The organism is Burkholderia sp. AU31652, assembly GCF_002223155.1.
Classification (GTDB): domain Bacteria; phylum Pseudomonadota; class Gammaproteobacteria; order Burkholderiales; family Burkholderiaceae; genus Burkholderia.
Genome location: NZ_NKFG01000005.1, coordinates 1,592,613 through 1,648,093 on the forward strand (window position 1 = coordinate 1,592,613; position 55,481 = coordinate 1,648,093).

Annotated in this window: 54 protein-coding genes and 2 pseudogenes (2 of these 56 cut by a window edge); 37 read left to right on the plus strand and 19 right to left on the minus strand. The window is 66.7% G+C overall.

From position 1 onward, the window contains the following. Position 1, plus strand: a 1-nt sliver of a protein-coding gene (locus CFB40_RS24700; protein WP_089432650.1) for an NAD(P)/FAD-dependent oxidoreductase. Its footprint begins 1,310 nt before the window's first position; a 1-nt sliver of its 1,311-nt coding sequence is all that appears in the window; the start codon falls outside the window, past its left edge; its stop codon straddles the left edge of the window (only 1 of its three bases is visible, at position 1). 79 nt (positions 2-80) lie between these two features. Continuing rightward, positions 81-812, plus strand: a complete 732-nt coding sequence (locus CFB40_RS24705; protein WP_089432651.1) for a class I SAM-dependent methyltransferase — start codon at positions 81-83, stop codon at positions 810-812. 29 nt (positions 813-841) lie between these two features. Here CFB40_RS24705 and CFB40_RS24710 read toward each other — a convergent pair whose 3' ends face one another. Both CFB40_RS24710 and CFB40_RS24715 read right to left on the minus strand, forming a co-directional pair. Continuing rightward, positions 842-2,263: a cytochrome-c peroxidase gene (locus CFB40_RS24710; protein WP_089427542.1), complete on the minus strand. Its 1,422-nt coding sequence runs from the start codon at positions 2,261-2,263 to the stop codon at positions 842-844. A 94-nt stretch (positions 2,264-2,357) separates the two neighbouring features. Next, the gene (locus tag CFB40_RS24715; protein WP_089432652.1) at positions 2,358-4,031 is read right to left on the minus strand and encodes a phospholipase C; all 1,674 of its coding nucleotides are present in this window, start codon (positions 4,029-4,031) and stop codon (positions 2,358-2,360) included. 349 nt (positions 4,032-4,380) lie between these two features. Here CFB40_RS24715 and CFB40_RS24720 point away from each other — a divergent pair, with 349 nt between their 5' ends. Beyond that, positions 4,381-5,292, plus strand: coding sequence for an EamA family transporter (locus CFB40_RS24720; protein ID WP_089432653.1), 912 nt, complete (start codon positions 4,381-4,383; stop codon positions 5,290-5,292). A 70-nt stretch (positions 5,293-5,362) separates the two neighbouring features. On the opposite strand, the gene CFB40_RS38165 is transcribed toward CFB40_RS24720, so the two are convergent. The 3 genes from CFB40_RS38165 to CFB40_RS24735 form a co-directional block, all read right to left on the minus strand. Then, the gene (locus CFB40_RS38165) at positions 5,363-5,854 is read right to left on the minus strand and encodes a hypothetical protein (RefSeq protein ID WP_143329879.1); all 492 of its coding nucleotides are present in this window, start codon (positions 5,852-5,854) and stop codon (positions 5,363-5,365) included. After that, a complete protein-coding gene (locus CFB40_RS24730; protein WP_256976893.1) occupies positions 5,851-6,564 on the minus strand; it encodes a M35 family metallo-endopeptidase in 714 nt (237 codons plus the stop codon). The genes CFB40_RS38165 and CFB40_RS24730 overlap by 4 nt, the downstream gene beginning before the upstream one ends. Before the next feature lie 309 nt (positions 6,565-6,873). Continuing rightward, positions 6,874-7,347: an Lrp/AsnC family transcriptional regulator gene (locus CFB40_RS24735; RefSeq protein WP_039367332.1), complete on the minus strand. Its 474-nt coding sequence runs from the start codon at positions 7,345-7,347 to the stop codon at positions 6,874-6,876. Positions 7,348-7,666: 319 nt separating this feature from the next. Between CFB40_RS24735 and CFB40_RS24740 the strand changes: the two genes are divergently transcribed. The 6 genes from CFB40_RS24740 (at position 7,667) to CFB40_RS24765 (ending at position 12,043) form a co-directional block, all read left to right on the plus strand. After that, positions 7,667-9,052 (plus strand): amino acid permease, encoded by a 1,386-nt coding sequence (locus CFB40_RS24740; RefSeq protein ID WP_069251526.1) that lies wholly within the window; start codon positions 7,667-7,669, stop codon positions 9,050-9,052. Between the two features lie 46 nt (positions 9,053-9,098). Continuing rightward, the gene (locus CFB40_RS24745; protein ID WP_089432655.1) at positions 9,099-10,301 is read left to right on the plus strand and encodes an amino acid aminotransferase; all 1,203 of its coding nucleotides are present in this window, start codon (positions 9,099-9,101) and stop codon (positions 10,299-10,301) included. A gap of 152 nt (positions 10,302-10,453) precedes the next feature. Beyond that, positions 10,454-10,852, plus strand: coding sequence for a DUF488 domain-containing protein (locus CFB40_RS24750; RefSeq protein WP_089427536.1), 399 nt, complete (start codon positions 10,454-10,456; stop codon positions 10,850-10,852). Positions 10,853-10,990: 138 nt separating this feature from the next. Beyond that, positions 10,991-11,281, plus strand: coding sequence for a DUF1488 domain-containing protein (locus CFB40_RS24755; protein ID WP_089427535.1), 291 nt, complete (start codon positions 10,991-10,993; stop codon positions 11,279-11,281). A 16-nt stretch (positions 11,282-11,297) separates the two neighbouring features. Beyond that, complete coding sequence (locus CFB40_RS24760) at positions 11,298-11,537, plus strand: hypothetical protein (protein WP_039367346.1); 240 nt, start codon at positions 11,298-11,300, stop codon at positions 11,535-11,537. Positions 11,538-11,692: 155 nt separating this feature from the next. Next, positions 11,693-12,043 carry a metal ABC transporter ATPase gene (locus CFB40_RS24765; RefSeq protein ID WP_089432656.1) on the plus strand — a complete coding sequence of 117 codons (351 nt, stop codon included), beginning with the start codon at positions 11,693-11,695 and terminating at the stop codon, positions 12,041-12,043. 45 nt (positions 12,044-12,088) lie between these two features. Here CFB40_RS24765 and CFB40_RS24770 read toward each other — a convergent pair whose 3' ends face one another. The 3 genes from CFB40_RS24770 to lhpI all read right to left on the minus strand — a co-directional run bounded on the left by CFB40_RS24770 (position 12,089) and on the right by lhpI (position 14,393). Beyond that, positions 12,089-12,868, minus strand: coding sequence for a helix-turn-helix domain-containing protein (locus CFB40_RS24770; protein WP_089427533.1), 780 nt, complete (start codon positions 12,866-12,868; stop codon positions 12,089-12,091). A gap of 16 nt (positions 12,869-12,884) precedes the next feature. Further along, positions 12,885-13,289 (minus strand): response regulator transcription factor, encoded by a 405-nt coding sequence (locus CFB40_RS24775; protein WP_089427532.1) that lies wholly within the window; start codon positions 13,287-13,289, stop codon positions 12,885-12,887. Positions 13,290-13,457: 168 nt separating this feature from the next. Continuing rightward, entirely contained in the window at positions 13,458-14,393 is a 936-nt protein-coding gene (lhpI, locus tag CFB40_RS24780) for a bifunctional Delta(1)-pyrroline-2-carboxylate/Delta(1)-piperideine-2-carboxylate reductase (protein ID WP_089432657.1), read from the minus strand. A gap of 262 nt (positions 14,394-14,655) precedes the next feature. Between lhpI and CFB40_RS24785 the strand changes: the two genes are divergently transcribed. The 6 genes from CFB40_RS24785 to CFB40_RS24810 all read left to right on the plus strand — a co-directional run bounded on the left by CFB40_RS24785 (position 14,656) and on the right by CFB40_RS24810 (position 21,999). After that, the gene (locus tag CFB40_RS24785; protein ID WP_089432658.1) at positions 14,656-15,393 is read left to right on the plus strand and encodes a FadR/GntR family transcriptional regulator; all 738 of its coding nucleotides are present in this window, start codon (positions 14,656-14,658) and stop codon (positions 15,391-15,393) included. Positions 15,394-15,514: 121 nt separating this feature from the next. After that, positions 15,515-16,636, plus strand: coding sequence for a branched-chain amino acid ABC transporter substrate-binding protein (locus tag CFB40_RS24790; RefSeq protein WP_089427529.1), 1,122 nt, complete (start codon positions 15,515-15,517; stop codon positions 16,634-16,636). A gap of 65 nt (positions 16,637-16,701) precedes the next feature. Beyond that, entirely contained in the window at positions 16,702-17,709 is a 1,008-nt protein-coding gene (gene lhpH / locus CFB40_RS24795) for a trans-3-hydroxy-L-proline dehydratase (protein WP_089432659.1), read from the plus strand. A 175-nt stretch (positions 17,710-17,884) separates the two neighbouring features. Beyond that, on the plus strand, positions 17,885-20,485 hold the full coding sequence (locus CFB40_RS24800) for a penicillin-binding protein 1A (protein WP_089432660.1): 2,601 nt from the start codon (positions 17,885-17,887) through the stop codon (positions 20,483-20,485). A 79-nt stretch (positions 20,486-20,564) separates the two neighbouring features. Continuing rightward, the gene (locus CFB40_RS24805; protein WP_089432661.1) at positions 20,565-21,446 is read left to right on the plus strand and encodes a PilZ domain-containing protein; all 882 of its coding nucleotides are present in this window, start codon (positions 20,565-20,567) and stop codon (positions 21,444-21,446) included. Between the two features lie 223 nt (positions 21,447-21,669). Then, a complete protein-coding gene (locus CFB40_RS24810) occupies positions 21,670-21,999 on the plus strand; it encodes a DUF4148 domain-containing protein (RefSeq protein ID WP_089427525.1) in 330 nt (109 codons plus the stop codon). Between the two features lie 121 nt (positions 22,000-22,120). On the opposite strand, the gene CFB40_RS24815 is transcribed toward CFB40_RS24810, so the two are convergent. Genes CFB40_RS24815 through CFB40_RS24825 form a run of 3 tightly spaced genes read right to left on the minus strand, consistent with a single transcriptional unit; the run spans position 22,121 to position 24,437 of the window. Beyond that, complete coding sequence (locus CFB40_RS24815; RefSeq protein ID WP_089432662.1) at positions 22,121-23,014, minus strand: DMT family transporter; 894 nt, start codon at positions 23,012-23,014, stop codon at positions 22,121-22,123. 8 nt (positions 23,015-23,022) lie between these two features. Next, positions 23,023-23,811, minus strand: coding sequence for a DUF2182 domain-containing protein (locus CFB40_RS24820; protein ID WP_089427523.1), 789 nt, complete (start codon positions 23,809-23,811; stop codon positions 23,023-23,025). A 23-nt stretch (positions 23,812-23,834) separates the two neighbouring features. Further along, a complete protein-coding gene (locus CFB40_RS24825) occupies positions 23,835-24,437 on the minus strand; it encodes a DUF1326 domain-containing protein (protein WP_089427522.1) in 603 nt (200 codons plus the stop codon). A gap of 348 nt (positions 24,438-24,785) precedes the next feature. Here CFB40_RS24825 and CFB40_RS24830 point away from each other — a divergent pair, with 348 nt between their 5' ends. Continuing rightward, the gene (locus CFB40_RS24830) at positions 24,786-25,190 is read left to right on the plus strand and encodes a lysozyme inhibitor LprI family protein (RefSeq protein ID WP_089432663.1); all 405 of its coding nucleotides are present in this window, start codon (positions 24,786-24,788) and stop codon (positions 25,188-25,190) included. Positions 25,191-25,271: 81 nt separating this feature from the next. On the opposite strand, the gene CFB40_RS24835 is transcribed toward CFB40_RS24830, so the two are convergent. Both CFB40_RS24835 and CFB40_RS24840 read right to left on the minus strand, forming a co-directional pair. Next, positions 25,272-25,919, minus strand: a complete 648-nt coding sequence (locus tag CFB40_RS24835; protein WP_006483707.1) for a response regulator — start codon at positions 25,917-25,919, stop codon at positions 25,272-25,274. Beyond that, positions 25,916-28,024, minus strand: a complete 2,109-nt coding sequence (locus CFB40_RS24840) for a PAS domain-containing sensor histidine kinase (protein WP_089432664.1) — start codon at positions 28,022-28,024, stop codon at positions 25,916-25,918. The genes CFB40_RS24835 and CFB40_RS24840 overlap by 4 nt, the downstream gene beginning before the upstream one ends. Positions 28,025-28,347: 323 nt before the next feature. Between CFB40_RS24840 and CFB40_RS24845 the strand changes: the two genes are divergently transcribed. From CFB40_RS24845 to CFB40_RS24905, 12 genes and pseudogenes are all read left to right on the plus strand, one after another. Then, complete coding sequence (locus tag CFB40_RS24845; protein ID WP_089427519.1) at positions 28,348-28,818, plus strand: universal stress protein; 471 nt, start codon at positions 28,348-28,350, stop codon at positions 28,816-28,818. Positions 28,819-29,183: 365 nt separating this feature from the next. Continuing rightward, positions 29,184-29,690 carry a cupin domain-containing protein gene (locus CFB40_RS24850; protein ID WP_089427518.1) on the plus strand — a complete coding sequence of 169 codons (507 nt, stop codon included), beginning with the start codon at positions 29,184-29,186 and terminating at the stop codon, positions 29,688-29,690. Between the two features lie 175 nt (positions 29,691-29,865). Further along, positions 29,866-30,891, plus strand: a complete 1,026-nt coding sequence (locus CFB40_RS24855; protein ID WP_041493311.1) for a DedA family protein/thiosulfate sulfurtransferase GlpE — start codon at positions 29,866-29,868, stop codon at positions 30,889-30,891. 368 nt (positions 30,892-31,259) lie between these two features. Further along, positions 31,260-31,565, plus strand: a complete 306-nt coding sequence (locus CFB40_RS39205; protein WP_089432665.1) for a helix-turn-helix domain-containing protein — start codon at positions 31,260-31,262, stop codon at positions 31,563-31,565. 133 nt (positions 31,566-31,698) lie between these two features. After that, positions 31,699-34,551 carry a type VI secretion system Vgr family protein gene (locus CFB40_RS24865; RefSeq protein ID WP_089432666.1) on the plus strand — a complete coding sequence of 951 codons (2,853 nt, stop codon included), beginning with the start codon at positions 31,699-31,701 and terminating at the stop codon, positions 34,549-34,551. A 25-nt stretch (positions 34,552-34,576) separates the two neighbouring features. After that, a complete protein-coding gene (locus tag CFB40_RS24870) occupies positions 34,577-35,842 on the plus strand; it encodes a VRR-NUC domain-containing protein (protein ID WP_089432667.1) in 1,266 nt (421 codons plus the stop codon). A 38-nt stretch (positions 35,843-35,880) separates the two neighbouring features. After that, a complete protein-coding gene (locus CFB40_RS24875; RefSeq protein WP_089432668.1) occupies positions 35,881-37,224 on the plus strand; it encodes a type VI immunity family protein in 1,344 nt (447 codons plus the stop codon). A gap of 1 nt (position 37,225) precedes the next feature. Next, a complete protein-coding gene (locus CFB40_RS38170; protein WP_143329880.1) occupies positions 37,226-37,822 on the plus strand; it encodes a hypothetical protein in 597 nt (198 codons plus the stop codon). A gap of 104 nt (positions 37,823-37,926) precedes the next feature. Then, positions 37,927-38,214, plus strand: a complete 288-nt coding sequence (locus CFB40_RS24885) for a PAAR domain-containing protein (protein WP_089432670.1) — start codon at positions 37,927-37,929, stop codon at positions 38,212-38,214. 66 nt (positions 38,215-38,280) lie between these two features. Next, a pseudogene (locus tag CFB40_RS38175) lies at positions 38,281-38,427 on the plus strand (cytochrome P460); the annotation flags it as partial. Positions 38,428-38,843: 416 nt separating this feature from the next. Then, complete coding sequence (locus CFB40_RS24900) at positions 38,844-40,226, plus strand: amino acid permease (RefSeq protein WP_089432672.1); 1,383 nt, start codon at positions 38,844-38,846, stop codon at positions 40,224-40,226. Between the two features lie 218 nt (positions 40,227-40,444). Further along, complete coding sequence (locus CFB40_RS24905) at positions 40,445-41,380, plus strand: universal stress protein (RefSeq protein ID WP_089427516.1); 936 nt, start codon at positions 40,445-40,447, stop codon at positions 41,378-41,380. A 555-nt stretch (positions 41,381-41,935) separates the two neighbouring features. Here CFB40_RS24905 and CFB40_RS24910 read toward each other — a convergent pair. Further along, the gene (locus CFB40_RS24910; RefSeq protein ID WP_089427515.1) at positions 41,936-42,370 is read right to left on the minus strand and encodes a hypothetical protein; all 435 of its coding nucleotides are present in this window, start codon (positions 42,368-42,370) and stop codon (positions 41,936-41,938) included. Positions 42,371-42,663: 293 nt separating this feature from the next. After that, positions 42,664-42,903, minus strand: a complete 240-nt coding sequence (locus CFB40_RS38180) for a hypothetical protein (RefSeq protein WP_143329881.1) — start codon at positions 42,901-42,903, stop codon at positions 42,664-42,666. Here CFB40_RS38180 and CFB40_RS24915 point away from each other — a divergent pair. Both CFB40_RS24915 and CFB40_RS24920 read left to right on the plus strand, forming a co-directional pair. Then, positions 42,896-43,147: a DUF3562 domain-containing protein gene (locus CFB40_RS24915; RefSeq protein WP_089432673.1), complete on the plus strand. Its 252-nt coding sequence runs from the start codon at positions 42,896-42,898 to the stop codon at positions 43,145-43,147. The two genes, CFB40_RS38180 and CFB40_RS24915, sit on opposite strands and share 8 nt — an antisense overlap. A gap of 351 nt (positions 43,148-43,498) precedes the next feature. Next, positions 43,499-45,298, plus strand: coding sequence for a methyl-accepting chemotaxis protein (locus tag CFB40_RS24920; protein ID WP_089427513.1), 1,800 nt, complete (start codon positions 43,499-43,501; stop codon positions 45,296-45,298). A gap of 30 nt (positions 45,299-45,328) precedes the next feature. Here CFB40_RS24920 and CFB40_RS24925 read toward each other — a convergent pair. Next, a pseudogene (locus tag CFB40_RS24925) lies at positions 45,329-46,376 on the minus strand (sigma-54 interaction domain-containing protein). Positions 46,377-46,760: 384 nt separating this feature from the next. Between CFB40_RS24925 and CFB40_RS24930 the strand changes: the two are divergent. Both CFB40_RS24930 and CFB40_RS24935 read left to right on the plus strand, forming a co-directional pair. Further along, on the plus strand, positions 46,761-48,752 hold the full coding sequence (locus CFB40_RS24930) for a hybrid sensor histidine kinase/response regulator (RefSeq protein WP_089432675.1): 1,992 nt from the start codon (positions 46,761-46,763) through the stop codon (positions 48,750-48,752). 106 nt (positions 48,753-48,858) lie between these two features. Beyond that, positions 48,859-49,470 (plus strand): DUF4142 domain-containing protein, encoded by a 612-nt coding sequence (locus CFB40_RS24935; RefSeq protein ID WP_089429100.1) that lies wholly within the window; start codon positions 48,859-48,861, stop codon positions 49,468-49,470. Positions 49,471-49,482: 12 nt separating this feature from the next. Here the strand turns inward: CFB40_RS24935 and CFB40_RS24940 are convergent, their stop codons facing one another. The 3 genes from CFB40_RS24940 to CFB40_RS24950 form a co-directional block, all read right to left on the minus strand. After that, positions 49,483-49,998 carry a PRC-barrel domain-containing protein gene (locus CFB40_RS24940; protein ID WP_089427510.1) on the minus strand — a complete coding sequence of 172 codons (516 nt, stop codon included), beginning with the start codon at positions 49,996-49,998 and terminating at the stop codon, positions 49,483-49,485. Positions 49,999-50,035: 37 nt separating this feature from the next. Continuing rightward, complete coding sequence (locus CFB40_RS24945; RefSeq protein ID WP_089429099.1) at positions 50,036-50,467, minus strand: CBS domain-containing protein; 432 nt, start codon at positions 50,465-50,467, stop codon at positions 50,036-50,038. 378 nt (positions 50,468-50,845) lie between these two features. After that, positions 50,846-51,094: a hypothetical protein gene (locus CFB40_RS24950; protein WP_089427509.1), complete on the minus strand. Its 249-nt coding sequence runs from the start codon at positions 51,092-51,094 to the stop codon at positions 50,846-50,848. 135 nt (positions 51,095-51,229) lie between these two features. Between CFB40_RS24950 and CFB40_RS24955 the strand changes: the two genes are divergently transcribed. The 5 genes from CFB40_RS24955 to CFB40_RS24975 all read left to right on the plus strand — a co-directional run. Beyond that, positions 51,230-51,529: a hypothetical protein gene (locus CFB40_RS24955; RefSeq protein ID WP_089427508.1), complete on the plus strand. Its 300-nt coding sequence runs from the start codon at positions 51,230-51,232 to the stop codon at positions 51,527-51,529. 323 nt (positions 51,530-51,852) lie between these two features. After that, complete coding sequence (locus tag CFB40_RS24960) at positions 51,853-52,164, plus strand: hypothetical protein (protein WP_041492268.1); 312 nt, start codon at positions 51,853-51,855, stop codon at positions 52,162-52,164. 205 nt (positions 52,165-52,369) lie between these two features. After that, positions 52,370-53,248: a MipA/OmpV family protein gene (locus tag CFB40_RS24965; RefSeq protein WP_089432676.1), complete on the plus strand. Its 879-nt coding sequence runs from the start codon at positions 52,370-52,372 to the stop codon at positions 53,246-53,248. Between the two features lie 96 nt (positions 53,249-53,344). Further along, complete coding sequence (locus CFB40_RS24970; protein ID WP_089432677.1) at positions 53,345-55,039, plus strand: VRR-NUC domain-containing protein; 1,695 nt, start codon at positions 53,345-53,347, stop codon at positions 55,037-55,039. Continuing rightward, a protein-coding gene (locus tag CFB40_RS24975; protein ID WP_089432678.1) for an ATP-dependent DNA helicase crosses the window boundary here: on the plus strand, positions 55,036-55,481 show its beginning. The gene runs 1,855 nt beyond the window's last position; the window shows 446 of its 2,301 coding nt (coding positions 1-446); its start codon is at positions 55,036-55,038; its stop codon lies off the right edge, out of view. Before CFB40_RS24970 ends, CFB40_RS24975 begins: the two co-directional genes overlap by 4 nt.

Genomic DNA, 55,481 nt, shown 5'->3' on the forward strand with positions numbered 1-55,481 from the left:
ACGCAGGCGAGACGCCGAGTCGCCACGCGCCGGCGGATCAGGCAGAATCGGCTCCCCCGGTTTCCATCGACGGAGTCCGCATGACCGATCCGAACGAACCACCCGGCCGCCAGGCATACGCGAGCTTCGCGCAACGCTACGCCGACATCGCGCCGACGAAGGCGCACAACGCGCTCTACGAACGTCCGGCGACGATGGCGCTGCTGGGCGACGTCGACGGCCTGACGGTGCTCGATGCCGGCTGCGGGCCCGGCATCGGCAGCGAACACCTCGCACGCCAGGGCGCGAGGGTGCATGCGTTCGACGTCACGCCGGAGATGGTCGCGCTGGCAAGAACACGCTGCGCGGGCCTCGCGGTCGACCTCGTGGAGGGCGATCTGGAGGGGCCGCTCACGTGGTTGCCCGACGAAGCATTCGACAAGATCGTCTGTTCGCTCGCGTTCGACTACGTGCGCGACCTTGCGCCGACGCTGCGCGAATTCCGGCGGGTCGCGCGGCCGGGCGCCACGCTCGTGTTTTCGATGGCGCATCCGATGCGCGACTGGATGGACGAACGCACGCGCGGCGAGGGCACCTATTTCGATACGTCCCGCTTCGGCTTCCACTGGTCGGGTTTCGGTGAGCCGAAACCCTATGTCGAAGCGTGGCGGCGGCCGCTCGCCGACATCCTGAACGCCGTGGCCGACAGCGGCTGGCGGCTCGACCGGTTCGTCGAGCCGAAGCCGCTGCCCGAGATGAAGGCCGCCTCGGAGCGGCTTCATGCGGAGCTGTCGCTGGCCCCGGCCTTCCTCTGCATCCGCGCGCGCTGCTGACACGACGCGGCGCGGCGGTCATCCCGCACTCAATGCCGCACCGGCTCGTCGTTCAGCGTGCCGAGGAATGCTTCGATATCCTTGATGTCCTGCGCCGTCATCGCGGGCTTGTCGCCCGGCTTGCGATCGAACGGCGCATCGGTCACGTCGACGTTCGCGCGATACTTCGGCGGGATGTCGTCGTACTCGTCGACCTTGCCGTCCGCACCGCGCGAATAGAACTTCTGCGGCGAGATGCTGCGCTCGTTGTAGAACGCCATCACCTGGTCGAGCGTGTGGAACACGCCGTTGTGGAAGAACACGTGGCGCGTCGCCGCGTTGCGCAGCGTCGGCGTCAGGAACATCCCGCAATACTGCGTCTGATCCTTCAGGTCGTCGCGGAACGGCCCGCACACGCCGAGATCGTAGAACGCCGGGTTGCGGTTCTGCGCCAGTTCCTTGTTGCGCGGCGCGCCGAGCGCCTCGTACTGGTAATCGGTCAACATCGGCGGCAACCCGTCCTTGCCGGGTTTCGACAGGTGGCAGCCCGCGCAATTCGCCTTGTCCGGATCGTTGAACAGGCGCAGCCCGCGCAGTTCGGCCTGCGTGAGGCGCGCGCGGCCTTCGAGCCAGCGGTCGTACTTGCTGTTGTACGGATGGAACGACGGATCTTCCACCTGGTAGCGCGCGATCGCGAACATCGCCTCCGACACCGCGAGCTGCGGGCTGTCGAACACGCGCGGGCCGAACAGTTGCTCGAGCTGCGCGCGGTGCGACGACTGCTTGAGCTTGCGCGCGACGTCGTCGACGCTCGCGTTCGCCATCTCGACCGGATTCAGCAGCGGGCCGAACGCCTGTTGCTGCAGCGTATCGGCGCGGCCATCCCAGAACATTCCGCCCTGCGGCACGAGTTGCGGCGCGGCCGACGTGCCGGCCACCTTCTGCGCCTTGACGACGCCGGCCGCCGACGCGGCCTGTTGCGCGACGCTCGGCGCGGCGTCGTTTTCACCGGCATCGGGGCCGATGCTGAAGTTCGGCTGACGGTACAGGTACATCAGCGACGGCGGCGGGCGATAGCCCTGCTGCGTCATCGCGAGGCCGCCCGGCTGCACGTCGAGCGCATTCGGCGGGCCATACGCATGATCCGGGCTGTGGCACGACGCGCACGACTGCTTGCCCGACGCGGACAGCGACGGATCGGCGAACAGCGCGCGGCCGAGCTGCGCGACCGCCGACAGCGGTTGCGCGGCGGGCCGCTGCAGCACGACCGGATGCGGGTTCGCGCCCGTCCAGTCGGCGACGACGGTGCCGATCGCCGCGGGCACCTGCGCGGGGAACGCGATCGCGAACGCGCCGTAGCCGAGCACGGCGGCGCCGATCACGAACGCCGTGCGGCGCAGGAGGCGGGACGGCGTGCGCGACGCGCGGGGGCCGGTGGTGTCGGGAGACGGGAACGCGGGGCGGGCAGTCATGCTGTCGGTCGGAAATCGGGCGCCGCACGAAGCGGCGCGTTAAACGGAAACGGCCGGCGCGTGCTGCGCCGGCCATGCGGTCACGACGTACCGGTCAGATCGCGGGCGCCGAGCTCAATACGGTGCCGAGCGTCGGGTCGAGGTACAGCGGCGTCGTGTTCGGCTTCGACGTGAAGTCGAACAATGCGCGCAGGTCGCCCGCCGTCGCATCGAACGAGCCGCCGCCGATGCGCTGGCCGCCGAGCCAGTTGTCCTCGATGAAGCGCACGACGGACGCCTGGTCGAGCATCGTGTGGTCGACGTAGTTCTGCTTCGCGTACGGCGAGATCACGACGAGCGGAATGCGCACGCCCGGGCCGCAACGGCCGTTGACGGTCGCGCCGTTCACGCCGGTGGTGCCGCCCGTGCCGCACTTGCCGCTGCCGTTGACCTGGTCGACCGCGTCCGACGATGCGTGCGTCGGCGCCGTGTATACGTGGTCGTACCAGCCGTCCGAGTCGTCATAGGTGACGATCACGGCCGTGTTCTGCCAGTCCGGCTGCTGTTGCAGGAAGTTGACCACCTTCGTCACGAACGCCTGCTCGTCGAGCGGATCCGAATAGCCGGCGTGCCCGTCCTGCGCGGCCGGCGCCTTCAGGTAGCTGACCGACGGGAAGTTGCCGGCCTTCACGGCGGCGAAGAAGTCGTCCGTGTCGTACTGGTGGTTCGCGGGTTCGGCGGTCTTGCCGTCGGTCTGGAGGCTCGAACCGATCGCGGCGACCGAGCTCGGGCGCGTGTGCTGCGGGTTCGCGGTCGACGCGTAGTACTGGAACCAGTTGTGGTGCGGGATGTAGTCGGCCGTCGCGGCGTTCACGGCGGTGGCGACCGTGCTGCGCGCGCAGCCCGTGGTGCCGTTGCCGTTCGTCGTCGACAGGTTGAAGCCGCCCATGAAGCCGCCCCACGTGATCTTCGCGCTGTTCAGCAGGTCGCCGATGTTCTTGCCCGTCATCATCGCCTGGTCGGTCGTGCTCGAGCACACGTCGAAGCCCGGGTCGACGTCGTTGATCATCGTGAAGCCGCCCTGGCCGTCATTGATGTAGTACGAGCTGGCGGCAAGCGTCGACGGCTGCTTCGACGTCTTGACGATCTGCATCCCGTTGGTCTGGCCCGACACGACGTTCAGCGCGCCCGGCGTCGACGGGCCGTAGACCGTCGTGAACGTGTTGTCGCTCATCGCGAAGCGTTGCGCGTAGTTCCACAGCGCGGTCACGGTGTTGCCGTCGAAGTAGCCCATCACCTGGCCCTTCGTGCCGAACGCGCCGGCGCCGCCGGACGAGCCCTTGCCGGTGTATTTCGGGAACAGGTCGGCGAGGCCGTTGTCCTCGGCCTGCTGCTCGGCCGTGTACGCGTGGTTCTGGTCAGCGGTCGCGGCCTGCGTGCGGTCGAGGCGGAACGGGTTCGCCGCGTCGGTGCCGTTGGCCGGGTTCGTGAAGTTCGGGTTCGCGGTGAGCAGCGTGCCCGTCAGGCCGTTGGGCGTCGGCGTGCCGGACTTGGCGGTGAACGCCGGTTCGCCCGACGGGTTCGTCGCGTTCGGGTAGGTGCCGAAGTAGTGGTCGAACGAGATGTTTTCACCGTAGATCACGACGACGTGCTTGATCGGCGTGGCGGTCTGCAGCGCATCCTGCGACGACACGGCGGGCGTCGACGTGGGATCGTCGCTGCCGCCGCAGGCGAACAGCGCCAGCGCCGCGGCTGCGCAGGCGGTGACGAGCAAGGCTTGACGGAACATCGGGAAACTCCAGGTAAGGTCTTCGATGGTGGAGAGCGGCCCCGTCGCCGTGTCGGTTCGGCGCGGAGCTCTTGAGCGAGCACGCGCATTGGAACAGTCCCGTATGAAGATATGGGGACGGAGTGGTTTCGTCGCGATTGCGCTGCGGTATCGATTTCATTACGGCGGAATGCGATGCGAAAGTGAACGGAAAGGGGCGGACCGCATGCCACCTTCGTGTCACATCCCGCGGCGCGTGGGCCGCTTGCCGCGGATGCCGCGCGGGGCGGGCGAAAGGGCGTCATCGACGGCTCGGCGCACGGTGCGGTGCGGCGCCCGTTTTTTGACAATTGGATGACGTATTCCTACGATGAACGCCCTGCGGCGACGATTTCGCGTGGCCGACCGTCAGCGAGTATTCAGCGTGCCGATCCCCGTTCTGTTTGCCGTTCTATGTGCAGCGTTCCTGCACGCGTCGTGGAATGCGCTCGTCCGCAGCAGCGGCGACCGGCTCCGGTCGGCCACGGTGCTGCAGATCGCGATCGGGCTGTTCGCGCTGCTGTTCCTGCCGGCCGCGGCGCCGATCTCGGCGGCGAGCTGGGCGTACGTCGTCGCGTCGGCCGTGCTGCACGTCGTCTATACGCTGCTGCTGGTGCGCGCGTACGAGCACGGCGACCTGAGCGTCGCGTATCCGGTCGCGCGCGGCACCGCGCCACTGCTCGTCACGCTCGGCGCGGCGGCGTTCGCGGGCGAGCGGCTGAACCTGGGTGCGCAGGCAGGGCTCGTGCTGATCTGCGCCGGCATCCTCGCGATCGGGCTGGAGCGCGGGCGCGGCGCCACGCACCGGATGATGCAGGTGCTGCCGACCGCGTTCGCGACCGGCGTGTCGATCGCGGCCTACAGCGTGGTCGACGGGATCGGCGTGCGGGAAAGCGGCAACACGGTCGGCTATACCGCGTGGATGTTCGTGCTGACGGGCGCGATGATGGCCGCGTACTACCGGCTGCGGGCGGGGCCGCTGCGGCTGACGCAGGAGGTCGGCGAAACGGCGAAGGCCGCGTGCGGCGGCGTGTTCGCGGCGCTCGCGTACGGCATCGTGATCTGGGCGATGGATCGCGCGCCGATGGGGCCGGTGTCGGCGCTGCGCGAAACGAGCGTGGTGTTCGCGGCGCTGATCGCGCGCGTGTATCTCGGCGAGCGGCTGACGCCGCGCCGGGCGGCAGGGTGTCTGGTGATCGCTTGCGGGGCGTTGTTGATCAGTGCGTTCGAGGCGGTGCGGTGAGTAAACGCCAAGATGGCCCCGTTCGGACGCCGTGAAAGTGCGCGCGCAGCCGACAAATCGTCATTGCCCATCACAGAATCGCCTTGCTTCGGGGCGTAACGCGTGGGTCGTCGCAAAGCCTTTGACACCCGCCTCGGCATAGGGGGGTTAGCTCAATGTCGATCTGGTACAGGGTTAGTGTTCCGTCGCTGTTCCGCACCATGGCATCGGTGAAAGTTTTTTTGTCGATGATGATGTGTTCGTTCCTGATTCCAAGTTGCTTCAGATATTCGCTCGCGATCTTGGCTCGCTCGGTCTTCAGGCGCTCGCCGTTCCGTTCCATCGTATATGCACCGGATATGACAACGGCCTGAATTTCTGCATCCGGCCATTTTCGCGCCTCGATTACAGCATTTGCGATTTTCAGCCTGTCAGCATTGGTCACGTCGACGCTGTTGAGCGGTAACGGGATTCGCACCGATTCCCCAATCGTGCATGCATGTGCTGGAAAGGTGCCGGCGCATGCCGACAGTGCAATCACCCGTGAGATACCGGAAATTACGGCTTTGATATGGACTTTCATTCCATGATTCTCTTGTCGAAGGTTGCGATGTATCCCGTAATACTGTCCGCATTTCTAATGGCGACGTCGGCATTGTTTTCTGCAAAAGCCTTCAGCCCGGATTCTGTGTCGGAATATATGATGTCGTCGGAATTGAATGTGTCGACATAGTGCGTGCATTCATGGATCAGTGTTTTAACCTTTGATGCCGTCCATAGGTCTCCGTTTGAAATTGTGCAGAATTTTGAATAGATGGCGATGATCCGCTTCTCAGAGTCCGGCTTGCATACCCCTGCGATGTTGTTACCACTGTCGGGCACTACACTGCAGGTAAGACGTCTGTTCATGGAATCGTCCCATCGAACGATCTTCTCCGGCACGAGCTCCCGCATCGCATTGAGTAGTCTAGGCAAGCCAGCGGCAAGGACTGATCTGACATCATTGTCGGAGCGGCCGAAGTAGAGTCGAGCCCGCGCTTGTTCAGCCTTGTCCCAAGCTGTGACGCCTTCAATGCGCTGTAGTATCAGAGAGATTGCTGCATCACGAGCCTTCATGATCAGTTTTCGGAATTTCCTGTTACTCATATTCGAGCATATGGGAGTCGTGTTGATTGACACATACACCATTGAGCCGGGGTTGGTATTGGTGATGGCGCCGGAATGTACCAAAACCCAATCCTCACTGTCGTCGATGTCGAAGTCGTACGGTTTTTTGTCGAAAAAATTGGTCATGCGTCAGCCCCCCTGTACATGGATTCTCAAGGATCAAGCCGAGTTCTTGAGGAATACTCTAGGGTCGCCAGAAGGGCGATTATTGTCCATCGGACGCATTCGAAATTTTGATTGAATCCGCCCGTGGCTCGTAGCGGGCCGCGCGCATACGAACATGAGATCGTTGCGCTCGATGCAATGTGGATGAGCTGCGAGGTGTGCTACGCGAGGTGGGAATAGGCCGATGAGGGATTCGAGCCTATTCGGGGCGACCACGTGCTGCGGATGCCGGGCGCGCGAATGGCGCCGCCGAGAATCCATGTGTGAAGGTCACGCCTCGACCGGCATCGCACTCGTGCACTTGATCTCGTCGAGGCACACGCTCGAATGCACGCCGCTCACGCCGGGAATGCGCATCAGCGTCTCGAGCAGGAACCGCGACAAGCCTTTCAGATCGTGCGCGACGACCTTCAACACGTAGTCGATGTCGCCCGTCACCGAGAAGCATTCCTGGATCTGCGCTAGATCGGACACCAGTTTCTGGAACTTCGACAGGTCGCGGATATGCCCGCGCTCCATCGTCACGTGCACGAAAGCGGTCACGCCGAAACCGAGCGTGTCGGGGCACAGCCGGGTTTCGTAGCGACGGATCGCACCGATTTCCTCCAGCCGCCGGTGGCGGCGCAACGTCTGCGCGGGCGACAGGCCGACGGCCTTCGCCAGGTCGAGGTTCGACGCGCGGCCGTTCTCCTGCAGGATCGCGAGCAAGTGGCGATCGAGGCGATCCAGAACCGGTTCATGCATTTTTGTTTCCTCATCTGTCTCCTGGATGCAATCTTATCTCATAATGTAGGGTTTGCATGAACGGGTTACGAAACCCGATTTCGCCGTCGCGACGCTAAACTGACGCCGGATTTTCGTGTGCGAACGCATCAAAGCGGGCGCGGCGACGGTCGGCGGCCGGTCTGGCGGGCACGCCGACGCGAATCGGGCGCCGCCACGCGAAGATTGCAGTCCCCAACCCGGCGGCTCCACGAACGGCCCCGGCACACCAAAACAGCGCCCGGCACACCGAGGCGCGCCGCACCCCGCTGCAGGCGGGCGCGGACAGAGTGGAGAAGACATGGTTTCTGGAAACGAGAGCGACGGCCTGAAGCGCGGGCTGAAGAACCGGCACATCCAGCTGATTGCGCTCGGCGGCGCGCTCGGCACGGGGCTGTTCCTCGGCATCGCGCAGACGATCAAGATGGCGGGCCCGTCGGTGCTGCTCGGCTACGCGGTGGCCGGCATCGTCGCGTTCTTCATCATGCGCCAGCTCGGCGAGATGGTCGTCGACGAGCCCGTCGCCGGCTCGTTCAGCTACTTCGCCAACAAGTACGTCGGCCACTTCACCGGTTTCCTGTCGGGCTGGAACTACTGGGTGCTGTACATCCTCGTCAGCATGGCCGAGCTGTCGGCCGTCGGGATCTACGTGCAGTACTGGTGGCCGGGCGTGCCGACCTGGGTGTCGGCGCTGGTCTTCTTCGTCGCGATCAACCTGCTGAACCTGGCCAGCGTGAAGTCGTACGGCGAGACGGAATTCTGGTTCTCGATCATCAAGGTCGCCGCGATCGTCGGCATGATCGGCTTCGGCGGCTGGCTGCTCGCGAGCGGCCATGCGGGGCCGGAGGCGAGTGTCCGGAACCTGTGGCAGCACGGCGGCTTCTTCCCGAACGGCGTGTCGGGGCTCGTGATGTCGATGGCCGCGATCATGTTCTCGTTCGGCGGGCTCGAGCTGATCGGCATCACCGCGGCCGAGGCCGACGATCCGAAGCGCAGCATTCCGCGCGCGACGAACCAGGTGATCTATCGCATCCTGATTTTCTACATCGGCGCGCTCGCCGTGCTGCTGTCGCTGTACCCGTGGGAAAAGGTCGTCACCGGCGGCAGCCCGTTCGTGCTGATTTTCCACGCGCTGAGCAGCAACCTGGTGGCCAACGTGCTGAACGTGGTCGTGCTGACGGCCGCGCTGTCGGTCTACAACAGCGGCGTGTACAGCAACAGCCGGATGCTGTTCGGCCTCGCGAAGCAGGGCAATGCGCCGAAGGTGCTGTGCTCGGTGAACAAGCGCGGCATTCCGCTCGCCGCGCTCGGCGCGTCGGCGCTCGCGACCGGCGTGTGCGTGCTGGTCAACTACTTCATGCCGGGCAAGGCGTTCGAGGTGCTGATGGGCCTCGTCGTGTCGGCGCTGATCATCAACTGGGCGATGATCACGCTGATCCACCTGAAGTTCCGCCAGGCGAAGCGCGCAGCCGGGGAGGAGACTTCCTTCCGCAGTCTGGGCTATCCTTTCACGAATTACCTGTGCCTGGCTTTCATGGCCGGCATTCTCGTCGTGATGTACCTGACGCCGGATCTCCGTCTGTCGGTGTACCTGATCCCGGTATGGCTCGCGGTGCTCGCGGTCGGGTATCGCTTCCGTCAGAAGAATGCAGGCTATGCGGTGCACGACGGCGCATCCGCACGCTGACGCAGGCCACGACCGATCATTCTTCCAAACGAGACCGACTCAAGCCATGTTCGAACACATCGACGCGTACCCGGGCGACCCGATCCTCACGCTCAACGAGAACTTCCAGAAAGATCCGCGCGACCAGAAGGTCAACCTGAGCATCGGCATCTACTTCGACGCCGAAGGCCGGATTCCGGTGATGGGCGCCGTGCGCGAAGCCGAAACCGCGCTGCAGCGCGACAGCGGCGCGAAGCCGTACCTGCCGATGGTCGGTCTGGCCGCGTATCGCGACGCCGTGCAGGCGCTCGTGTTCGGCGCCGATCATCCGGCCCGCGCGGCTGGCCGCATCGCCACGCTGCAGACGCTCGGCGGCTCCGGCGCACTGAAGGTGGGCGCCGATTTCCTGAAGCGTTATTTCCCGAATTCGCAGGTGTGGCTCAGCGATCCGAGCTGGGAAAACCACCGCTTCATCTTCGAGCGCGCCGGCTTCACGGTGAACACGTATCCGTACTATGACGAGGCGACGGGCGGCCTGAAGTTCGACGCGATGCTCGCGGCGATCGACGCGCTGCCGGCGCGCAGCATCGTGCTGCTGCACGCGTGCTGCCACAACCCGACCGGTGTCGACCTCGACGAAGGCCAGTGGGAGAAGCTGATCGACGTGATCGAGGCGCGCGGGCTGCTGCCGTTCGTCGACATGGCGTACCAGGGCTTCGGCGCGGGCCTCGACGCGGATGCATTCGCGGTGCGCGAGCTGGCCCGCCGTGGCGTGCCGGCGCTGGTCGCGAACTCGTTCTCGAAGAACTTCTCGCTGTACGGCGAGCGGGTGGGCGGCCTGAGCGTCGTCTGCGAGGATGCCGCCGCGGCCGAGCGCGTGCTCGGCCAGCTGGCCGGCGCGGTGCGCTCGAACTACAGCAACCCGCAAACCTACGGCGCGAAGGTCGTGGCAACCGTGCTCGGCACGCCCGCGCTGCGCAAGCAGTGGGAAGAGGAACTGGCGGCAATGTGCCGCCGCATCGCGCGGATGCGCCAGTCGATCCATGACGGCCTGCGCGACCACGTCAGCGGCGAGGCACTGACGCGCTACGTGAAGCAGCGCGGGATGTTCACGTACACGGGCCTGACCGAATCGCAGGTCGATGCGCTGCGCGAAGTACACGGCGTGTACGTCCTGCGTTCGGGCCGGATGTGCGTCGCGGGCCTGAACGACTCGAACGTCGCCATCGTCGCGGATGCCATCGGCAAGGTGCTGAAGAGCGGCGTCTGAGCGCGGCGCGCCACGCGGCTGGCCGAACCGGTTGTCTCCGCAAGGGGGCAGCCGGTTTTTTGTTGGGCGGCCGCCATGTGTGCCACCCGGCTGACGCGGGGGCACGCACGGCGGTACGATCACGGCATCCAGCGCAACTTGGAAGGAAGCACATGGGCATCCGGATCATCCAGCTCGGCACGCCGCGCGCGGCCGGCGAGGGCCTGCGGATCGGCACGGTGCGGCGGCCGCCGCGCGGCGTGCCAAAGGCGGAATTCGCGTCGCGCAACTACTATGATGTATGGCTGCCGACGCTGTCGCCGAGCCCGGAACTCGTCGCGCAGGCGCAGGCCGCCGCAACCGATGCCGAATGGAACGCGTTCCGGCGTCACTTCCGTGCGGAGATGGCGCATGGCGATGCGCCGAAGGTGCTCGACCTGCTGGCGGCGCTGTCGGCGACCACCGCGTTTTCGATCGGCTGCTATTGCGACGACGAGCGCCATTGCCACCGCAGCGTGCTGCGCGAACTGCTCGCGGAGCGCGGCGCGGCGATCGAGCCCGACGCGGGCTGAAAGCCGTTTGTAGCGGCATCGCACAGCCGCGCCGGCACGCCGCCGCGCCGTCATCGTGCGGTGCAGCGAACCGGTTGACGTGGGTCAAGCGTGCGGGCGCGCGCGCCACTATGCTCTTGTCATGGAGCCATCACGACGATGACAGGCCGACAGATGCAGATTGTTTTCCCGCCGGAACCACCCGAATATTGCGCACGCGACCTGGTCGTGGCGTTTTCGGCGCTGGTCGACGGACGGTGCGTGCAGTGCGCGGTCACGGCCGAGGCGCTGGAGGATCATTTCGGCGCGCCGTCGCTGCTCGAACGCGACCTGCTGGCCGCATTCGACGCGCACCGGTCGGCGATCGAGGCGATGGCACGACGCATGCTCGAGGAAATCGGCGGCCGGCCGGTGCTGCTGCACAGCGGCCACTTCCGGCTCGGCGACTGATACCGCAGGAGGGCGCATGACACTGCAGGGCAACATTCACGAACGCGACTGGTCCGTCGAAGTCGAGACGCGCCCGTGCGAGTCGGGCGAATTCCGCTGCCGCGTGTCGGTCGAGCACGGCACCGGCGCCGCGCGTTTTCATCATACGTTCGAGCACAGCCATGCGTATCCGACCGAGCGCGAGGCGATGATCGAAGGGCTGCGGGCCGGCATGACCTGGATCGAGATGAAGACGTCGCAGACCTTCAACGTATGAACGGACCCGCGCCGGCGACGGCGCGGGCAGACGATCGGCCGGGCAGCGATCGCAGAAATCGCGCCGTGCCACGGGCAACACGTGCCGCCGCCTTACGGTGCGGGCGGCACATGCAAGGCGGTCGACGAGCGGGCGGCCCCGTCAGGAGACACGACATGGGCGTGGGCATGCAGATCGCCTGCCTGGGATTCACGGGAACCGCCGCGGTCGAAGCCGAAGCCGGCGCGCAGCTGGTGCGGCTCGAACGGTTTCGCACGCTGATCGGCGGCTGTCACCTCGCCATTGAAGCGAGCGCCGACGCCGATGGCGCACGCGTGTACGACGTACGACTCGACCTCGTGATGCACGACACGGCGCGCTGGCCGCTGCCGCCGTGCGTCGGCGGCAACCTGGACGACGCGCTGCGCCGCGCGTTCATGCAGGCCGAACAGGCGCTGATCGCGTGCCAGGCGGCCGGTGCAAGGGTGGGGCTGCGCAACGCGGCGGCCGATGGCGCGGTGCGATGATGCATCGCGCGCGGTGCCGTCAGGCGCAGCCTGGGTTCCGGGTTGTCAGACCCGGGCGAGCGCTTGCGAGTCGATGATGCGCACGCGCTTGCCGCGCGTTTCGACCAGCGCTTCGCGATGGAACCGCGAGAACATCCGGCTCACGGTTTCGAGCTTCATCCCGAGATAGCAGCCGATTTCCTCGCGCGTCATCCGCAGGTTGAATTCCGTCGCCGAATAGCCGCGCGCCTCGAAGCGCGACGACAGGTTCAGCAGGAAATGCGCGACGCGTTGCTCGGCCGACATCGTGCCGAGCAGCAGCATCTGGCTCGATTCGCGGACGATCTCGCTGCTCAGCATCTGGTAGAGGAAGTGCTGCATCGGCTTGATCTCGCGGCACGCCGCTTCGAGCGCACCGAACGGGATGATGCACACGACGCTGTCCTCGAGCGCGATCGCGTCGCAGCAATGCTGGCCGCCGCCGATGCCGTCCATCCCGAGCGTTTCGCCGGCAATCTGGAAGCCCGTCACGTGTTCGCGGCCGTCGCGATGCATCATCACCGTCTTGAACGAACCCGCGCGCACCGCATAGATGCTCTGGAACGGATCGTCGGTGCGGAACAGCGCGTCGCCCTGGCGCACCTGCCGGGTCGTGCAGATGATCGAGTCGAGGCGGCCGTATTCGGCTGCGGTCAGGTGCGGCGGCAGGCACATCGTGCGCATCGCGCACACCGAGCAGCGTGCGGCGGGATGCTTGGCGGCGTCGGCGCGCGTGACCGCGCGAAGCGGAATCGTCGGCCGAGGCGCGATGGATACGTCGGCGGCGCAGGGGGTGGCTGTGGACATGAGTCACTCCGGCTCGTCAGGGGTGGTGCACGCGAGCGTGCGCCAGGGATTCGATGACCTGGCATGCGGCGTCGAATTCGACGGTCTTGTCGAAGAAGTAGTCGGCTCCGGCCAACGCGCATGCCTCTCTGAATGCCGGTGCCGAGTGATTCGTCAGCACGATGGTGACGATGCGCGGCGCGGCCTTCGACAGCGTCCCGATCAGCTCGAGGCCGCTGCCGTCCGCCAGCCGCAGGTCGACGATCACCACGTCCGCCTGGCTGCTGCGGATATGCGTCCACGCGTCCTGGCCGTCTTCCGCTTCGCCGACGACGGCGACACCGCGGATCGCGCCGACGAGCAGCGCGATCCGCTGCCGGACGGCGACGGCGTGATCGACGAGAAACACCCGGAGCGCGGCGGGTAACGGGCTGGCATTCATGCCGGCAGTATCGTGTTGCGCCGCCGAAAATGAAATCGGCCGAATTGGAAGTTGATGTAGGCCGCTGCGACGCGTTGTAGGGCGATTCCTACAACGCGTACGGGAAATCGCCGGAGCGGCTCCGAGGGGGCGATGCCGCGAGCGCGGCTGAAGGGGGAGGTTGGCGGGTCAGCCGGCCTGGCGCGCAGCCAGCGCATCGCGCGCCGTGCGGCACGCGGCGAGATCCCACGCCGCACAGCCGACGCTCTTGAACAGCAGCGGCCCGTTGCGGTCGAATGCGCCGCCCAGCACGTCGGCGAGCGATGCGACGTGCTGCCAGTCGACCTGCGCGACGATCAGGTCGCCGGCTTCGTGACGCGCGCCGGCCGGATCGTCGACGACCAGCCGGCTGGCGCGCACCGTGTTCGCGTCGATCTCGGCCGCGTCCGCGGTAAACGCGCCGACGCCGACCACGAGCCGGCCTTCGCGCGCGGCTTCGCGATAGACGGGCGTGCGGCTCGTCGTCAGCGTGACGACCACGTCGATCGCATCGGGAATCGCGTCACCGTCGAGCGGCACGAGGCGCGGCGCCTGCGCGCGGTGCGCGGCACAGAATGCCGCTGTGCTGTCGGCGCTTGTGCCGCGCACGTGAAGGCGCGCCTCGGGAAAGATCGCGGCGAGCGCTTCCGCGTGATTGGCCGCCTGCTTCCCGGTGCCGATCAGCAGGATGTCGCGCGGCGCGGCGCCCTGCAGCGCCTGGATGCCGAGCGCGGTGATGGCCGCCGTGCGGCGCCCGGTGACCGTCGGGCCGTCGAGCGCGAAGCGCATCTCGCCGGTGGTCGCGTCGTAGGCGGTGACCTGGCCGAGGATCGTCGGCAGCCCGCGCGCGCCGTTGCCCGGGCACACGTTCACGAGCTTGTGGGTCGCGAGGTCGCGCGCGCTCGACGGCATCGACAGCATCACGCCGCCCGCCTGCAGCGGCACGACCAGGCGTTCGGGGCTGACGATCTCGCCCGCCGCATAGTCGGTGACGGCCTGCCTGAGCGTGGCAAGCAGCGCCGGGTAGTCGAGCAGCGCGGCCGTGTCGGCCGCGTCGAAAACGGGAATCGGGGAAAGAGCGGTCATCGTGTACGTCGCATGCGTCGGTGAGCGTGGACGACGGGCGCATGCCGCGCCCGCCAAGAGCTGCCGGATACCGTGACACAGGGCAGTGTGGATCGAATCTATACCACTTGCTGGCCCACCCGCAACCCAGAAAATAAAGCGCCTCGCCGGTTTTGGTTCTAATATCTGTCCAGAAGGGCCGCCATGGCCTCGATGCCGGCGCGCTCCGGTATAGTGCGAACCCATTCCAGATTCACGCCCGCGAGCGGGCAGGAGCCATACGATGATGTCCGCGCGTCCCGACACACTCGAAGGCGGTTTCAGGCCGCTGCAGATCTACGAGCAGGTGGCCGAGAAGATCCGCGACGAAATCCGCGCGGGGCGCTATGCCGCCGAGTCGCGGCTGCCGTCCGAGCGCGAGCTCGCGGGGCTGTTCCAGGTCGGCCGGCCGGCCGTGCGCGAGGCGCTCGGCGCGCTGCAGAACGAAGGGCTCGTGTTCACGAAGCGCAATTCGGGCACCTACGTCGTCGCGTCGCCGCTCGACGTGCTCGCGCAGCGCGGCGACGGGCACCGGGCGTCCGAGCCCGATTTCAGCCCGACGTCGACGCTCGACGTGCGGCTGATCCTGGAGCCCGCGATCGCGCGCCTCGCGGCTGCGCACGGCCGAGCCGACCCGGGCGCCGAACGCTATCTGGCCCAGATGGAAACCATTACCGACGTCGACGATCCGCATCAGCGCGCGCTGTGGAACGAGAGCGACCGGCTGTTCCACCGGCAACTCGCGCTGATGACCGGCGACGCGCTGATCGTGAAGATCGCGGACGAAGTCGCGAAGACGATGGACCAGCCGCTGTGGAAGCGGCTGAAGGACGACGGCATCTACGATGCGGGCCGGATCCGGCTCTACGTGTCCGAACACCGGCTGATCTACGAGGCGATCGTGTCCGGCGACGCGGATGCGGCGGCGTTCTATGTCGAGCAGCACATCCGCCGCGTGCGGCGCGACATCGCACCGAAGTGACCGCGCCGGGTTCGTTCTGGTCTGAAAAATGACCAGAATCGCAGTTCTTATTTTGAAATTGCTTGCGCGGTGACCACGCGTATCCTACATTGGTTTCACACAAAACCAATCAGGAGACACCATGCGACATCTCGTTACCGCGCTCTCGGTGGCCATCGCCGCCGGCGCGCTGACTTCCGCGCAGGCGCAGGAAGTCGTCACGATCGGCCATTCGGCGCCGCTGACCGGCCCGCAGGCCGCGAACGGCAAGGACAATGAAAACGGCGCGCGCCTGGCCGTCGACGAACTCAACAAGGCCGGCATCAAGGTTGCCGGCAAGACGGTCACCTTCAAACTGGTCTCCGACGACGACCAGGCCGATCCGAAGGCCGGCGTGCAGGTCGCGCAGAACCTCGTCGACAAGGGCGTCGTCGCGGTGCTCGGGCCGTACAACTCGGGCGTCGCGATTCCCGCCTCGCGCGTGTACTCGAGCGCCGGCGTGCCGATGCTGCCGGTCGCGTCGAACCCGGCACTGACGAAGCAGGGTTTCAAGAACATCTTCCGGATCGGCGCGAGCGACGAGCAGCTCGGCGGCACGATGGCGACCTTCGCCGCGAAGACGCTGAATGCGAAGACCGCCGCCGTGATCGACGATCGCACCGCGTACGGGCAGGGCGTGGCCGAGCAGTTCATGAATGTCGCGAAGGCGAACGGCATCAAGATCGTCGACCAGGAATTCACGAGTTCGTCGGCCACCGATTTCCTCGGCATTCTCACCAAGATCAAGGCCAGCAACCCCGACGTGATCTTCCTCGGCGGCTATGCGGCACAGGGCGCGCCGATGGCCAAGCAGATGAAGCAGCGCGGCCTGCGCGCGAAGCTGCTCGGTGGCGACGGCATCTGCTCGGCCGACATGGGCAAGGTCGCGGGCGAGGCGGCGTCGATCGTCTACTGCGCGCAGGGCGGCGTCGCGCTCGAGAAGACGGCGGCCGGGCGCGAATTCCTGAAGAAGTACCACGACACGTATCACACCGATACGCAGGTCTATGGCGTGAACTACTACGACGGGATGAAGCTGCTCGCCGACGCGATGGTCAAGGCCGGCACGACCACCGACAAGGCGAAGCTGATCGCGCAGCTCGCGAAGTCGAACTACACGGGCGTCGCGGGCACCTATTCGTTCGACGCGAACGGCGACCTGAAGGGCGCGCCGACCACCGTTTACGTGATCCGCAACGGCCTGCCGGAACCGTACGCGAAGTAACGGCCCGCCAGCCATCGGACGGCGGCGCGGCCGCCGTTCTTCGTTTCAACGCTTTCGATTCCCCCATGAAAATTTCCCGATCCCTTTCCACCGTCGAAGTCCATACCGGCGGCGAAGCGTTCCGCATCGTCACGAGCGGGCTGCCGCGCGCGCCCGGCGACACGATCGTCCAGCGCCGCGCGTGGCTCAAGGACAACGCCGACGAGATCCGTCGCGCGCTGATGTTCGAACCGCGCGGCCACGCCGACATGTACGGCGGCTACCTGACCGAGCCCGTGTCGCCGAACGCGGATTTCGGCGTGATCTTCGTGCACAACGAAGGCTACAGCGATCATTGCGGGCACGGCGTGATCGCGCTGTCGACCGCGGCGGTCGAGCTCGGCTGGGTGCAGCGCACGGTGCCGGAAACGCGGGTCGGCATCGACGCGCCGTGCGGCTTCATCGAGGCGTTCGTCAAATGGGACGGCGAGCACGCGGGGCCGGTGCGCTTCGTCAACGTGCCGTCGTTCATCTGGCAGCGCGACGTGTCGGTCGAGACGCCGTCGTTCGGCACCGTGACCGGCGACATCGCGTACGGCGGCGCGTTCTATTTCTACGTCGACGGTGCGCCGTTCGACCTGCCGGTGCGCGAAGCGGCGGTGGAGCGGCTGATCCGCTTCGGCGCGGAAGTGAAGGCCGCCGCGAACGCGAAGTACCCGGTCGTGCATCCGGAGATCCCGGAAATCAACCACATCTACGGCACGATCATCGCGAATGCGCCGCGCCACCCGGGCTCGACGCAGGCGAACTGCTGCGTGTTCGCGGATCGCGAGGTCGACCGTTCGCCGACGGGTTCCGGCACCGGTGGCCGGGTCGCGCAGCTCTACCAGCGCGGGCTGCTCGCGGCCGGCGACACACTCGTCAACGAATCGATCGTCGGCACGGTCTTCAAGGGGCGCGTGCTGCGCGAAACGACGGTCGGCGACATCCCGGCCGTGATTCCGGAAGTGGAAGGCAGCGCGCATATCTGCGGGTTCGCTAACTGGATCGTCGACGAGCGCGATCCGCTGACCTACGGTTTTCTCGTGCGCTGAGTCGCCGCGCCGATCGGCCGCGCCCGGCGCGGCCGTCCGTTTGTCGTACCAGGCTTGGCGCGTCGTTCCCGTTGCGGGGCGCGCGCCTTTTTTGCGTGGGGACCGCCCGCGCAGGCGCGCCGGGTAGGTCGCCGCCAGGCCATCGCCGTCCGGCGGCCCGCGCGAGTTTGGTACGATGCACCCTTTTCAGCCGAGCTCCACCCGAGTGAATCGCCGAAACGTGTCGTCAGTGCGTGCCTTCTGTGCCAGATGGGTCGCGCGCGCCCAACCCGTCGCGGCTGCCGCCGTCGCGCGGGTCAAGCCTCTCGCCGCCACCGCGTGGCACCATGTCCGTCACCCGACGCGCCGCGGCGTGTTGCTCGCCGGCGCCGCCGTGCCGGCGCTGTTCGTCGTGTACGTGGTCGTGCTCATCCCGTTCACGCCGGGCATCGGCGACATCCGCAAGGCGCGCGTCGACCAGCCCGCGCAGGTGCTGTCCGCCGACGGCAAGCTGCTGGCCGAATTCAAGCCGTCGAACCGCGAGTGGGTGCCGCTCAAGCAGATCTCGCCGCACATGGTCGATGCGCTGATCGCGACCGAGGATCACCGCTTCTACGAGCACCACGGCCTCGACTGGAAGCGCACGGCGTCGGCCGCGCTCCACACGTTCTCGGGCAGCCGCCAGGGCGGCTCGACGATCACGCAGCAGCTCGCGCGCAACCTGTATCCGGACGAGATCGGCCGTGCGCCGACGCTCACGCGCAAGGTGAAGGAGGCGATCACCGCGCTGAAGATCGAGGCGATCTACAGCAAGGACCAGATCCTCGAGACCTACCTGAACACGGTGCCGTTCCTGTACAACGCGTACGGCGTCGAGATGGCCGCGCGCACCTATTTCGACAAGTCGGCCAACGAGCTCGACGTGCTCGACAGCGCGACGCTGGTCGGGATGCTGAAGGGCAACAGTTACTACAACCCGGTGCTGAACCCGGAGCGCGCGCTGCAGCGGCGCAACACGGTGCTCGGCCAGATGGTGAAGTACGGCAAGCTGTCGCCCGCGCAGTTCGCGCAGCTGCAGCGCCGGCCGTTGCGGATCGACTTCGAGCGCCAGAAGGAGCCGCCGGGGCCGGCGCCGCACTTCGCGCAGCAGCTGCGCAAATGGCTGATCGCGTGGGCCGACCGCAACGACTATAACATCTACTCGGACGGGCTGATCGTGCGCACGACGATCGACGCGCGGCTGCAGCAGATGGCGACGCAGGCGCTCACGCTGCAGGGCAACCAGCTGCAGGGCATCGCGAACAACGCGTGGAGCGGCCGCGACGGCTGCGGCACCGACAACGAGGTGTTCCGCACCTTCATGCGCGAGTCGCCCGAGTACAAGGCCGCGCAGGACGCCGGCAAGGACGACGCGGCCGCGATGAAGCTGCTCGCGGCCGACCGCAGCTTCCTGCGCGCGCTGTGCAAGACGAAGACCGACGTGCAGGCCGGCTTCCTCGCGATCGATCCGCGCGACGGGCAGATCCGTGCGTGGGTCGGCAGCCGCGACTTCACCCGCGAGCCGTTCGACCACGTCGCGCAGGCGCGGCGCCAGCCGGGCTCGACGTTCAAGCCGTTCGTCTATGGCGTCGCGTTCGCGAACGGGATGAAGCCGGACGATACCTTCATCGACCAGCAGGTCGAGATTCCGTTGAAGGGTGGCGAGATCTGGCGCCCGAACGACGACGTGCCGCCCACCGGCAAGCCGATGACGCTGCGCGACGCGGTCGCGCTGTCGCGCAACCGGATCACCGCGCAGGTGATGGAGAAGGTCGGGCCGGCGTCCGTGGCCCGACTCGCACGCGACATGGGCGTGCGCGAAAGCCCGCTCGAACGCGTGCCGTCGCTGGCGCTCGGCACGAGCCCGGTCACGCTGAAGGAGATGGTCGCGTCGTACGCGACGATCGCGAACGGCGGGCTGTATGTCGAGCCGCAGATGGTGACGCGCATCGAGAACCGCCAGGGCGACGTGCTCGCCGAATACGCGCCGGCGCCGCCCGAGCGCGCGCTCGACGCCGAAACCGACAAGACGCTGCTCAGCGTGATGCGCGACGTCGTGACGCGCGGCACGGGCGGCAGCATCCGCACGCGCTTCGGGATCCGTGGCGACGTGGCCGGCAAGACCGGCACGACGCAGGACAACGCGGACGGCTGGTTCATCCTGATGCAACCCGGCCTCGTCGCCGGCGCGTGGGTCGGTTTCGACGACGGCCGCGTGACGCTGCGCAGCGACTACTGGGGGCAGGGCGCGCACAGTGCGCTGCCGATCGTCGGCGATTTCTTCCAGCGCGCGCAGCGCGCCCGGCTCGTCGATACGAAGGCGAAATTCGACACCGAGCCGTCGCCGGGCTGGTTCGCGTCGCTGCGCGAACGCGCGACGGACCTGTTCGACACGTGGTTCCCGCCCGACGCGAAGAAGGCGCCCGCACCGGTCAGGACGCAGCGGGTGGAGCCGGCGCCCGAGGCGGATACCGACGAGGCGTCGGCCGCCTCGGCTGCCTCGGCGCCCGAAGCGGCATCCGGGGGCATCGTCGAGGAATGGGTGCCGGCGTCCGAAGTGGCCGCGTCGGCCGCCGCGCTGTCGGCGGGCGCCTCGCAACCGCCGCCCGCGCAGCCGCCGGCGGGGGCGAGCGCGGCGGGCGGAGGCAGCGCGGGCCTCGGCGCCGCACCGACGGCCGCCCCTTCGACCGCACCGTCCCAGGCGCCGGTACCGGCCGCGCCCGACGCGACCGGCGCATCGCAGTCGCAGTCGCAGTAACGGAGCCGTTCAGAACTCGCGCGATGCTGCCGTAATCATGTTGTCATGACAGCTCGCGCGGTCGCTCCGCGCCTCCCCGATGAGGCTATCTACCGACTACGTCGCGCTCGCGCGCGACGATCTCGCCGCCGGCGTCCCGCTCGGCTTCGATCTCTACGATGCCGACGGCGCCGCGCTGCTGCCGGCCGGCACGACGCTGCGCGATGCCGCGCAGCATGCCTTCCTGTTCGACCATTTCCGGCCGGTACGACGGCGCGACGACGCCGAAGCCGCGGCCGAGCCGCGCGTGCCTGACGCGGTGCCTCACGCGCCGCGGATGGGGTTGTCGGCCGGCGCTTCGATCGGCATCCGCCGCCGGGTCGGCACGACCCGCGGGCTGCAGCGCTGCCGGTTGATCGGCAGCGCCGCGTCGGGCGCGCTGTTCGTCGAGCCGCAGCCGTCGGCCGCGCTCGACTTCGCGCATGGCGACGATATCGAGGCCGTGGCGATCGGTCGTGCCGCGGTGTCGCGTTTCGGCGCGACGGTCGAGTCGGTGCAGGCGGCGGGCGCCGCGCGGTTCCTGGTGCTGTCGCCGCCCGGCTTCGTCGACCGGCTGCGCACGCGCGCGGAGCCGCGCGTGCCGGTGCGGATCGCCGCCTGTTGCACGGGTGGGTCGGAGGGGGCGGAAGGCATCGGGATGGTGCACGACATCAGCTTGAGCGGCCTGTCGATTGCCGTCGACCGGCCGATCGCCGCCATCGGCGAACCCTTGCGCGTGCAGCTTCCGTACGCGGCGGGCGACCGGGTCGAGCTGCTGGCGCTCGACGGCACGGTGCGGGCCGTCCATGCCGACCCGGCCGCGCCCGCGCTGACGCTGCATCACGCGGCGTTCGGCGAGACCGGCGCCGACGACCTGATCCGCCTCAAGGCGCTGCTGTTCGACGGGTTGATGGCGTCGTCGGATACCGACCGGCGGCGCTGATGCAGGGCTGGACGCACGGGGCGCCGTGCCACGGTATTCAGTGCGTGAATGCCGATAATCATCTGACGATTCCGCGTATTCCGTTGCGATTGTATGGTTTCCGTCAACAGTGAATTCGCGATTTAAGTATTTACCCTGATAGCGTGGCCTCCTAGACTTCTACTCATGCGCAACGACCCCGAGTCCGAAGCGCCTGACAAAACAAATCTGGAGGTAACGCATCATGAAATCGCTGATCAAGGCAGTTGCACTGGCCGCCCTGGTGGCCGCACCGGTCGTCTCCTTCGCCCAATCGAACCAGCAGCCGCTGACGCGCGCGCAAGTGCGCGCCGAGCTGGTCCAGCTCGAAAAGGCCGGCTACAACCCGAACGACTGGATGAACTACCCGGAAAACATCCAGGCCGCACAGGCAAAGATCGCCGCCGCGCAGAACCCCGGCGCGCAAGCTGATGCTACGGGCTACGGTTCGAACCCCGCCGCTGCGTCGCAATCGGGCCAGCGCGTGGTCGTGCCGGCCGCAACCGACCGTTCGTCGGTGTTCTTCGGCCACTAAGCCAGGCAGCGCCCGCAGGGGCGCCCGGTGTGCCGTTTCATCCGAAACCCGTGCACGGTATCCGTGTGCGGGTTTTGCATTTTGGCCGCTTGAATGGGTGGGGTGCCGCGCCTGACGAACATCACCGCGTGCTGCCCGCCCGCCGCGCCCGCGTCGCGAGCACGGTCGCGACGCCGCCGAGGATCGCGGCCGATGCGAGCGCGAGCCGCCAGGTCGGCTGTTCGGACAGGAGCAGCACGGCACCGCACGCGGCGATGGGCGGGACGGACAACTGAACCGCCGCGGCGCGCATCGCCGTGAGATGCCGTAGCGCGGCATACCAGACCACGTAGCCGAGGCCCGACGTCAGCGCACCGGAAAGCGCGGCGAGCGCGAGGCCGGCCGGCGTGACGTGCAGGCGGGCGGCGAGCGCGACGCTCAGCGCGAGTGCCAGCGGCGCGGCGCGCAGGAAGTTGCCGGCAGTGGCCGCGACCGGATCGACGGGCCGACGGCCACGGATCGAATAGACACCCCATGCGATGCCGGCTGCCGTCATCAGCGCGGCGCCGCGCGGCGTCGGCGCGGCGAGCCCGGGCGACACGAGATAGACCAGCCCGCCGAGCGCCGCGCCGAACCCGGCCCAGCCGGTCGCGGCAAACCGCTCGCCGGCATGCCATCCCGCCGCGAACATCGTCAGTTGCACCGCGCCGAACAGGATCAGCGCGCCGGTGGCCGCGCTGACGGTCAGATACGCAAACGAGAAGCACGTGACGTACGCGAACAGCATCGCCGCGGCCGGCCAGTCGGCGGGCGGTGCAGGCCGTCGTGCCCCCGCACGCGCGACGATCGCGAGCATCAGCGCGCCCGATACGAGGCGCAGGCTGCCGAAGCTGGCCGCGTCGATCCGCCCGGCCTGCAGCGCGAGCCGGCACAGCAGCGAATTCGACGCGAACGCGAGCATCGCGATCGACGTCAGCGCGACGACGCGCACGCCCGGCCGGACATGCGGCACGACGGCGGAGGCGGGCGGTCGCATCGTGGGCCTCACGCGTGGCCGGCGACGATCAGCACGGCCGCGCCGAACAACGCGGCGCCGAGCGGCGCGGTGAGCGCCTGCCCCCACGACGCGTTCTTCTCGACGGCCATCAACGCGGCGAGCGCCAGCATCCAGCCGAGACTGCCGGCGCCGACGACGAACATCAGCAGCATCAGCGCCCAGCAGCAGCCGACGCAGAAGAGCCCGTGGCTGACGCCCAATGCAAATGCGTGACGCATCGGCGTGCGGCCGCGCCAGCGGCTGATCACGAAACTGAACGGCGTGCGGCACCGGTCGAGGCAGTGCGTCTTCAGTCCGCTGAACTGGAACGCGCCGGCGAGCGCGAAGACGGCCGCGCCGATCAGCCAGCCGCGCCACGCGAGCGCCGGCACCCGCGCGACACCGGCCAGCAGCAGCCCGTGCAGCCCATGCGCGACGAGGCCGAAGCCGCTCCACGTGGCGACGTAGCCGATGCCGACGAGCGCCAGCAGGCGCGTCTGGTCGGGTCGGCTCGCGACGACGCGGGCGAACGCGTCGAACAGCGACAGCGTCGTCGGCAGCATCATCGCGAGGATCATCAGCGTCCAGCCGGCCGCGGTGAACGCGGCCGGCAGCCACAGCGCGCCACCGGGCAGCGCGCGGCAAAGCGTGCTGAACGGTTCGGCCAACACGCCGTCGCCGTGGTCGAGGTACCGCCCGTAAGGACTGCGCGTCCACGCCCACAGGGTGAGCCAGGCGAACGCGACGAGACTCGCGAGCACGAGCGGAAACAGGCGCCGGTGCAGCGACGCGGCCATGACCGTTGGCGTGCGATCACGCGTCACGCGTCGAACCGGAACGTGCTCTGCAGCGCGTTGTGATTCTTCAGGTCGACGTCGATGCCGATCGCCGCATTCTTCGACCGGTAGACGGGCGCCTTGCCGACGAACACCGGCGCGCCGGGCACCGTCGAGAACACGGTGTCGGTCAGCGTCGTCTGCGCGCCGCTCGGGCCGAGGTAGGGCTCGAGTTCCGCGTGGTAATCGGTGCCGATCGACAGCGTGCCGCGAGCTCCCTCGACATTGAACGTGATGGGCGCGCGTTCGATCGACACGACCGTGCCGATCAGTTTCGCGAGTTCGGCGATCGGGCCGCCGGCCTGGCCCGTGTAGACCTTGAGGAGCGCCTGCTCCTGCGCTTCGGACGCCGTGTCGCTGACGTAGATCGCAGCCGTCCAGTTGCCTTCCAGGATGTTGCCGGGCACGCGGCATACGGCGGCGATCGTGTTGCCGCCCACGTCGACGCCGTCGACGGTGCCCTTGTCGACATGCCACGCGACGATCGTGTCGCAGACGCCGAAATCGGGGTCCTCGCCGATCCAGCACGGGCAGAGTACGCGACAGTTGCAGACCTCGAGCAGACGGCCTTCAAGGTGATAACTCATGATTCCCTCCAGGGGGCGACGGCGAAGGCACGTTGGGCTGGGGGGAGGAGGCTGGCAGACGAATCGTCACCCCGCTCGGCGATGCGAACGCGAAATGCGCTGAGGAATGCGCGGAAGCGGAGACGGGATGGATGCGATAGCGCGGGCCTGAAGCGGCGTATCGATTTTCAAGTGTAGGTGCGCAGGGGCGATATGCAAGCCGTCGCAGGCCGCGACACCGGCTGACAAGCCGGCGCGCGTACGCTAGCATCGCGATCGGTGTCGCCACGAGAGACGGCGGCCGATGCGCGTCAGCGCGTCAAGCCCGGCACCGGCTTCCACGACTTCAACGAACAACAAGGAGCATCCATGCGTGTCTTGACCGGTCTGCTGTGCTCGCTCGCCCTGGCGGCGAACCTCGCCCACGCGCAGGCGAATTGTGCCGACGCGACGGATCAGGCGGCGATGACGGCGTGCGCCGATCGCGCGTACAAGAAAACCGACGGGGAGCTGAACCGGACGTACCAGGCCGTCACCGCACGCCTGCGCGACGCGCGGCCGCTTGCCGACAAACTCGTGAATGCGCAGCGTGCGTGGATCGCGTACCGCGATGCCGAATGCAACTTCTCCAGCGCGAACGCCGAGGGCGGCAGCGTGTATCCGATGGTCGTGTCGACCTGCCTCGACGATCTGACGAAATTGCGCACCGAAACGCTGAAGGGCTATCTGTCGTGCGAGGAAGGCGATCTCGCGTGCCCCGTGCCGGCGAAGTGAGCGGGTAAGCAGGGCGCGCCGCCCGGCCGGCGGCACCTGCCATCCCGCCGCTGCCGGACGTCGTCCGTTACACGTCGTCCGTTACACGTCGTCCGTTTCGTCGAGCAGCTTGTGCCGCATCGCGTACCGCACCAGCGCCGCTTCGTGCGGCATCTGCATCTTTTCCAGGATCCGCGTCTTGTACGTGCTGACCGTCTTCGCGCTCACGCACAGCGCGTTGGCGATCTCGGTCAGCGTCTGGCCGGCGGCGATCCGCCGGAACACGTCGAATTCGCGGTCGGACAGCCGCTGGTGCGGCAGCGTCTCGGCCGGCTCGTTCAGGCTCTGCGCGAACTGCTCGGCCATCGCGAGGCTCACGTAGACGCCGCCTGACGCCACCTTCGTGACCGCACCGACCAGCTCGGCGCTCGCGCTTTCCTTCGTCAGGTACCCGGACGCGCCGGCGCGGAACGCGCGCACCGCGTATTGCTGCTCCGCATGCATGGTCAGCACGAGGACGCGCAGCGCGGGCTTCTCGTCCTTGATCTGCTTGATCAGCTCGACGCCGTTGCGGCCCGGCATCGACAGGTCGAGCACGAGCACCTGCGCGGGCGTGGCGCGCACCAGCGCGATCGTCGACGGGCCGTCGCAGGCTTCGCCGGCCACCTCGAATCCGGTGGCGTTCTGGAGGATGTGCCGCAGACCGTCGCGTACGAGCGTATGGTCGTCGGCGATGAGCACCTTGATCATGTGATGAGCGTTTCCTGTTGGACGGTACTGAGCGGGAGCGCGACGGTGATCGAGAAACCGCGCGCGAGCGCGGTGTCGATCGTCACGCTGCCGCCCAGCATGTGGGCGCGTTCGCGAATGCCGATCAGGCCGAACGATTTGTCTTCATGGGCCGGGCCGCCGGGCGCCGAGCCGCGGCCGTTGTCCGCGACACGCAACACGCAGAAGCCTTCCTCGACGTCGAGCCGCAGCGCGACGCGCGTCGCATCCGCGTGGCGCGCGACGTTCGTCAGCGCTTCCTGGACGATCCGGAACAACGTGGTCGCGCCCGCGCTGGTGAACGTGAGCCCGCCGGTTTCGATGTGCCGTTCGACATCGATTCCGTAGCGGTTCGTGAAATCGTTCGCGAGCCATTCGATCGCCGGCACGAGGCCGAGATCGTCGAGCATCACGGGCCGCAGGTCGGCCGCGATGCGCCGCACCGACGCGACCGTCGCGTCGATCAGCCGCCGCATGCCCTGCAGGTGCGTCTGCACGTCTTCGTCGGGGTGTGTGCGACCCGGCACGCGCAGCTGCTGTTCGACCACCGACAGATCCATCTTCAGCGCGGTGAGCTGCTGGCCGAGGTCGTCGTGCAGTTCGCGCGCGATGCGGGTCTTTTCCTCCTCGCGCACGTTCTGCAGGTTCGCGGACAGTTCGCGCAATTCCTCGCGCGACTGCTTCAGCGCGTTCTCGGCGCGCTGCCGCTCGGTGATGTCGCGCAGCATCACCGTATAGAGCTTGCCGGACGCGTCGCGGATCTGCGAGATCGACGCCTCGATCGGGAATTCCTCGCCGTTGGCGCGCAGCCCGAACAGCACCCGCTGGCGGCCCATCTGCCGCTCGGACACGCCCGTCACGCCGAACTGGTCGACGTGCTTGGCGTGCGCGGCGCGGAACCGCTCGGGGATGAAGCGCGACAGCGGCGCACCGATTGCCTCCATCGCGGATACGCCGAACACCTGCTCGGCCATCGGATTGAAGATCACGACCGTCTGCTTTTCGTCGATCGTGATGATCGCTTCCATCGACGAACGGATGATGCCCATCATCCGCGCCTCGTTGAGGATGCCGCGGCTGCTCGCGCCCGAATCGACGGCGATGCGGCCGCGCAGCAGCGCATGGATCAGCACCGCGAATGCGATCGACGCGATCAGCCCCGCGGCGAGCACGGTGCCGGCCGCGCGTTGCGCGCCGGTGGCGCTCGGGCGGCCGTCCGCGGAATACGCGAGCGTCAGCACGGTGCCGCCGAAATTCAGCTCGTCGGTGCGCCGCATCAGGTCGGGCGATGCCGACGCCTCGTCGGTCGTCGTTTCGACGCTGACGATCGCGCGCCGATCGCCGCCGGCGGTGATCCACACGTCGATCCCGCGTTCCGCGTCGAGCGCCCGCTCGACCAGGCGCCGCGGGCTCAACGCCGCGAACAGCACGCCGTCGGCGCCGGTTTCGCGCAGGCCGGGCGGTGCGGCGGCCGCACGCTGCGACGCGGCAACCGGCAGGAACAGCGTGAAGGTGCGGGCGTCGCGCGACGTGTCGTCGTCGGCCGGGTGGACGCCGAGCGCGACGTCGCCGGTCTGCAGCGCGCGCGTGAGCGGCGCCGCATCGGACGCGCCGAAGCGCACGACCGGTGAATTCGACGCCGGTGCGCTGAGCGCGGCGGTCGCGAGCGTGCCGGCCGGCATCGGCTTCGCGCCGGCGAGGGCGGTGCGCGTCGCGGGCGGCAGCGGCGCATAGCCGATCTGGCGCACCGGCGAGCGGCCGCTGTCGAGGTCGATCATCTCCGCATACCGGCGCCATTGTTCGGGCGTCATGCCCGGGACGAGGCTGAACGCGCCGCGCGCGCCTTCGAGCACGGCCGCGCCGGATTGCAGCTCGTGGCGGAGCATGGCCGTCACATGCGTCGTGCGGCGTTCGAAACGCGTATGGACAGCGCCTTGCCACTGCTCGCGCACGAGCAGCGCGACGCCGAGCGACAGCACGGCGCCGGCGCACAGTGCAACGACACCAGCCGCGAGCGGCTGGCGTAACATGATCTGGAGGCGCGTGGGCCCTCGGGCGTCACGCGTCGGGGTTCCACTTGCGGTCATTCGATTGGCATTCTGTTGTCAGGGGCCGCGCCCTGGCACCGGGAGCGGCACAGCAAAACCGGGCAAAACTCGCGCCGGCTGCACGCAACGTCTATTTTCAAGATGAAATTGTGCGCGATTTACACGTTTTATGTAATGGGGGCACTAGAAATTGCGGCAACCGGCGTGAAGCAGCGGGCGCGCCGGCCGCGCTTGACGCGCATCAACGGGCGCGTCGGCACGTGGGGCAGACTGTTCGGCAGACCACCCGGCACCGGGCCGGGTGGCGATAACGGGCCGCCGTCGCGCGACGCGCGATGCGTGCCCGGTCGGAGGGACGGACCATGTACAAGCGGATTTTCGTCGGGCTCGACGGCAGCCCGAGCGCGCGTCTCGCGCTGAACGAGGCGATCCGGATCGCGGCGGCGTCCGGCGGCGAAGTGACTTGCGCGTATGTCGTCGAGCACCGGCCGCAGCTCGTCGACGTCGATGCGGGCTTCGCTGCCGCGCGCGACGGCGATGCGGCCGCGACCGATGCCGTGACGCCGGTGCTCGACGATGCGAAGGCAGTGCTCGCGCAGCAGCATGTATCGGGCACCGTGCGCGCGCTCGACGCGTACGGCGAGGATGTCGCCACCGTGCTGATGCGCACGGCGGCCGAAGCCGATGCCGACCTGATCGTGATGGGCACGAGCGGGCGGCATGGCCTGCGCCGGCTGCTGCTCGGCAGCGTCGCCGAATCGCTGCTGCGCGCGGCCGACCGGCCCGTGCTGCTGGTGCGGCACAGCGAGCCCGGCACCTCGGCGGCTGCGTGACGCACGCGGCGATGCACCGACGTTGACGCACGGGCGGTCGCGGGTGGCGGCCGTCTCGCGCATTCGTCGGATGACGGCGTGATGAAACGGAAACGCCCGCCGCACGGCGTGTGAGCGCGGCTGTCGCTGCTCATCGGGCGCGCGAGGGCGGCACACCCGATGTCCCCCACGCGCGCAATCGCGTGCCGGCGGTTGCATCCCGACATGCAGTTCTGGCAGCATCGACCGGTGTCCGCTTGTTCGCCGTGCGCATGGCCGCGGCGATCGACGCAGCAGCATCCGGCGCTATGCGACCGCGTTCGCGATGAGCGAGGCGAGGCCGTACGCCGGGTGCCCGGTTCCTTACTTCACCGACGTCATCCGCCATGCCGATCTCCGCTACCGACCTGATTCGCCAGTTCGACCTGCAGCCGCATCCCGAAGGCGGCTATTTCCGCGAAACCTACCGTGCGGCCGATTCGGTCGTGCGTCCGGCCGACGGCGCGCCACGCGCCGCGTCGACTGCGATCTACTACCTGTTGTGCGACGGCGCGTATTCGTCGTGGCACCGGATCCGCTCCGACGAAGTCTGGCATTTCTACGCCGGCGACCCGATCGAAGTATGGGTGCTCGACGCGCGCGACGGGCTGACGATCCACCGCCTCGGCAACCCGCTCACGCATCCGGGCACCGTGTTCCAGGCGGTCGTGCGGGCAGGGAGCTGGTTCGGCGCGCGCTGCGCGTTGCCGGAGCATGTCGCGCTCGTCGGCTGCACGGTGGCGCCGGGCTTCGAGTTCGCGGAATTCGAACTGGCCGACGCGGCCGCGCTGGCTGCCGCGTTTCCCGACTACGCGGAACACGTCGGGCAGCTTGCCCAGCGCACGGACATGTGACTGTCACGGAAGGGCGCGAAGCCCGTGCCGATGGTGCGTGTTCCGCGCGGTCGCGGCCAAACCCGTTTAGAATGCCGTGATGCATCGGGTCGGCCGCGGGCGTGCCGCGGCGGCCGTTGCCCAGCGGTGCCGACGGCCCTCGTCGCACGGCTGCATGCCTTCCAGGAGCGCCGCCGTGTGGCACTTTCCCATCGCTATTCCATCGTCGCTCGGCCCGTGGGCCGTGTTCGCGAGCGTGTTGATCACGCAGCTCGGCGTGCCGGTGCCGGCCGTGCCGATGCTGATTCTCGGCGGCACGATGGCGGCAATGGGGCAGGCGTCCTGGGTCAGCATGTTCGCGGCGGCGATCGGCGCGACGATGCTGGCCGATTCGCTGTGGTTCTTCATGGGCCGCACCCGCGGCCGGCGCCTGCTGAACGGCCTCGTGCGCTTCTCGCTGTCGCTCGACACGACGCTGCGTTTCGCACGTAACGTATTCGAAAGATACGGCGCGCCGCTGCTGGTGCTGTCCAAATTCCTGCCGGGCCTCGGCCTCGTGTCGGCACCGCTGCTCGGCACGACCGCGATCGGCGTCGGCGTGTTCCTGTTCTGGGACCTGGCCGGCGCATCGCTGTGGGCCGCGTTCTGGCTGGTCGGCGGCGCGGCCATTCACGACCAGATCGTCCAGTTCGTGCTGTGGGTGCGCGCGAGCGGCGGCACGATCCTCGATGCATTCCTCGCGATCTTCATCACGTTCCTGCTGTACCGCTGGGTGCGTCGCGTGCAGTTCCGCCGCTATCTCGCGCAGGTGCGCATCTCGCCGCCGCAGCTCGTCGAAATGATGACGTCGGACGAGCCGCCGCTGATCTTCGACGCGCGGCCGAAAGCGATCCGCGAGCGCGAACCGTACCGGATCGCCGGCGCGGTGCCGGTCGATCTCGATTCGCCGGACCTGCTCGATCCGGAAATGCTGAAGCGCCCGATCGTCGTGTATTGCGTATGCCCGAACGAGGCCACCGCGAAGCGCCTGATCGCGAAGATGCAGCGCAAAAAGATGATCCACAACATCCGTGCGCTGAAGGGCGGCCTCGATGCATGGGAGAAGCACGGCTATCCGGTCGAGCCGATGCCGGCCGATCTCGATGCGTCGCGGTATTTCGTGCGGCCGGATCACGGTGCGATCGAAGGCGAATATACGGTGCGCGCGACGCTGTCGAAGTGATGCCGGCGGGCGTTCCTGACAGAAAGTGTCCAAAAAGTGCACCAAATTTTTGTCGGTAGCATGGACCGCGCTGGATCGTTGGTGCAGATATCGGCAGGACAATGGAGCAGGCTGGAAAAAGAAACTGCATGCCTCGCGTCGCCTTTCCGTACAACACTCTTAGGTTTAGATTGCGCGCGAACTGCTTTCAGCCGTTCGCGTGCTTTCCTTGCAACCTCATCAGGCGGGATGCTTGGCAGGGCGCTCCTCAATTGATCCCAAGTGACAGGCGGGGCCGTCAATCAATGGCCGCATGTAGCGCATGCGTCGCATCGAAACAGGTCGCCGTGTGACTTTCTGGCGGCAAAAACAACTCCTTCACCCGCCGCATGATTTCCCGCTGCTGGTCGGACAGCAACGCTGAACGCTGTTCCCTGCTTGCGTCTCGTGTGGGGGAAGCAATTGCGGAAATTCGCCGCGCACGCGACCCGACGCAAGCCAAGCTTGCGGAAATGATCAATCTTGAGCAGGAAGCGATTAGTCGATGGGAGCACGGGATGTGCGCCCCGACGCTCTACCGACTCCAACAACCCAGTGATGCGCTGGATTGTTCGGTAGATCAGCTTTTGCAGCGTGGGTCGAAGCATCTATGCTTTCCGGTCGTGCGCCCTGTCTTGATATCTCGGTCGCGTTAATTTTCGCCAAACCGGTAAATATTCCTCAGACTTTAGCTACAATGACGCGAGAGCGACCTTACGTCGCCTCTGGCTGACCGTCTTTGTGTCGTTTCTCTGACGGTAGCTCGAACCTGAGAGAAGGACGACAAAGATGGCACTCAGACCACCCGCATCCGGGGACCTGAAGAATCGCGACCTGTACGAGGCCGTTCATCGCGGCTTGTTACAGCACGACCGGCTGTTGACGCTGGATACCCCACTCGGCAAGAACGCGTTGACCCCGTTGCGGGCGCGCGGATCGTCCGGGATCGGTGGTGACTACCACTGGACAATCGACGTTGCATCGCTGCGCAGTGACACCGATTTGCTGTCGCTGATGCATCAGCCTGTCACGCTGTGGATTCAGCAGCGAACAGCGCCTTATGTGGATTCGGTCTATCGGCCCGTGCACGGCTTCGTGCATCAGGTTGGATACTTGGGGGGCGACGGTAGCGTATCAACGTACCAGATTGAATTCTCGTCCGCGCTGATTTTCCTGAGCAAGACTCACAACGACGAGGGTTGGCTTGAAAAGGACGCGCGCGAAATCATTTCCGACGTTCTCAATCGCTATCCGCAGTTCCAAGGGCGGTTCCGGTTCGACCTGACGCGTGAGCCTGCTGTGCGCTCATGGTGTCGTCAAAGCGAATCCGACCTGCATTTCGTACACCGCCTTCTCGAAGATGAAGGCTGGTACTTCTATTGGGTGCACGAACCGACGAAAGAGGGTGAGCCGCCGAAAACGACGCTCGTCATTCTTGATCGCGTGTCGTCGCTGCCGGACGCAAAACCAGCCGAATACTATCGCGGTAACGCTGATCACGAAGCAGATGGATTGACACAATGGGCGGTCGTGCAGGCGATACAGAGTCTGCGCTACATGTCGCGCGCGTTCGACTACAAACGACCGACTTCGCATTTTCAGACAGACAGCGCCTTGCAATCCACGGTCTACGAGGCGGGCAATGGCCGGCAGTCGGAATCGCGCAGCATTCCTGCTGCGCCCATGACCGTCTACGAGCCGACCGCATATGGATACCCAAATTCGGACAGCGGTGCGGCGCGCGCACGTCGCCGTGTAGAGGAATGGGATGCGCGCGCTCGGCGTTACTTCGGTGTCGGTGGTCTGCGATGGCTTGATGCCGGGTTGCGATTCACCCTGAATAATCATCCCCGCCATCCTGACAGCGACCCGAAGAAACGGGAATTTCTCGCCATCGAGACGCGGTGGTACATCGCAAACAACGTGTCGATTGGTCAACATGTGACCGAATATCCGCGCAGCCTGCGCGCCACGTTGGCCGAACAGCAGGCAGCACACGGAATGCGTTTCAAAACACCGGAGCACCCGCAAGATGGAACGGCGGGATTTTTCGTCATTGAGGTTGAGGCGCAAGAGGCGAGTGTTGAATATCGCAGCCCGCTCGCGCACCCGAAGCCGAACATGTCGATCGAACACGCCATCGTCGTGACGCAGCAAGGATCGGAAGCGTGGACGAACGAGCGGAACCAGGTGCGCGTTCATTTCGCATGGGACCGCAAGAACCCTGATGGCACGTTCGCTTCGTCGCCGCTGCTGTCGACCATGCAGGCCGATACCGGCAACGGCTATGGATCGGTACACGTGCCACGCGCCGGTGAATGGGTTTTGGTCGCCTATTGGGCAAACGATTGCGACAAACCGTTCATTTTGGGGCGCGTCAACGGTGGCACGACGCCTTCCCCATGGCATTCGAATGTGCTGCTGTCGGGTTTTCAGTCGCAAGGGTTCGGGGGTACGGGGGCGTTCAACGCGTTCGTCCACGATGACGCAACGAACCAAGGTGGTACGCGGCTCGTCAGCTACACGGGCAGCAGCTACGCATCGATCGCGCAGGGATATTTGATTCAGCAGAGCGGCAACACGCGCGGGCGCTATCTCGGGTCGGGGTTGCTGCTGCACGCTGACCATTACGCGTCGATGCGCGGCGGCCGTGGCGTATCGATTAGCGCGCACGCTGTTTCGCGCGACAGCGATCAGCTAGACGTTGACGAGGCGCGAGAACAGCTTACGCGCTCGAAAAACTTGCTCAGCAGCATTTCGGATGCGAGCGAACAGCATCAAGCGGAGAGCCTGAAACCCGGCGTTGATGCGCTGACGGCGTTCACCGACGCAACGAAGCAGTCGGCCACGGGCGAGTCGTCCGGCGGCCATACGGCGGGCGGTGGAACAGGTAACGCCAACGCATTCGCTGAGCCGCTGTTGTTGTTCGGCAGTCCGGCCGGGATTGGCCTGTCCACACATCAGTCCTTACACGCAAGTGCAGACCAACAGGCGAACTGGATTAGCGGTCAGGATTCGTATCTCGCGGCAGGCGGTTCGATGCACGCGGCCGCGATTGATCACCTGAGCCTGTTTGCGCGTAATCAAGGCATCAAAGCCGTAGCGGGCAAGGGCAAGGTCGAAATACAGGCGCAGAACAGCGATCTTGAAATGATCGCGCAGCAGCTTGTGAAATTGTTGTCGGTGGCCGGACGGATGGAAATTGCGGCCGATCAGGAATTAGTGCTGTACTGCGGTGGAGCGACGATTCGCGTCAAGGGCGGCAACGTCTCGATACACGCACCGGGTAGCGTTGACTTCAAGGGTGCGTCGTTTAGCTTTTCGGGGCCGGTCAACGAATCGTACACGATGCCGCAGTTCAAGCCGTCGTATCAGGCGCAATACGTCCTGAAAAACGAGAAAGACGGTACGCCGATGGTCCGACACGCCTACGAACTGAAACTGCCATCGGGACGAACTGCGGTCGGGCACACAAACGATCTTGGAGAAACAGTGCCGGTTTTCACGCCGAGTGCGCAGAGCGTGAGTCTCAAAGCGTTCGAACAGGAAAAGCAGGATGTCGAGCCGTGGAAGTATGCAGGTGGTGGGGAACCCGACATTTGGGCCGATTACCTGAAGGTTGACCCTGACGAGCGCGCGTGAGCGCCGACGACACTAGGAGAACACAATGGGCGGATCACTTCAACCGGCTGGCGCGTGCGAAACAATCAAAGAGCGTGTACCTGAATACGCGCTTCTGCCGCCAGGAACCAAGGGATACTTGCAGGAGAAAGTCGAAACTGCACTGAAAACGGCGAAATACATTCCCGTCAAGTTGAGCGATGGATCGATCGTTCACCGGTTGCTCATGCAGTCCGCGATGAGTGTGCCGATGATGATCGAGGAAGAATTCAAGTGTAAGTGGCTATTCAAGTACAAGACCGAAGTGAGCTTCGACATGATGCCGTTCTTCGCGACAGGCGGCGTTGCCGCTCCGATTCCCTTCTTGAGTAATGAAAAGCCCCACGGTACAGAGCGCCGTCGAAGCCGGAACCCGTTTCCGCCCGGAGCGAAGGTAGGTGCTCTTCGTCGACCCGACGTGATCATTGTGGAAAGTGAGGCGATTCTCTGGCCCGGACGTGGAACCGTCGATCGCGAAGGCGGGCATCACGGCAACAATATGTTGCGATTGGTCGAAGTCAAATTCCCGGGTGACAATTGGGGGCCGGGGCAAGAGGAAGCTTACCGAGCGATTTCCGGCGACTTCAAAAACCGCATGACCGTTATTGATGTGACTGACTGCAATGGGGACTTGCAGAAAATCCCTAAGCCAGCGCCCATTCCCGCACCGAAAGCCAACGACGAGAAGGAGCGGCAGACAGTACCCATCCGCAGTATTCCCGCTGTCCCGCACCATGTCTGGTACGAGGACTGGTGGCAAAAGGCACATGAGTTCGGCGAAGAGGTTGAACACGCTGTCGCGCCTGTTTGGGATGCCGTTCATCGTGGGTATTCATACGTGTCCGCTGAAACTAGCGCGTTCCTGCATCAGCATGCGGCATGGATGTTTACGGCTGGTCAGTGGGTCGCCGACAAGGCGCATAGCGCTTGGATATGGGTTGACGAGACAGGGCACGAAATATTCCGCTACACGGCTGCGCAACTCAAGGCTGGGTGGGAGGCGATCGTACGTATGACCGATATGACGTGGGACGTGCTCACGCATATCGATTGGGCGCAGGTCGGCGTGACGCTGCTGAAGGGAGCCGCGATCGCGGTGGCCATTGTCGTCGGCGTCGCGATCGTCATATTGTTGTTACCTGAGTTGATCGCGATCTTTGCCGCGCTGTGTGCGATTATCGCGGCTGGTGCGGAAGCCGCTGCGGCATTGGCTGCAACCCTTGGTGTAGTGGTCGGCGGTGGGAGCGCAGTTGCGGCGCTTTCCGCAAGCTGAGTGAATTCATGTGCGATTGATCAATAGACGATCCGATTATGACTTTGAGTGATCCGAAACCTGTCTTGACGCCGTTGCAGGCGCTGTCCCGCTATCAGGAAGATTTGAGCGTGCGCCTTGCCGACAACTCGATGGGTGTGTTGCCGGGGGTCATCGGTACAGTGTTCTTTGAGCGTGGCTCGCAGCCTGGGGTGCGTCAGGCGATCCTTGACTGCTTTGACCGCTTCGCTGAAATGTTCGGCAAGCATCTTAAGGGCGGCAAGGATTCCGACCTTGGGAAATTCACGAAGCGAAACGAGAAGGGCGTTGAGAAGATTCGACGGGCGATCATCGATACGCCGTCCTATATGCAAGTCAGCGTGTTGCGTTCCAGCGCAATCGATCAAGACACAGCAGCGGAGTACTACATTGGGGTGCTAACCGGAATGGCACTTCAGGAGGACTATGTGTCGCCTACTGGACGATTGAGAGTACCTAAGGGAAGGGAGACGGGTTTATCGCAACTGAAGTTTAATGTGCCGATGAACTTGGTCACTACCGACGAGGGTATCGCGGAGTACGAGGAATTTCTGCGTTTTGTGTGTAACAAACTCATGGTTCGTGGCGGCTATGGTGGGCTTGCGCCTGTTCTTGCGTACAGCTACCACCGATATATGCCGCAAGAATGGGCACTTGCGGAACGTTTCAGCGGATTAGACATTGACAGTACCGCGCACCTGCAGAAGCAAGAGTACGACCCGGTGTCCTACGAAGGCGAATCCAAGGACGATCTAACCGCCTCCTATGATCATTTGCATCCCGGCGCGAAAGTTGGTCGGTGGGGCTTCATCAAAGGGGTGAACTGGTACACGATTCTAGGCGAACTGTTCATCGAGCGCTTGGGTGGCGAGGCGGCGATCCGGGAAAAGCTTGATCGTCCCGATATTCAAATCGAGCGCGCGAATGCGTGTCTGATGATCCGTGCGGGTGACTTCCCCCGTCTCGGTGCTCCCGAAGAAGGTTTGCCCGAGCCGTACGTATTCGTGAACAGCGTCCTGCGTGTGCTGCGCGATCCGAAACCCGACGCGCTACATACCTATATTCCCGATCTTCCGAGCGCGGATGTGAAGAACGCACGCAAGTGGGTAGCTCGGTTTGATTTGCCTGATGCCCCGCCGATTCCTGAGCCGCCGACGATCGTTCCGCCGCCGGTGAGTCGCGAACCTGCCCGCAGGAGCGTGCGGGGCGGCAACCCGTGCCCTGAAGCTGGCTGGTGGCACACGCCAGCGAAGTCGAGAAGCCGCCGTTACTTCGAAGCCGGCGAAATCATGCCGGTGATCGAGGGGAGTTCGTGGGGCACTACGAATTGGCACTGGTCGCCGGACGAGAAGCAAGGCGGGTAACGTGGCTTATTCGATCCGAGGGGGACGCATGGCGGATGAGATTGAAGTGATCGTCAGGAAAAATATTTCAGGTGTATGCGATTCGTTTGTCTTGAGTACAGTGTGTACCGCGCTCAAGGACAACGGTTTTGTCGAGGCTGCGGGGCAGAATCTGTCCTGCGTCCGAGCAATTCATAGAGCCAGTGAGCGAATTTGTCCGGAAGTCATTAAAACAAACTTGCGATTCCAAATGTATTTGGCTGAGCGCATCATGGCGGCGAGCGTGAGGCCGCAGCGACACTGGCTTATCGAGGAGCTTGAGAATTTGGATTCGTGTGTCGATAGATGCCACATTCTCAAGCAAGCAATTACACCGAAAACGTCTCTGCTGACGTTGGTTTGGGGAATTCCTGCTCTTTTTGCGGATGTTGCGTTAGGGATTCGATTCAACTTTTTTCGTCAATTTACTGCGCACGGGAAGCTCGACAGGCTGTTGGAAGAGCATGTGAACTCTGAGAAAATTGACGAGCGTGTGATATTCGAAGAGTTGCTGTCTGGAAATGACGGGGTTCCAGCACGATACCGTCAGGGAGTTGAAGAGGCTTTGAGGACATATTGATCTAAGCAGGGGCATGGCTACTTCAAGGCTGGCGAAGTTACGCTTGTCATCGAAAGGAGCCAGCGGGGTGCGGTACCAGAGGAAAATACACCAGCTAACCGATCATGACTCGATACCTGATTCTCGACGGTGATCACACTACAGTGGCGGGAACGGTGCAAGCCAAGGCTACGCCGTTCGCGCTTGACGGCAGGCACATCGCGCACGAGAACGATGATGTGTTCTGCCCGGTGTGCAAGATGATCGGCAAAATTCAATGCGTTGGTCCGCGACTTCCAATGACCGGGCCAGACGGTCGTCGCGTAGCGCTGAGTGACGATCTGTGCGTTTGCAAGTGTCCGGTGCCACCGCTGCTCATCGCGTCGCAGCACCTCATGTCGGTTGATGTCTGAAGCGACAGTCATTGGTTGCGAATGTAGCCGCCAAGAACGTCAACAAGTACAAAGGGGATGGTATGGGCCACCGCGAAGCGCCTGATCGCGAAGATGCAGCGCAAGAAGATGATCCACAACATCCGTGCGCTGAAGGGTGGCCTCGACGCATGGGAGAAGCACGGCTATCCGGTCGAGCCGATGCCGACTGATCCCGATGCGTCGCGCGCATTCGAATTCCACTACCGGTTTCACGCCCCGCGATTTTCCCGAAAATCGACTGGCGTGAAACTGCTGATCCTCCCTATAATCCCGCCTGCATATTGCGTGCGCCTGATCGCGCACCTTCGACGCGTGTTCGTTCGCGCCGAAAGCGATTGATCCCGTCGCCGTCCGTCACGCGCACAGCCGCGTCGAACGGGCCGCGCGGGCGTATTCCGTGAAAGGCCCGATCCGTTTTCCGGATTGTTCCGGAACACACGGATAATCCGCGGCGATTCCCATCGGATTGACGCAATATCCGTGTCGTTTCTAATTTGGAAAACGCCAGCGGAGATTATTTCGTTTTCGGCATGCCGGGATCGGCATGAACGGTCGCGCATTGACATCGACAATGACGGCGGCTCGTTCACGGCTGCCAGGAGACGGACTTGAAACAACCAGAAGACCAGTTGCATAGAGGATTGGAAGAGCGGCACATCAACCTGATGGCGCTCGGCGCGACGATCGGCGTCGGCCTGTTCCTCGGCTCGGCCAGCGCGATCCGCGTCGCCGGCCCGGCCATCCTGCTGACCTACCTGCTGGGCGGCATCGCGATTTTCCTGATCATGCGCGCGCTCGGCGAGATGGCGATCGCCAATCCCGTCGCCGGCGCGTTCAGCCGCTACGCACGCGACTACCTCGGGCCGCTCGCCGGCTATCTGACCGGCTGGACCTACTGGTTCGTGTGGATCGTCACCTGCATGGCGGAAATCACGGCGGTCGGCGTCTACATGCACATGTGGTTCCCCGCCGTGCCGAACTGGATCTGGGCGCTCGCGGCGCTCATGGCGATGGGCTCGGTGAACTTCATCGCGGTCAAGCTGTACGGGGAATTCGAGTTCTGGTTCGCGCTGATCAAGATCGTCACGATCGTGCTGATGATCATCGGCGGCGGGTTGATGATCGCGTTCGGCATCGGCAACGGCGGTGTCGCGATCGGCCTGTCGAACCTGTGGGCGCACGGCGGTTTCATGCCGAACGGCATCAACGGCGTGGTCGCCGCGTTGCCGATCGTGATGTTCGCGTATCTCGGCGTCGAGATGCTCGGCCTCACTGCCGGCGAGGCGCGCAACCCGGAGAAGTCGCTGACGAAGGCCGTGAACTCGGTGTTCTGGCGCGTGCTGATTTTCTACATCGGTGCGCTGTTCGTGATCATGTCGCTGTATCCGTGGGACCAGATCGGCACCCAGGGCAGCCCGTTCGTGATGACGTTCTCGCGGCTCGGCATCCCGGCGGCGGCCGGCATCATCAACTTCGTCGTGCTGACCGCGGCGCTGTCGTCGTGCAACAGCGGCCTGTTCAGCACCGCGCGGATGCTCTACAACCTCGCGCAGCAGGGTCAGGCGCCGAGCAAGCTCGGCCAGGTCAATCGCAACGGCGTGCCGGTGTACGGCGTGATCGTGTCGGTCGCGCTGCTGCTGATCGGCGTGCTGCTCAACTATCTCGCGCCGCAGCACGTGTTCACGTGGCTCACGTCGGTGTCGACGTTCGGCGCGATCTGGACGTGGTGCGTGATCCTGATCGCGCAGATGCGCTTTCGCCGCACGCTGTCGGCCGACAAGATCGCGCGCCTGCCGATCCGCGTGCCGTTCTATCCGCTCGGTTCGTTCGTCGCGCTCGGCTTTCTCGTGCTGGTCGTCGTGCTGATGGCGTTCACGCCCGACACGCGCGTCGCGCTCGTGATCGGGCCCGTATGGATCGTGCTGCTCGGCGTCACGTATGCGCTGTTCTACGCGAACCGTCCGGCGGCATCGGTGCCGACCAAGTCGTAAGCAGCAGGGGCAGGGGCCCGCGCGACCCTTGATCGCGATCATGCACGCGCGGGCCGGACGACCTATGCTGAACGAATCGATTGTCCGCGTTTCGCGTGGCAACCCGCCGATCCCCGTGACCGCCGCGACCGCGGCGGTGGCCCGGCCGCCGTGCGCCGCTTCCGCGCGAAGCTCCCGTCGTCGTTCCGCGACGACGCGCACGCACGGAGGCCTTCGCCATGCAGCCTGCCCAGCCCAGCCCGACGCTTGCGCGGATCGCGCTGGCCGTCGATCCGACGCCCGAATCGCTGTCCGCCGCGCGCTATGCGCGCACGCTGCTGCGCCCCGGCATGCGATTGCGCATCGTCTGCGCCATCGACAACCCGCGCCTCGTGTTGCCCGACATCCCGCGCATCGACGCACTGCTGACGTCCGCGCGCGAGGACATGATGCGCGAGGCGCACGCCATCAACGAACGGATCGCGGCAATGTTCGCCGGCAGCGGTGTCGAGGTCGAGCAGGCCATCATCGATACGTCGGTGACGGGCGGCTCGGTGGCCGATGCGTTGGTGGGCGATACGTCGGCATGGCGCGCGGACGTGCTGATGGTCGGCGCGAATCCGCATCACGGGCTGCTGCGGCTCGTCGAAGGCGCGATGTCGGACACGTTGACGACCCGCGTGCGCTGCGCGCTGCTGATCGTGCCGGCCGCCTACGTGCGGCCGTCGGACGGCGGCCTGCAGCGGCTGATGTTCGCGGTCGACGGCAGCGAGCCGTCGCTGCACGCGGTGCGCGTCGGGCTCGGCTTCGCGACGCCGACGACGTTGCTGTACGCGGCGTACGTGATCGATCGCGCGGTTCGTCTGACGGATATCGTGCCGGTGCGCGCGCTCGAGGATGCCTATCGCGCGGAGGGCGAGGATGCGCTCGCGAAGATCGGTCCGCTGTTCCATGCGACCGGGAACCCGAGCAAGCGCGGTGTCGTCGAAACCCGCCCGACCAGCGACGACGTGGCTCATGCGCTGATGCGCGACGCCGTGCACTGGCGTGCCGAACTGCTGGTGGTCGGCACGCATGGCAGGCGCGGCATCGCCGCCTGGCTGATCGGCAGCGTGGCGCGCCGCATTGCGCATCTCGCCCAGGTGCCGGTGCTGCTCGTGCGCGGTACCGAATAAAGCGCGCGGTGTCGCGATCGAAGCAGGCTTGGCTTGACCTGCATCAGAAACGGCGCGCCTCGCGCGTGAGACATTGTCGGAACAACCGGCAACACGGCCGGTCTGTCGTGCATGTACCGCGCAGCCACGCTGCAACACGCGTGTTGATGGCCGCGATCGACGGTGCATTCACAGCCGTGACATCAATTTCCGGAGCCGCGACGTGCGATGCACGGCGCGTCGTCCGACAGAGAACTCTCTGGCACGAGGGTAGGCAGCCACGGTTGCCTTGGAGGACGGACGGGGTGGAAGTCACCCCGTCCGCTTTCCGCGTTCGTGTTGTAGTTGGCCCCGTCTGAATTGCCTTCCCCGCAGGAATCGTCGTCATGGCGGCCGTGTCGAACGGCGCGTCATGACGCGTGATGGCGCGCGGTGGCGCCGATGCGGATCGGTGAGGATCGCGCCAGGTGCGCCGCTCGCTGTAGTACAGGCGCGGCGTGCGGCAGGCGCTGCCGACGTCGTGAGATGTTCAGCCGTTGCACGGCCCCCGTGCCGTGCAACGGCACGCCAGCATGCTCAGGTGAAGCGAAGCATCGACCGCAGGTCGTGCCGTCGGCCGGGAGCGCGGCGCACCCGCGGACGCTGATGCCCGACATGCAGCGGCGCGCACGCGCTGCACGTGCGGTTGCGCAGGCGGTTCGCGTGCGGCCAGCCGGGGCGCGCCTTGCGACGTGGCTCGGCATCGGCCGGCGCGTCGGGTGCGGCCCGCGCGCAGAGTGCCGCGGCGAACCGTTGCAACGCGAGCACCGAGCCCGCGACGCTCTGGTACTTTTCGCGGCCGATCTGCCCGTCGAGCGTGACGAGCAATCCGGCCTCGCGTGCCAGCGCAAGCAAGGTGTCGATATTGTCGGACGGAAGGTTGCCCGCCGACACGGCCTGGGCGGGCAGGGCGCGCGCTTTGCCCGACGCGCGCCGCTGGCCGTCCCGGCCCGGTAAGTTGCGATGTGCCATGGTTGGTCTCCTGCGCCAGGCCCCGCATGCCGGCTCGACGGCCGGCTGAGCGATGACCCGTATGAACGTTTCGTCCATGTCACCAGTATCGTGTCGCGCCCGTGCGCTGCCAAGCAGCGCGCGCTGAAGTCGCTGTCAGGTAATGCGCGGCGCCTATAGGAATCCGCTGACACGCCGGCGCGTTCGTTCGGACGAATGGGGCGCGCGCGGAGGGGATCGCTTGACGCATGATTTCGGCCGGTCTAACTTGGCCAGTGCATCGGCGTCGGGCGGCGTTCCATCGTCGGCCTGTGTCAGTCGGTGCCGCGCCCCGGGGTGGCGTGGCAGGGCTTCCAGTCTCGTTCGCGGGCAGTTTGCGCCGCGAATCTTGCGCGGCCGGTTCGGGGACGGATCGGCACGGCGGCACGCAACGTGCCGTTGATCGCGCACAAACATGCGCCGGTGCATCGCACGCCGCGCCGCCGTTCAGTCTTTAAGCTTCCGGTACCTTCTTCTTTTCGTTCCTCGACCGTCAGGAGTCCGTCGATGTCCAAGGACAGTTTGCTCGATTCACTCAAGGAAGCCGCCAAACAGCGCGCAATCGGTTCGGATCAGTTGCGTGCGATGCTCGACGACGAAGTGCACGCGCTGTCGTCCGACGCGCGGGTGCACGACTACATCCACGTATTCGCGATCCGGCACCTGCGCGAACGGATGCGCCGGCAGGACGATCTCCACGACGACACGCGTGCCGATGCGCCCGCGGACGCCGATCCGCGTCCGAGCCATCGCCTGTGACGGGCGAGCGCCGCGGCTGATGCCGCGGACGTGACATGATCCGTGGCCGGGGGCAGGGCCCGGGCCGGATCCTGATCGACATTCATGAGTCGGTCGGCAGCAAACCGGGCCCGTTCCAACGCGCTTCTTGATCGCCGTGCCCGGGATCGACGATGCCGTCGTCGCGTCCGCGGGCGGTGGGCGCACGGCGCCATGCAGCGCGGGCATCCTGACGATTCGCTGACAACCCGCGTTGCGTTTTGTCATACGTTTCACTGAATTGTCACAGCGGCCTCAAGTAAGTGGCGCGATTGCCGTTTACTCGGTGAATTCGTCCACCGGGCGTTCGCGCTCCCTTACCGAGTCGTTGCCATGCTCTCGTCCATCCGCGCCCGCATCCTTGCCGCGTGCGTCGCCATCGTCGTATTCGCGCTGGTCGCCACCACGCTCATCAACTATTTCATCGCGCGCTCGTACAACGACGACGCGATCGACCGCAACCTGACCTCCGTCGCCAGCGGCCACGTCGTCGGGATCGCCGACTGGGTCGCCACCCGGAGCCGGATGATCGCGTCGCTGCAGGATGCCGCGCTGACGACCGACCCGCTGCCGGTGTTCAAGCAGATGGCCACGGCCGGCGGTTTCACGAACGTCTACGCGGGCTACGCCGACAAGGCGTTCCACTTCTCCGACCCGACCGGCATTCCGCCCGACTACGATCCGACCGGCCGCCCGTGGTACAAGCAGGCCGCGCAGGCCGGCAAGCCGGTCGTCACGCCGCCGTACGTCGACGCCGGCACGGGCAACCTCGTCGTCACGTTCGCGGTGCCGATCCTGCGCGACGGCGCGGTGAAGGGCGTCGTCGCGGCGGACGTCTCGATGGACACCGTGATCGCGAACGTGAAGACGATCCACCCGACGCCCGCGAGCTTCGGGATGTTGATCGACAGCAACGGCCACGTGGTTGCCCACCCGGACCCGAAGCTCACGTTGAAGCCGGTCGCCGACGTGTCGCCCGAACTCGGCGCGACGAACGGCGCGACGATCGCGGCCGCGGCCGCGCCCGTCGAGGTGACGGTCGGCGGCGACGCGAAGCTGGTGCGCGCGCGCCCCGTGCCGGGCACGGACTGGTACGCGCTGGTGCTGCTCGACAAGAACGAAGCGACGGCCGGGATGCGCTCGCTGCTGACCGCGTCCCTGATCACGCTGCTCGTGATCGTCGGCGTGGCGTCGCTGATCATCGGCGCGATCACCGCGACCGCATTCCGTCGCCTGTCGCAAGTGCGCCAGGCCATGGCCGCGATCGGCTCGGGCGCCGGCGACCTGACGCAGCGCCTGCCGGCCGACGGACGTGACGAAGTGGCCGACATCGCCCGCTCGTTCAACAGCTTCGTCGACAAGCTGAACGACGTGATGCGCCAGATCCGCGACGCGAGCGAATCGGTGCGCACGGCCGCGAACGAGATCGCGGCGGGCAACCAGGACCTGTCGTCGCGCACCGAATCGGCGGCGGCGAGCCTCGAGGAAACGGCTGCGTCGATGGAAGAGATCACCGCGACGGTGGGTCAATCGGCCGCCGCCGCCGGCCAGGCCGACGAACGTGCGGCGGCCGCGTCGCGGATCGCGTCGCACGGCGGCGTGGTCGTGTCGGACGTCGTCGCGACGATGGAGAAGATCGAGGAAGCCTCGGGCCGCATCGGCGACATCATCGGCGTGATCGACGGGATCGCGTTCCAGACCAACATCCTCGCGCTGAACGCGGCCGTCGAAGCGGCGCGCGCGGGCGAGCAGGGCCGTGGCTTCGCGGTCGTCGCGCAGGAAGTGCGCAGCCTCGCGCAACGCAGCGCGCAGGCCGCGCGCGAAGTGAAGGTGCTGGTCGAATCGACGGTCGCGAGCGTGTCGGCCGGGTCCGGGCAGGTGCGTCAGGCGGGCGACACGATGCGCGAGATCGTGTCCAACGTGTCGAACGTGACGACGATCATCTCCGAGATCACGCACGCGGCGAACGAGCAGACGCGCGGCATCCAGGAAGTGAATCGCGCGGTCACGCAACTCGACGAAATGGTGCAGCAGAACGCGGCGCTCGTCGAACAGTCGACCGCCGCCGCGACCGCGTTGCAGTCGCAGGCGAACGCGCTGGCGACCACGGTCGGGCGGTTCAAGGTCGCTTGACGCGGCGCGTGCGAAAGACGGCCGCGCCGCTCAGGAGTGGCCGTTGTCGCGCATCAGCGCGAGCCGGTTGTAGAGCGTTTTCAGGCTGATCCCGAGCGCTTTCGCGGCGCGCGGCTTGTTGCCGTCGAAGTGGCGCAAAGTTGCCGCGATGAAGCGCTGCTGCGCATGGTGCAAGGTCGCGCCGAGCGGCAGCGCCATCGTGTTCTCCGACAGGCGCTCGGGCGGCATCGCCGGCTTCGGCAGCGTGACGTCGATGCCTTCGTCCGCCAGGATGTACGCGCGCTCGATCGTGTTGTGCAGCTCGCGGACGTTGCCGGGCCACGAATACGCGCGCAGCGCGGCGATCGCCGCGTCGGTCAGCCGCTTGTGCGCATGGTGCCGCGCGTTGAGCGCGTCGACGAATTCCAGTGCGATCGTCTCGATGTCGCTGTCGCGCTGGCGCAGCGGCGGCACGTACAGCGCAAACGCGGCGAGACGGTAGAACAGGTCCTCGCGCAGCCGGCCGTCGCGCACGGCTTCGGCCGGGTTGTGGCGCGTCGCCGACACGATGCGCACGTCGAGCGGAATCGGCTCGGTGCCGCCCACCCGGACGATCACGTTCGATTCGATCGCCCGCAACAACTTCACCTGCAATGGCGCGGGCATTTCCGCGATCTCGTCCAGCAGCAGCGTGCCGCCGCGCGCGGCTTCGAAGAAACCTTTGCGCTGCGCGATTGCACCCGTGAAGCTGCCTTTCTCGTGCCCGAACAATTGCGATTCCGCGATATCGGGCGGAATCGCGCCGCAGTTCACGGGGACGAACGGGCCGTCGCACCGGGCACTGAGGTCGTGCAGCCGGCGCGCGACGATATCCTTGCCGACCCCGCTTTCGCCGGCAATCATCACGCTGGCGCGGGTCGGGGCGATCTTCTCGATGCGGCCGAGCAGCGTGCGCATCGCGGTGGACTCGCCGGACAACCGGCGGCCGTCCGCACGTTGCTTCGACCGGTTTGCGGTTTCTCCCATTGGCATGGATCGGCATGGGTGGGGCCGTTTTGAAAATCGGCACCACGCGCTCCGTTGATTGCAATATTTTCATCGACAGCGAAACGACCACGAAGGTGCCGCAAAATAGAAATTTCCAATGTGCGCGGCGGGGACGGAAGAGAGAGGCCATCGATTCCTGACGCGCATCGCGGCATTTCTGTGCCATCCAGGGTCGTATCGGTGCTTTTTACAGAATTTTGATGAAAAAACTGGTCGTGACCATCGTGCGTTGATGCGACGCGCGACACCGGCTGGCGCTCAACCCGATACGGCACGCCCGACAGCCAGGGAGTCAGGCAGGCAGCCTTCCGCGATCCGCGCCGGGCATGCAGCTTGCGAATCCCGTCAGGCTCGCCCGGCACGCTCGACGGCAGGCCGGATGGTCGACCCCCGGCATGACGCCGTGCGACCGGAGCCGGCGCGAGGCAAGGATGCAATGAGGACCCTGACACGTGAGCTGTTACGGCAGGGTGCATGGATCGTGCTGGCCGTCGGGCTGGCGTCCGCGCTGCAGGCGTGGGCGGTTCGCGTCGTCGGCGAGCACGCGCCATTTGCGCCGCTGCCCTTTTATGCAGGCGTTGCGGCTGCCGCATGGCTGACGTCGTTCGGCGGCGGGCTGGTCGCGGCCGCGTTGAGCGTGGCCGTGATCGGCACGCTGTGGTGGCGTGATGCGCCGCTGGCCGAGCTGCTCGCGCAAGCCGGCGCATTCGTCGCGATCAGCTTCGTCGAGTGCGTGCTCGTGATGGCCGTGAAGCCGCTGCTCGCGAACGATCGTCTGCGCGAACCCGATGACGACGGCGACGCCGATGCCCGCGAGCCGCATCGCGAGCCGGCGCCGGCCGCACGCGTGCCGGTACCCGACGACCGCCTGCTGCGCCGTGTGGTCGACGCTTCGCCCGACGCGATCGTCGGGGTCGATGCCGCACGCCGGATCACGAGCTGGAATCCGGCCGCGCGCCGGATCTTCGGCATCGACGCGGCGCAGGCCGCCGGGCGCGACATCGCCGCGATGATCGCGCCGCGCTGGTTGCGGCGCCATCCGTTGCCCGCGTCGTTCGCGAACCTGCACGCGCCGGTCGGTCCGCTCGACGTGCTGTGCGTGCGACGCGACGGCGGCCGTTTTCGGGCGACCTTCGCCGCCTCGCCGATGGTCGATGCGCAGGGCAACTGCACGGGCCTGTCGATGACGCTGCGCGATGCGCACGAACGGCGCCGCGGCGAGCGGCGCAACCTGCGCTCGCTGCGCGGCGCGCGCGACGCACGCGCCCAGGCGGACACGTCGAACCGGCTGAAGGACGAACTGCTGGCCACGGTGTCACACGAACTGCGCACGCCGCTGAACGTGATCTACGGCTGGATCGAGGTGCTGCGCAACGTCGACGGCCAGGGGCTCGCGCAACAGGCCGTCGACGCGATCGATCGCAGCGCGCGGTCGCTGTCGCACATGGTGGCCGACCTGCTCGATGCATCGTCGCTCGCGACCGGCCGGTTGCGCCTCGAGCGCGTGCCGGTCGATCTCGTGCGGGTCGTGCGCGATGCCACGCGTGAACTCGACGCGACGGCCCAGGCGAGCGGGCTCGAGCTGTCGACCCACTACGCGATGCCGACCTGCGTGATTCCGGCGGACCGCGAGCGCGTGCGCCAGCTCCTGTCGAACCTGCTGTCGAATGCGATCAAGTTCACGCCGCCGGGCGGGCGCATCGCCGTGTCGCTGGCCCGGGCAGGCGAGCGCGTGCGGCTGTCGGTCGCCGATACGGGGCAGGGCATTGCGCCGGAATACCTGCCGCACCTGTTCGAGACGTTCAGCCGGCCCGAACGCGCATTCGCGTCGCCGGAGCGCGGCCTCGGGCTCGGCCTGTCGATCGTGCGCCACATCGCGCAACTGCACGGCGGCGATGTCGTGGCGACGAGCGCCGGCCCCGGGCGCGGGACGACCGTCACGGTCACGTTGCCGGCTGGCTGGGACATCGACGATCCGGCCGACAACCTGCTGCACGCGGCGGACACGCCGGACCCGGTGACGCTCGACGGCCAGCGCGTGCTCGTCGTCGACGACGACGCGACATCGCGCGCGAGCCTTGCCGCGGCCCTCGAAACGATGGGCGCGCAGGTGTCGACCGCGCAGTCGGGGCACGACGCGCTCGACGCGGTGGAACGGCAGGCGCCGAACGTCGTGCTGTCGGATCTCGCGATGCCGGACGGTGACGGCTTCTGGCTGCTCGACCGTATCCGTCATTTGCCGGGCAGCAGCGGGCATCTGCCCGTCGTCGCGGTCACGGCCCACGCCGGCAACGCCGACCGGCACCGCGTGATGGCGGCCGGGTTCGACGCGTACCTGCGCAAGCCGGTGGACATGCCGACGCTGGCGAGCGTGATCGCCGATGTCGCGCCGGACGCCGCGCACGATCGGAAAGGGCGCGGCCAGTAGCAGCCGGCGTGGCGGCTCGCCGGGTCATGACGAAGGAAGGCGGCGCGACGGACGCAACGGCAACCCGCGCGGCCGGGCCGCCCTGTCGCGCCACACGGAGGTCCGGATGAAAACGAATCGACTTCATCGGCCAGCGGTGATCGTGCTGGCCGCGACCGTCGGCGCCTCGATCGCCGTACTCGCCCATGCGCAGGCGTTACCCGCTTCGTCGGCCCAGGTCGCGCCCGGCGTCATCCGCCCCGGCACGACGCCCGACGAGGCCGGCATGACCCAGCGGCCGACCGGTATCGATGTCGAATTCATCGACAAGGCCGGCATGATCGGCAAGGTGGCGCGGCAGGCCGGCCAGCTCGCGCTCGACCGCTCGTCGAACCCCAACGTGAAGGCGTTCGCCCGCCGGATGGTCGACGATCACGGACGGCTCGCCGGCGAATTGCGGGAGCTCGGCGCGACCAAGGGCGTACCGGTCCAGTCGCGGATGCTCGTCGATCCGGCCGTGACCGCGTTGCGAACCAAGGAAGGGCATGCGTTCGATACGGCCTATGTCGCGCTGGCGGGCCCGCGCGCGCATGAAGAAGCGATCAGGCTCTACGAAACAGAGGCGCGGAACGGCCGCGATCCGCAGCTTCGCGCGTTCGCGGCCCACGCGTTGCCGACGCTGAAGGCGCACCTGGCCGCCGCCCGGCAACTCGCGCAGACGGTGGCGGCCGCACACTGAGCGCCGATTGCGCTACCGCTTGCCGCCGTCAGGGCTTTCAGGGGCGTCGGGGCCGCCCGGCGACGCCTCATGCGGCGGAGCATCCAGCGCCGTTTCACCTTCCTCGATCAGCCAGTACGGCGAACTGCCATAGTACGCATGCAGCGCCTCGGCCCATTCCGGATCGGCCATGGCGGGCCAGCGCTTCCGGTCGAAGCCGGGGGCTTCGCGCACGCGTTCGGTGGCGACGGGCAACACGAAGCAGCGGCGCTCGACGTCGAGCACGAGCACGTTCCACGGCACCGCGAGCAGCTTGTCGCCGCTCCCGGGCGGGTTGCCCGCCGACACGACCGCATACGCGATCCGGCCGGAGCGCACGTCGAGCATGATGTCGGCGACCTGGCCGATGTCGTCGCCGTCCATCGTCAGCACGCGATCGCCTTCGAGCGTGCGGGCGGCCATCACGTCGGGCCCCGGCCCGCCGCCGGCCGTGCGGCGGTTGCCGCCGACGATGCGCGTGTCGTCACGCGACGGTCTGTCCGTTGTCATCGAACACCTCCTGGTCGAAGCGGCACCCGGGCGCCGGTCAGCGCCGGCGCGGCAGTGACACGTCCTCGAGCGTATTGGCCAGCTCGTCGCGCTCGGGGCCGCCGGCGCGCGTCGCGATGTCGCCGAGCGACACGATGCCGACCAGCCGCCGGTTGCGGTCGAGCACCGGCATCCGATGCAACTGCACGTCGGCCATCCGCTGCTGGACGTCGCCGACACCGTCGTCCTCGACGCACCACTGCACGGGTTGGGACGCGACCGCCTGCACGGGCGTATCGGACGAATGGCCGTGCGACAGTCCGCGCACCGCGAGGTCGCGGTCGGTCACGATCGCGACGAGTTCGGCGCCGTCGCAAACGGGCAGCACGCCGATATCGAAGCGCTGCATCAGTTCGGCCGCGTGGCGAATCGTGTCGGTCGGCGCGACGCACACCACGTCGCGCGACATGATCTCGGTGACGCGATACATGAACGTCTCCTTCGTGAGCAAGACTATCGGGGAGCAGATGGCGTGCCGCGCACGGGCCGCACACGCCGGGCCTGGGGCCAGCGCAAGCCCGCCACTAGCGTGAACGGGCCGCGCCGGCCAGGCGACGGAGAAATTTGCCAGCCCGCTTGTACATCTTCCACGGCGACAGCCGCGAGCGGGCGGGGCAGGACCTCAGTGGCCGATGCCCGTCATCGCGACGATCGCGAGCACCACCGCGCTTTCGATCGCCGCCAGCGCGGCAACGCCGGCGGCGCCGCTGATTTCATGCCATCTACGTTCAAGGCGTTTCATCAGATCAACTCCAGATTGCTCCGGCACGCGGCTGCGCCGCCGCGCAGCGCGGGCCGGTTGCCGCCGTCAGCCGTGATCGCGGGGCGGTGAAGGGACGTCCGGCGAGCGGCGTTCGTGCTTGCCGGATGGCTTGGCAGGATCGATACGGGTCGCGCCGCCCACGGCGGGCGGGTCGCTGGCCGGAAACGTCTCCTCGAGGCCCTCGTCGATGCGTTCCTCCGTCTTGTCTTTGGACGGCGGACGCGACGTGGCGAGCCAGAGCAGTCCGGCAGCCGGTGACACGGCGTCGTGGCGGCCGGGGGCGTGAACGGTCATGGTCGAACCTCCTTGGTCATGGATAGAGGCGCAAGCGCCATGCCTGCGCGGGCCGTCGGCACGACGGTTGCGCGTTGGCGAAACCGCACGCTGCGCAGTCACGCGCGCCGTCGGCGTGGTTGAGAGGACATCGTGATGAATGCATCCAGGGAAAGAATACGTTACGACGCGAACGTATGCGGCGGCGATTTCGCCCACCTGCGCGAGCGTTTCGACACGTGGAAGCGCGAGTCGCGGGTCTATCGGCCCGAGCGGCGCATGTTCGACGGCAAGGACGAGGTGCGCGAACTGAACGACACCGTCTACGACGGCCCCGAGCGCGCGCAGCGGGCGCTCGTCGCGGAATGCACGCCGTCCGACCGGTTCGCGCTCGCGGCCCGGCTGACCGCAGAAGGCCGCACGATGTGGCTGGTGATGGCGGCCTACGACGACTGAGCGCACGACAGCGTCCGACCGGAGCGGGCAACCGGGCGCGCGGGAGCGGGCACGCCGCTTGCGCGCGATGCCGGCGCCATCGAGATGCGCGCGCCGTCGCGCAGGAGAGACATGAAGACGCCATCCATGCTGCACCGCCCCGAGCCGACGACGCCCGATGTCGACCCGGACCCGCCGCCGCCCGGGCACGACGATCCCGTCGATCCGCCCGTGCCAGACGGGCTGCCGCAGGGCGACCCGCCGTCGCACCCGCCACCGATCCGGATGCCGGGAGGCGGTGCATCACAACCGTCCGCGCGAACACTCAAAATAGGAGGACCCTCATGGACATTCACGTGCAATCGCCAGACAAGCGCGCGATCGCTCAGGTGCTGGGCCGCTACTTCGAATCGCGCTCGTTGCGCTATCACATCGAGGAATTGCCGGGCGGCGTGCTGCAGATCGGCTTTCGCGCCAGCGGCCGCCCGGTCGCCGTCACCGTGTCGTTCGACGATGCCGCGTACGACACCTACACGCACTGGGATGCGAGCCAGAAGCAGCTCGCGCTCGGTCGGCTCGCCGACGGCTTCTCGCGGATGATGTCGACGCGCAGCCCGGCCGCGCTGGCCGGCGACTATCACGTCGAGCGATTCTGATTCCACTCCGCTTCACCGGACTGTCCCGCGTACGGCAAAGTGCCCGCACGCAGCGGGCGCTTTGCGTCCGCGCGTGGGTCGCGTAGGATGTCCGTTAATTCAGCGCACGCTACGTTCGCGCCGCAGGCTGCCCACCGCTGCAGCCGAAGAGGCGTAATGCGCTTCTTTATTTCAGGTTCGTTTCGCGCCACCGACGGGGACCTTGATGACTGTTGCTCGCCCTTTGTTGTCACCCGGCGCACGCCGGTTCGTTTCCGGGGTGTCGGCCTGCGCGGCGCTCGCCGCTGCCGGCGCCCGCGACGCGTCGGCCCAGACGCCTTCACCGCTCGGCGAGTGGCAATACTCGGCGGGCGTGCCGCTCCAGAAGCTGTACGAGCCGAACATCTCCACCTGGGATATCAGCATGGGCGCCGCGATGACGCTGCAGCCGCGCTATGCGGGCTCTGACCGCTATCGCGTGATGGGCGGCCCGACGATCGATATCCGCTATCGCGACCTGTTCTTCCTGTCGACCGGCGAAGGGCTCGGCGCGAACGTGCTGCGCGGGCCGAACTGGCGCGTGAGCCTGTCCGTCGGTTACGACCTCGGGCGCCGCTCGGCCGACGACCTCCAGCACCTGAACGGCCTCGACAACATCAACGCGGCACCGGTGATGAAACTGGCGGCCGATTACGTGATCTCGAAGGAGTTTCCGCTCGTACTGCGCGCGGATATCCGGCGCAGCATCGGCGGCTCGAATGGCTGGGTCGGCGATTTCTCCGCGTACATGCCGATGCCCGGCAGCAACGAGCATTTCTTCTGGTTCGCGGGGCCGACCGTGTCGTTCGCCGATTCGCGCTACATGAACAGCTGGTTCGGCGTGAGCCAGGGCGCCGCCGCGCGCTCGGGGCTGCCGGCCTATTCATCGGGGGCCGGGCTCAAGTCGGTCGGTGCGGGCGTGACGATGGCCTGGTTCGTGAACAAGCACTGGTTCGTCACGATCGACGGCGCGCTCGAGCAGCTCGTCGGCCGCGCCGCGCACAGCCCGATCACGCAGCAGAAGACCAACGGCGTGTTCGACATGTCGGTGAATTACCAGTTCTGAGTGGGGCCGGGGAGCCGATCGCCGACGGGGCGTGCGGCAGTTGCCGTCACATTTGATATGATTCCGACCTGTACAAATGTACAGTGATCGATCCCCGTGACGCCTGCATCGCCGACGCCCCCGGCGTTTTACTACCTGACCAATTTCGAACGCGCGCTGGCCTGGCTCGGCGCGCGTTACGACGACCTGTTCGACGCACACGAGCACGCGTTCGTCCGGCAGTTCGCGACGCTGCCGCAGGCGTCGCGCGCGCTGCTCGTGCGGATGCTGATGCGCAACGGGTCCGACTTCCGCGCCAGCAAGCTCGTCTACGACGAAATCGGCTGCACGCTCGACGCGGTCGCGCCGCTCGTCGCACTCGGCTGGGTCGATCCGGCGCCTGCGCTGACGCTCGACGAACTGTTCGCGCTGTCGACCAAGGCCGATCTGCTGCGCATCTTCCCGGCACTCGCCGCGCATGCGGGCGAGCGCAAGCCCGAATGGCTCGAACGGCTGCGGCCCGCGCACGACGTCGCGCAACCGCTCGACGCGTGGTGCGCGCAGGCCGGCGACCGCGTGCTGCGCGTGACGGTCGGCGCGCTGTGCGACCGGCTGCGCCTGATGTTCTTCGGCAATCTCCATCAGGACTGGAGCGAGTTCGTGCTCGCCGATCTCGGCGTGTTCCAGTACGAAAGCGTGCCGATCGCGCCGTCGTCGCGTGCGTTCCAGCAGCGCGGCGACGTCGATGCGTATCTCGCGCTGCAGACGTGTCGCGACGCGCTCGACGCGTGGCCCGACGATTTGCCGTTCGACGACCTGATGCGCGCCATCGACGCGGTCGGCTGCGCCCAGCCGTGGCTCGCGACGCGTCGCGCGAAGCTGATGTTCGCGCTTGGGCAGACGTGTGAGCGCCGGGCCGACTGGGACGGCGCGCTCGACGCGTATGCACGCAGCGCATGGCCCGGCAGCCGCCATCGGCGCATCCGCGTGCTCGAACGCTGCGGGCGTGACGGCGAGGCGCTCGCGCTGGCGCTCGATGCGCGCTGCAGCTTCGAGAGCGACGAGGAGCGCCAGCGTGTCGAGCGCATGCTGCCGCGCCTGCAGCGCCGGCTCGGCCAGCGTGTCGAACGTGCCGCTGCCGCCGCAGACGTGCCGCGCGCGACGCTCGTGATCGCGCGTCCCGATGCGTTCGTCAGTGTCGAGTTCGCCGTGCGCGACCATCTTGCGCAGCCGGCTTCGCCGGTCCATTACGTCGAAAATACGCTGATCAATTCGCTGTTCGGGCTGCTGTGCTGGGAGCCCGTGTTCGCCGCGGTGCCCGGTGCGTTCTTCCACCCGTTCCAGCGCGGCCCGGCCGATCTGCACGCACCCGATTTCCTCGCGCGTCGTGCGGAAGCGTTCGCCGCGTGCTTTGCGCAGCTCGATTCGGGCGCCTATCGCGACACGATCCGCCGGCATTTCGCGACGAAGGCCGGGCTGCAATCGCCGTTCGTGTTCTGGGGCGTGCTGACGGACGCGTTGCTCGACGAGGCGCTCGCATGCCTGCCGCCCGAACACCTGAGGCTGTGGTTCACGCGCCTGCTCGCGGATATCCGCAGCAACCGCTCGGGGCTGCCCGATCTCGTCCGCTTCTGGCCCGGCGAGCGCCGCTACGAGCTGATCGAGGTGAAAGGCCCCGGCGACCGCCTGCAGGACAACCAGACGCGCTGGCTCGCGTACTGCGTCGCGCACGGCATGCCGGTGCGCGTGATCGATGTCGAGTGGGCCGGTGAGGGCGTCGCGCACGCCGAAGCGGCGGGACTGTCCGCATGAGCTACGTCGTCGCGGTGCGGGCGATGTGCGAGTTCACCGCGCGACGCGGCGACCTCGACCTGCGCTTCACGCCCGCACCGACCGCGCTCGAAGGCATCGCCGGCCACGGCGCGGTCACGTCGAATCGCGGCGCACGCTACGAAACCGAGATCGCGCTGACCAGCACCTGGGGCACGCTCACCGTGCGCGGCCGCGCGGACGGCTACGACCCGGTGGCGAACCGTCTCGAGGAAATCAAGACTTATCGCGGCAGCCTCGATGCGATGCCCGACAACCACCGCGCGCTGCACTGGGCGCAGGCGAAGGTCTACGCGCACCTGATGTGCGACGCGCGCAGCTTTCCGGAAATCGACGTCGCGCTCGTCTATTTCGACATCGTGTCCGAGCGCGAGACGGTGCTGACGCAAACGCTGGGCGCGGCCGAGCTTGCGACGTTCTTTGC

Excerpts from the sequence above, each read along its gene's own strand:
- CFB40_RS24750 (WP_089427536.1), top strand. The coding sequence starts at position 10,454 with ATGGGCATCCGGATCATCCAGCTCGGCACGCCGCGCGCGGCCGGCGAG.
- CFB40_RS24785 (WP_089432658.1), top strand. The coding sequence starts at position 14,656 with ATGATGTCCGCGCGTCCCGACACACTCGAAGGCGGTTTCAGGCCGCTG.
- CFB40_RS24790 (WP_089427529.1), top strand. The coding sequence starts at position 15,515 with ATGCGACATCTCGTTACCGCGCTCTCGGTGGCCATCGCCGCCGGCGCG.
- CFB40_RS24945 (WP_089429099.1), bottom strand. The coding sequence starts at position 50,467 with ATGTATCGCGTCACCGAGATCATGTCGCGCGACGTGGTGTGCGTCGCG.
- CFB40_RS24885 (WP_089432670.1), top strand. The coding sequence starts at position 37,927 with ATGACTCGATACCTGATTCTCGACGGTGATCACACTACAGTGGCGGGA.
- CFB40_RS24765 (WP_089432656.1), top strand. The coding sequence starts at position 11,693 with ATGGGCGTGGGCATGCAGATCGCCTGCCTGGGATTCACGGGAACCGCC.
- CFB40_RS38165 (WP_143329879.1), bottom strand. The coding sequence starts at position 5,854 with ATGAAAGTCCATATCAAAGCCGTAATTTCCGGTATCTCACGGGTGATT.
- CFB40_RS24735 (WP_039367332.1), bottom strand. The coding sequence starts at position 7,347 with ATGCATGAACCGGTTCTGGATCGCCTCGATCGCCACTTGCTCGCGATC.
- CFB40_RS24760 (WP_039367346.1), top strand. The coding sequence starts at position 11,298 with ATGACACTGCAGGGCAACATTCACGAACGCGACTGGTCCGTCGAAGTC.
- CFB40_RS24950 (WP_089427509.1), bottom strand. The coding sequence starts at position 51,094 with ATGACCGTTCACGCCCCCGGCCGCCACGACGCCGTGTCACCGGCTGCC.
- CFB40_RS24825 (WP_089427522.1), bottom strand. The coding sequence starts at position 24,437 with ATGAGTTATCACCTTGAAGGCCGTCTGCTCGAGGTCTGCAACTGTCGC.
- lhpI (WP_089432657.1), bottom strand. The coding sequence starts at position 14,393 with ATGACCGCTCTTTCCCCGATTCCCGTTTTCGACGCGGCCGACACGGCC.
- CFB40_RS24740 (WP_069251526.1), top strand. The coding sequence starts at position 7,667 with ATGGTTTCTGGAAACGAGAGCGACGGCCTGAAGCGCGGGCTGAAGAAC.
- CFB40_RS24920 (WP_089427513.1), top strand. The coding sequence starts at position 43,499 with ATGCTCTCGTCCATCCGCGCCCGCATCCTTGCCGCGTGCGTCGCCATC.
- CFB40_RS24960 (WP_041492268.1), top strand. The coding sequence starts at position 51,853 with ATGGACATTCACGTGCAATCGCCAGACAAGCGCGCGATCGCTCAGGTG.
- CFB40_RS24915 (WP_089432673.1), top strand. The coding sequence starts at position 42,896 with ATGTCCAAGGACAGTTTGCTCGATTCACTCAAGGAAGCCGCCAAACAG.
- CFB40_RS24715 (WP_089432652.1), bottom strand. The coding sequence starts at position 4,031 with ATGTTCCGTCAAGCCTTGCTCGTCACCGCCTGCGCAGCCGCGGCGCTG.
- CFB40_RS24840 (WP_089432664.1), bottom strand. The coding sequence starts at position 28,024 with ATGACCGCAAGTGGAACCCCGACGCGTGACGCCCGAGGGCCCACGCGC.
- CFB40_RS24805 (WP_089432661.1), top strand. The coding sequence starts at position 20,565 with ATGAGGCTATCTACCGACTACGTCGCGCTCGCGCGCGACGATCTCGCC.
- CFB40_RS24955 (WP_089427508.1), top strand. The coding sequence starts at position 51,230 with ATGAATGCATCCAGGGAAAGAATACGTTACGACGCGAACGTATGCGGC.
- CFB40_RS24810 (WP_089427525.1), top strand. The coding sequence starts at position 21,670 with ATGAAATCGCTGATCAAGGCAGTTGCACTGGCCGCCCTGGTGGCCGCA.
- CFB40_RS24705 (WP_089432651.1), top strand. The coding sequence starts at position 81 with ATGACCGATCCGAACGAACCACCCGGCCGCCAGGCATACGCGAGCTTC.
- CFB40_RS24935 (WP_089429100.1), top strand. The coding sequence starts at position 48,859 with ATGAAAACGAATCGACTTCATCGGCCAGCGGTGATCGTGCTGGCCGCG.
- CFB40_RS24755 (WP_089427535.1), top strand. The coding sequence starts at position 10,991 with ATGACAGGCCGACAGATGCAGATTGTTTTCCCGCCGGAACCACCCGAA.
- CFB40_RS24770 (WP_089427533.1), bottom strand. The coding sequence starts at position 12,868 with ATGTCCACAGCCACCCCCTGCGCCGCCGACGTATCCATCGCGCCTCGG.
- CFB40_RS24820 (WP_089427523.1), bottom strand. The coding sequence starts at position 23,811 with ATGGCCGCGTCGCTGCACCGGCGCCTGTTTCCGCTCGTGCTCGCGAGT.
- lhpH (WP_089432659.1), top strand. The coding sequence starts at position 16,702 with ATGAAAATTTCCCGATCCCTTTCCACCGTCGAAGTCCATACCGGCGGC.
- CFB40_RS24720 (WP_089432653.1), top strand. The coding sequence starts at position 4,381 with ATGAACGCCCTGCGGCGACGATTTCGCGTGGCCGACCGTCAGCGAGTA.
- CFB40_RS24940 (WP_089427510.1), bottom strand. The coding sequence starts at position 49,998 with ATGACAACGGACAGACCGTCGCGTGACGACACGCGCATCGTCGGCGGC.
- CFB40_RS24910 (WP_089427515.1), bottom strand. The coding sequence starts at position 42,370 with ATGGCACATCGCAACTTACCGGGCCGGGACGGCCAGCGGCGCGCGTCG.
- CFB40_RS24730 (WP_256976893.1), bottom strand. The coding sequence starts at position 6,564 with ATGACCAATTTTTTCGACAAAAAACCGTACGACTTCGACATCGACGAC.
- CFB40_RS24930 (WP_089432675.1), top strand. The coding sequence starts at position 46,761 with ATGAGGACCCTGACACGTGAGCTGTTACGGCAGGGTGCATGGATCGTG.
- CFB40_RS24845 (WP_089427519.1), top strand. The coding sequence starts at position 28,348 with ATGTACAAGCGGATTTTCGTCGGGCTCGACGGCAGCCCGAGCGCGCGT.
- CFB40_RS24865 (WP_089432666.1), top strand. The coding sequence starts at position 31,699 with ATGGCACTCAGACCACCCGCATCCGGGGACCTGAAGAATCGCGACCTG.
- CFB40_RS24835 (WP_006483707.1), bottom strand. The coding sequence starts at position 25,919 with ATGATCAAGGTGCTCATCGCCGACGACCATACGCTCGTACGCGACGGT.
- CFB40_RS24830 (WP_089432663.1), top strand. The coding sequence starts at position 24,786 with ATGCGTGTCTTGACCGGTCTGCTGTGCTCGCTCGCCCTGGCGGCGAAC.
- CFB40_RS39205 (WP_089432665.1), top strand. The coding sequence starts at position 31,260 with ATGATTTCCCGCTGCTGGTCGGACAGCAACGCTGAACGCTGTTCCCTG.
- CFB40_RS24710 (WP_089427542.1), bottom strand. The coding sequence starts at position 2,263 with ATGACTGCCCGCCCCGCGTTCCCGTCTCCCGACACCACCGGCCCCCGC.
- CFB40_RS24965 (WP_089432676.1), top strand. The coding sequence starts at position 52,370 with ATGACTGTTGCTCGCCCTTTGTTGTCACCCGGCGCACGCCGGTTCGTT.
- CFB40_RS24800 (WP_089432660.1), top strand. The coding sequence starts at position 17,885 with ATGCACCCTTTTCAGCCGAGCTCCACCCGAGTGAATCGCCGAAACGTG.
- CFB40_RS24850 (WP_089427518.1), top strand. The coding sequence starts at position 29,184 with ATGCCGATCTCCGCTACCGACCTGATTCGCCAGTTCGACCTGCAGCCG.
- CFB40_RS24905 (WP_089427516.1), top strand. The coding sequence starts at position 40,445 with ATGCAGCCTGCCCAGCCCAGCCCGACGCTTGCGCGGATCGCGCTGGCC.
- CFB40_RS24745 (WP_089432655.1), top strand. The coding sequence starts at position 9,099 with ATGTTCGAACACATCGACGCGTACCCGGGCGACCCGATCCTCACGCTC.
- CFB40_RS24775 (WP_089427532.1), bottom strand. The coding sequence starts at position 13,289 with ATGAATGCCAGCCCGTTACCCGCCGCGCTCCGGGTGTTTCTCGTCGAT.
- CFB40_RS24875 (WP_089432668.1), top strand. The coding sequence starts at position 35,881 with ATGACTTTGAGTGATCCGAAACCTGTCTTGACGCCGTTGCAGGCGCTG.
- CFB40_RS24870 (WP_089432667.1), top strand. The coding sequence starts at position 34,577 with ATGGGCGGATCACTTCAACCGGCTGGCGCGTGCGAAACAATCAAAGAG.
- CFB40_RS24815 (WP_089432662.1), bottom strand. The coding sequence starts at position 23,014 with ATGCGACCGCCCGCCTCCGCCGTCGTGCCGCATGTCCGGCCGGGCGTG.